At 43.0% G+C, this 57,671-nt stretch carries 51 protein-coding genes (1 of these 51 running past the window's edge); 25 read left to right on the top strand and 26 right to left on the bottom strand.

Translation table 11 applies throughout. The features are described from left to right. The first annotated feature begins 261 nt into the window (after window positions 1-261). The 9 genes from ACYRYY_RS00285 to ACYRYY_RS00325 all read left to right on the top strand — a co-directional run bounded on the left by ACYRYY_RS00285 (window position 262) and on the right by ACYRYY_RS00325 (window position 12,566). Window positions 262-1,698 (top strand): hypothetical protein, encoded by a 1,437-nt coding sequence (locus tag ACYRYY_RS00285; protein ID WP_460213485.1) that lies wholly within the window; start codon window positions 262-264, stop codon window positions 1,696-1,698. Between the two features lie 11 nt (window positions 1,699-1,709). After that, window positions 1,710-2,174, top strand: coding sequence for a hypothetical protein (locus ACYRYY_RS00290; RefSeq protein ID WP_460213486.1), 465 nt, complete (start codon window positions 1,710-1,712; stop codon window positions 2,172-2,174). A 13-nt stretch (window positions 2,175-2,187) separates the two neighbouring features. After that, window positions 2,188-5,070: a molybdopterin-dependent oxidoreductase gene (locus tag ACYRYY_RS00295; RefSeq protein WP_460213487.1), complete on the top strand. Its 2,883-nt coding sequence runs from the start codon at window positions 2,188-2,190 to the stop codon at window positions 5,068-5,070. 13 nt (window positions 5,071-5,083) lie between these two features. Then, window positions 5,084-5,701, top strand: a complete 618-nt coding sequence (locus tag ACYRYY_RS00300; RefSeq protein WP_460213488.1) for a 4Fe-4S dicluster domain-containing protein — start codon at window positions 5,084-5,086, stop codon at window positions 5,699-5,701. 183 nt (window positions 5,702-5,884) lie between these two features. Then, window positions 5,885-7,597, top strand: a complete 1,713-nt coding sequence (locus ACYRYY_RS00305) for a LuxR C-terminal-related transcriptional regulator (RefSeq protein ID WP_460213489.1) — start codon at window positions 5,885-5,887, stop codon at window positions 7,595-7,597. 192 nt (window positions 7,598-7,789) lie between these two features. After that, window positions 7,790-9,235 carry a PAS domain-containing sensor histidine kinase gene (locus ACYRYY_RS00310; RefSeq protein ID WP_460213490.1) on the top strand — a complete coding sequence of 482 codons (1,446 nt, stop codon included), beginning with the start codon at window positions 7,790-7,792 and terminating at the stop codon, window positions 9,233-9,235. A gap of 9 nt (window positions 9,236-9,244) precedes the next feature. Further along, window positions 9,245-9,904, top strand: coding sequence for a response regulator (locus tag ACYRYY_RS00315; RefSeq protein ID WP_460213491.1), 660 nt, complete (start codon window positions 9,245-9,247; stop codon window positions 9,902-9,904). Between the two features lie 217 nt (window positions 9,905-10,121). Next, a complete protein-coding gene (locus tag ACYRYY_RS00320; protein WP_460213492.1) occupies window positions 10,122-11,654 on the top strand; it encodes an FAD-dependent oxidoreductase in 1,533 nt (510 codons plus the stop codon). 15 nt (window positions 11,655-11,669) lie between these two features. Continuing rightward, window positions 11,670-12,566 carry a SphA family protein gene (locus tag ACYRYY_RS00325; RefSeq protein ID WP_460213493.1) on the top strand — a complete coding sequence of 299 codons (897 nt, stop codon included), beginning with the start codon at window positions 11,670-11,672 and terminating at the stop codon, window positions 12,564-12,566. Window positions 12,567-12,782: 216 nt separating this feature from the next. On the opposite strand, the gene ACYRYY_RS00330 is transcribed toward ACYRYY_RS00325, so the two are convergent. Both ACYRYY_RS00330 and ACYRYY_RS00335 read right to left on the bottom strand, forming a co-directional pair. Beyond that, the gene (locus ACYRYY_RS00330) at window positions 12,783-13,430 is read right to left on the bottom strand and encodes a cytochrome c3 family protein (RefSeq protein ID WP_460213494.1); all 648 of its coding nucleotides are present in this window, start codon (window positions 13,428-13,430) and stop codon (window positions 12,783-12,785) included. A gap of 20 nt (window positions 13,431-13,450) precedes the next feature. Beyond that, complete coding sequence (locus ACYRYY_RS00335; RefSeq protein ID WP_460213495.1) at window positions 13,451-14,638, bottom strand: MFS transporter; 1,188 nt, start codon at window positions 14,636-14,638, stop codon at window positions 13,451-13,453. Window positions 14,639-14,832: 194 nt separating this feature from the next. On the opposite strand from ACYRYY_RS00335, the gene tnpA reads away from it, so the two are divergent. From tnpA to ACYRYY_RS00365, 6 genes are all read left to right on the top strand, one after another. Beyond that, window positions 14,833-15,261, top strand: coding sequence for an IS200/IS605 family transposase (gene tnpA / locus ACYRYY_RS00340; protein WP_460213496.1), 429 nt, complete (start codon window positions 14,833-14,835; stop codon window positions 15,259-15,261). 185 nt (window positions 15,262-15,446) lie between these two features. Beyond that, window positions 15,447-17,501: a TonB-dependent receptor gene (locus ACYRYY_RS00345; protein WP_460213497.1), complete on the top strand. Its 2,055-nt coding sequence runs from the start codon at window positions 15,447-15,449 to the stop codon at window positions 17,499-17,501. A 1-nt stretch (window position 17,502) separates the two neighbouring features. Next, window positions 17,503-18,474, top strand: a complete 972-nt coding sequence (locus ACYRYY_RS00350) for a methyltransferase domain-containing protein (RefSeq protein ID WP_460213498.1) — start codon at window positions 17,503-17,505, stop codon at window positions 18,472-18,474. Next, window positions 18,471-19,379 carry an ABC transporter substrate-binding protein gene (locus ACYRYY_RS00355; protein ID WP_460213499.1) on the top strand — a complete coding sequence of 303 codons (909 nt, stop codon included), beginning with the start codon at window positions 18,471-18,473 and terminating at the stop codon, window positions 19,377-19,379. The genes ACYRYY_RS00350 and ACYRYY_RS00355 overlap by 4 nt, the downstream gene beginning before the upstream one ends. After that, window positions 19,360-20,133, top strand: coding sequence for an ABC transporter permease (locus ACYRYY_RS00360; protein ID WP_460213500.1), 774 nt, complete (start codon window positions 19,360-19,362; stop codon window positions 20,131-20,133). Before ACYRYY_RS00355 ends, ACYRYY_RS00360 begins: the two co-directional genes overlap by 20 nt. Continuing rightward, window positions 20,100-20,696: an ATP-binding cassette domain-containing protein gene (locus ACYRYY_RS00365; RefSeq protein WP_460213501.1), complete on the top strand. Its 597-nt coding sequence runs from the start codon at window positions 20,100-20,102 to the stop codon at window positions 20,694-20,696. Before ACYRYY_RS00360 ends, ACYRYY_RS00365 begins: the two co-directional genes overlap by 34 nt. Here the strand turns inward: ACYRYY_RS00365 and ACYRYY_RS00370 are convergent. From ACYRYY_RS00370 to ACYRYY_RS00390, 5 genes are all read right to left on the bottom strand, one after another. Beyond that, window positions 20,691-21,587 carry a helix-turn-helix domain-containing protein gene (locus ACYRYY_RS00370; RefSeq protein ID WP_460213502.1) on the bottom strand — a complete coding sequence of 299 codons (897 nt, stop codon included), beginning with the start codon at window positions 21,585-21,587 and terminating at the stop codon, window positions 20,691-20,693. The genes ACYRYY_RS00365 and ACYRYY_RS00370 overlap by 6 nt on opposite strands. A 138-nt stretch (window positions 21,588-21,725) precedes the next feature. Further along, complete coding sequence (locus ACYRYY_RS00375) at window positions 21,726-22,964, bottom strand: OprD family outer membrane porin (RefSeq protein WP_460213503.1); 1,239 nt, start codon at window positions 22,962-22,964, stop codon at window positions 21,726-21,728. 34 nt (window positions 22,965-22,998) lie between these two features. Beyond that, entirely contained in the window at window positions 22,999-23,670 is a 672-nt protein-coding gene (locus tag ACYRYY_RS00380; RefSeq protein WP_460213504.1) for a TorD/DmsD family molecular chaperone, read from the bottom strand. A 66-nt stretch (window positions 23,671-23,736) separates the two neighbouring features. Next, window positions 23,737-24,345, bottom strand: coding sequence for a 4Fe-4S dicluster domain-containing protein (locus ACYRYY_RS00385; RefSeq protein ID WP_460213505.1), 609 nt, complete (start codon window positions 24,343-24,345; stop codon window positions 23,737-23,739). 10 nt (window positions 24,346-24,355) lie between these two features. After that, window positions 24,356-27,073 (bottom strand): molybdopterin-dependent oxidoreductase, encoded by a 2,718-nt coding sequence (locus ACYRYY_RS00390; protein ID WP_460213506.1) that lies wholly within the window; start codon window positions 27,071-27,073, stop codon window positions 24,356-24,358. Window positions 27,074-27,509: 436 nt separating this feature from the next. Between ACYRYY_RS00390 and ACYRYY_RS00395 the strand changes: the two genes are divergently transcribed. After that, the gene (locus ACYRYY_RS00395; RefSeq protein WP_460213507.1) at window positions 27,510-28,925 is read left to right on the top strand and encodes an aminotransferase-like domain-containing protein; all 1,416 of its coding nucleotides are present in this window, start codon (window positions 27,510-27,512) and stop codon (window positions 28,923-28,925) included. Window positions 28,926-28,927: 2 nt separating this feature from the next. Here the strand turns inward: ACYRYY_RS00395 and ACYRYY_RS00400 are convergent, their stop codons facing one another. From ACYRYY_RS00400 to ACYRYY_RS00415, 4 genes are read right to left on the bottom strand one after another with little or no spacing between them, the layout of a single operon-like run. Beyond that, a complete protein-coding gene (locus ACYRYY_RS00400) occupies window positions 28,928-29,374 on the bottom strand; it encodes a rhodanese-like domain-containing protein (RefSeq protein ID WP_460213508.1) in 447 nt (148 codons plus the stop codon). Between the two features lie 2 nt (window positions 29,375-29,376). Further along, on the bottom strand, window positions 29,377-29,913 hold the full coding sequence (locus ACYRYY_RS00405; RefSeq protein WP_460213509.1) for a YeeE/YedE thiosulfate transporter family protein: 537 nt from the start codon (window positions 29,911-29,913) through the stop codon (window positions 29,377-29,379). After that, window positions 29,913-30,440 (bottom strand): YeeE/YedE thiosulfate transporter family protein, encoded by a 528-nt coding sequence (locus ACYRYY_RS00410; RefSeq protein WP_460213510.1) that lies wholly within the window; start codon window positions 30,438-30,440, stop codon window positions 29,913-29,915. The genes ACYRYY_RS00405 and ACYRYY_RS00410 overlap by 1 nt, the downstream gene beginning before the upstream one ends. Next, window positions 30,418-31,719 (bottom strand): aminotransferase class V-fold PLP-dependent enzyme, encoded by a 1,302-nt coding sequence (locus tag ACYRYY_RS00415; RefSeq protein ID WP_460213511.1) that lies wholly within the window; start codon window positions 31,717-31,719, stop codon window positions 30,418-30,420. The genes ACYRYY_RS00410 and ACYRYY_RS00415 overlap by 23 nt, the downstream gene beginning before the upstream one ends. Window positions 31,720-31,968: 249 nt before the next feature. On the opposite strand from ACYRYY_RS00415, the gene ACYRYY_RS00420 reads away from it, so the two are divergent. From ACYRYY_RS00420 to ACYRYY_RS00430, 3 genes are all read left to right on the top strand, one after another. Further along, window positions 31,969-33,114 carry an MFS transporter gene (locus ACYRYY_RS00420; RefSeq protein ID WP_460213512.1) on the top strand — a complete coding sequence of 382 codons (1,146 nt, stop codon included), beginning with the start codon at window positions 31,969-31,971 and terminating at the stop codon, window positions 33,112-33,114. Between the two features lie 68 nt (window positions 33,115-33,182). Next, window positions 33,183-34,043, top strand: coding sequence for a DMT family transporter (locus ACYRYY_RS00425; RefSeq protein ID WP_460213513.1), 861 nt, complete (start codon window positions 33,183-33,185; stop codon window positions 34,041-34,043). A 78-nt stretch (window positions 34,044-34,121) separates the two neighbouring features. Beyond that, window positions 34,122-35,954 (top strand): DUF3413 domain-containing protein, encoded by a 1,833-nt coding sequence (locus ACYRYY_RS00430; RefSeq protein WP_460213514.1) that lies wholly within the window; start codon window positions 34,122-34,124, stop codon window positions 35,952-35,954. Window positions 35,955-36,032: 78 nt separating this feature from the next. Here the strand turns inward: ACYRYY_RS00430 and hypD are convergent, their stop codons facing one another. The 10 genes from hypD to ACYRYY_RS00480 all read right to left on the bottom strand — a co-directional run bounded on the left by hypD (window position 36,033) and on the right by ACYRYY_RS00480 (window position 47,100). Next, entirely contained in the window at window positions 36,033-38,387 is a 2,355-nt protein-coding gene (gene hypD, locus ACYRYY_RS00435) for a trans-4-hydroxy-L-proline dehydratase (protein ID WP_460213515.1), read from the bottom strand. A 4-nt stretch (window positions 38,388-38,391) separates the two neighbouring features. Further along, window positions 38,392-39,186 (bottom strand): glycyl-radical enzyme activating protein, encoded by a 795-nt coding sequence (locus tag ACYRYY_RS00440; RefSeq protein ID WP_460213516.1) that lies wholly within the window; start codon window positions 39,184-39,186, stop codon window positions 38,392-38,394. A gap of 40 nt (window positions 39,187-39,226) precedes the next feature. Further along, entirely contained in the window at window positions 39,227-39,943 is a 717-nt protein-coding gene (locus ACYRYY_RS00445; RefSeq protein WP_460213517.1) for an ABC transporter ATP-binding protein, read from the bottom strand. A gap of 1 nt (window position 39,944) precedes the next feature. Continuing rightward, window positions 39,945-40,721: an ABC transporter ATP-binding protein gene (locus ACYRYY_RS00450; RefSeq protein ID WP_460213518.1), complete on the bottom strand. Its 777-nt coding sequence runs from the start codon at window positions 40,719-40,721 to the stop codon at window positions 39,945-39,947. 2 nt (window positions 40,722-40,723) lie between these two features. Then, the gene (locus ACYRYY_RS00455) at window positions 40,724-41,665 is read right to left on the bottom strand and encodes a branched-chain amino acid ABC transporter permease (RefSeq protein WP_460213519.1); all 942 of its coding nucleotides are present in this window, start codon (window positions 41,663-41,665) and stop codon (window positions 40,724-40,726) included. Continuing rightward, window positions 41,665-42,570: a branched-chain amino acid ABC transporter permease gene (locus tag ACYRYY_RS00460; RefSeq protein WP_460213520.1), complete on the bottom strand. Its 906-nt coding sequence runs from the start codon at window positions 42,568-42,570 to the stop codon at window positions 41,665-41,667. The genes ACYRYY_RS00455 and ACYRYY_RS00460 overlap by 1 nt, the downstream gene beginning before the upstream one ends. Before the next feature lie 143 nt (window positions 42,571-42,713). After that, entirely contained in the window at window positions 42,714-43,841 is a 1,128-nt protein-coding gene (locus ACYRYY_RS00465; protein WP_460213521.1) for a branched-chain amino acid ABC transporter substrate-binding protein, read from the bottom strand. 122 nt (window positions 43,842-43,963) lie between these two features. Beyond that, complete coding sequence (gene pruA / locus ACYRYY_RS00470; RefSeq protein ID WP_460213522.1) at window positions 43,964-45,598, bottom strand: L-glutamate gamma-semialdehyde dehydrogenase; 1,635 nt, start codon at window positions 45,596-45,598, stop codon at window positions 43,964-43,966. Between the two features lie 32 nt (window positions 45,599-45,630). After that, window positions 45,631-46,536, bottom strand: a complete 906-nt coding sequence (locus ACYRYY_RS00475) for a proline dehydrogenase family protein (RefSeq protein ID WP_460213523.1) — start codon at window positions 46,534-46,536, stop codon at window positions 45,631-45,633. A 15-nt stretch (window positions 46,537-46,551) separates the two neighbouring features. Then, window positions 46,552-47,100, bottom strand: coding sequence for a helix-turn-helix domain-containing protein (locus tag ACYRYY_RS00480; RefSeq protein ID WP_460213524.1), 549 nt, complete (start codon window positions 47,098-47,100; stop codon window positions 46,552-46,554). 807 nt (window positions 47,101-47,907) lie between these two features. Between ACYRYY_RS00480 and ACYRYY_RS00485 the strand changes: the two genes are divergently transcribed. From ACYRYY_RS00485 to nrfD, 3 genes are read left to right on the top strand one after another with little or no spacing between them, the layout of a single operon-like run. After that, a complete protein-coding gene (locus ACYRYY_RS00485; RefSeq protein WP_460213525.1) occupies window positions 47,908-48,795 on the top strand; it encodes a C-GCAxxG-C-C family (seleno)protein in 888 nt (295 codons plus the stop codon). A gap of 2 nt (window positions 48,796-48,797) precedes the next feature. Next, entirely contained in the window at window positions 48,798-49,484 is a 687-nt protein-coding gene (locus tag ACYRYY_RS00490) for a 4Fe-4S dicluster domain-containing protein (RefSeq protein ID WP_460213526.1), read from the top strand. 15 nt (window positions 49,485-49,499) lie between these two features. Next, window positions 49,500-50,645, top strand: a complete 1,146-nt coding sequence (gene nrfD / locus ACYRYY_RS00495) for an NrfD/PsrC family molybdoenzyme membrane anchor subunit (RefSeq protein WP_460213527.1) — start codon at window positions 49,500-49,502, stop codon at window positions 50,643-50,645. Between the two features lie 45 nt (window positions 50,646-50,690). On the opposite strand, the gene ACYRYY_RS00500 is transcribed toward nrfD, so the two are convergent. From ACYRYY_RS00500 to rbsD, 5 genes are all read right to left on the bottom strand, one after another. Then, window positions 50,691-51,065 (bottom strand): winged helix-turn-helix domain-containing protein, encoded by a 375-nt coding sequence (locus ACYRYY_RS00500; RefSeq protein WP_460213528.1) that lies wholly within the window; start codon window positions 51,063-51,065, stop codon window positions 50,691-50,693. Window positions 51,066-51,191: 126 nt separating this feature from the next. Continuing rightward, window positions 51,192-52,067 (bottom strand): ribose ABC transporter substrate-binding protein RbsB, encoded by an 876-nt coding sequence (gene rbsB / locus ACYRYY_RS00505; protein ID WP_460213529.1) that lies wholly within the window; start codon window positions 52,065-52,067, stop codon window positions 51,192-51,194. A gap of 22 nt (window positions 52,068-52,089) precedes the next feature. Beyond that, window positions 52,090-53,028, bottom strand: a complete 939-nt coding sequence (rbsC, locus tag ACYRYY_RS00510; protein ID WP_460213530.1) for a ribose ABC transporter permease — start codon at window positions 53,026-53,028, stop codon at window positions 52,090-52,092. A gap of 28 nt (window positions 53,029-53,056) precedes the next feature. Then, entirely contained in the window at window positions 53,057-54,562 is a 1,506-nt protein-coding gene (locus ACYRYY_RS00515; RefSeq protein WP_460213531.1) for a sugar ABC transporter ATP-binding protein, read from the bottom strand. Further along, window positions 54,562-54,981: a D-ribose pyranase gene (gene rbsD, locus ACYRYY_RS00520; protein WP_460213532.1), complete on the bottom strand. Its 420-nt coding sequence runs from the start codon at window positions 54,979-54,981 to the stop codon at window positions 54,562-54,564. Before rbsD ends, ACYRYY_RS00515 begins: the two co-directional genes overlap by 1 nt. A 145-nt stretch (window positions 54,982-55,126) precedes the next feature. Between rbsD and ACYRYY_RS00525 the strand changes: the two genes are divergently transcribed. From ACYRYY_RS00525 to ACYRYY_RS00535, 3 genes are all read left to right on the top strand, one after another. After that, the gene (locus ACYRYY_RS00525; RefSeq protein WP_460213533.1) at window positions 55,127-56,173 is read left to right on the top strand and encodes a LacI family DNA-binding transcriptional regulator; all 1,047 of its coding nucleotides are present in this window, start codon (window positions 55,127-55,129) and stop codon (window positions 56,171-56,173) included. Then, entirely contained in the window at window positions 56,170-57,081 is a 912-nt protein-coding gene (gene rbsK / locus ACYRYY_RS00530; RefSeq protein ID WP_460213534.1) for a ribokinase, read from the top strand. The genes ACYRYY_RS00525 and rbsK overlap by 4 nt, the downstream gene beginning before the upstream one ends. A 202-nt stretch (window positions 57,082-57,283) precedes the next feature. Further along, window positions 57,284-57,671, top strand: partial view of a methionine ABC transporter ATP-binding protein gene (locus ACYRYY_RS00535; RefSeq protein ID WP_460213535.1) — the beginning only. 647 nt of this gene lie beyond the right edge of the window; only the first 388 of its 1,035 coding nucleotides appear in the window; its start codon is at window positions 57,284-57,286; its stop codon lies beyond the right edge, outside the window.

The following is a 57,671-nucleotide window of genomic DNA, read 5'->3' on the forward strand; positions in this document are numbered from 1 at the left end:
CAACGCCTTTTTTTATGCGTTTGTTGATAGAACACTAAGCTTTTAAGCGTAGATGAATGAGCTATCTCCATAGAAAAGTTGTAAAAGAGCATGCGTTGATATAAAACTCTGAGTTTTTCCATGGTTCTATTTTTTATTAAGTATTCTATACCTGAATAATCACTTATTTTCGTATTTGATTCACTGTTCTAATTTATCTTTTTAAAAACAATAATATTTATAGAGCATTGTACAGATGTTTATTCCCATTAAGGAGGAAGTATGCGCTACCTGTCGGTTAGTTCTATGCTTGCGTGTCTGCTGCTTTTCATTGCAGTTGGAGCACAGGCATTTGAGAACGGCGCGTCAAACACGCCGGACAGCTGGACGCAGCAGGTCTCTCCCGGACAGTTTAAGGAGAGCTACGAAGGTATAGGTCTTACAGACGACACTAAGGTCTACCTCACGCTGACGTCACGCTACAGACTGCGTACAAACGACTACGCAGACGATCAGGACTTTTATCAGTATCTGAGAGTCCACACAGATTCAGTTAAGCTTGGAGACGGTACAGTAAGATTTGCCGCTTTCGCAAGATTCGCTGATGACATTGACGGAGACCACAAGAAGAGCTGGGGCGATGATTACTATTATTATCACCGTGACGCTCTTGATACCCAGCTTGGTTACGATGACTGGGCTCCGAGACTTTACCACGGCTACGCCCAATTCGACGGCGTAATCAAGAACACAGTCCTCAACGTAGGACGCTTCTATCTTTCCCACCAGAACACCTTCCAGCTTGACGGAGCAGACGCTTCAGTGAAACTCGGTGATATGGTTGAGGTCTATGCCTTCGGAGGCAAGCCCGTAAGCTACTATTACGATATTGATGACGACACTGTTTTCGGCGGCGGAATCAATGTAAAGGTGATGGAAGCAACTAAGATAGGCGCCGAGTATGTCCGTCTTGATGTAACAGACATAGAAGACGACTACACTAAGCTTAGAGTTGATCAGGCTATCCCTAACGGTAATGTTGTTCTTGAGTACACGCTTCTGAATGACGCAGCCACAGTGAACGCCGAAGGCGTGTATGAAGTAGCAGCCACAGGCACTATCGTCACCCTGAAGTATGAGGGTCTTCTTGACGAGGTTGACTACGATAACTCTTACGTAGTGAACCCTCTGACGAACACTCTTCTTGCTGCAAGCAAGTACAACAAGTATGAAGCGGCAGTTTATCAGTCATTTCTTCAGAACTTCGCAGCTGGTCTCGCCTATGAGGCTAAGGCAGTGGGCGGTAAAGAGAACTTCGACAACCGTGATTATTCGAGAATCAAAGGTAAATTCGACATTTTCGGACTCCCTTCAGAGAACACTTACATATCGTTCAGTGTAGACTACTGGGACATCAAGAACACAGCGGACTCCAACGACAACGAGCGTCTTCAGTACGGTGTTCAGATAAGCCAGAAAGTAGGACGCACTATGGATGTCTGGGCAGGAACCTCCTTTAACCGTTACGAGTATGACTACGTAAACGACAAGAGGAAGGACTCCGTAAGAAGCTACTATGTCGGCGGACAGTATCAGCCTGTGCAGTACTTAAGCCTTATGGCTGACTTGAGCATGGAAGACACAGAATTCTATGATGATGTTGATTCCAGTCTTGACAAGAACTACACGGCAGAGCTGTGGGCTAACATTATTTTCTAGGGAGGAGATTTATGAAAGCGAAGATAACTGTACTCTCTATGGTAATGGGTATGCTGCTTATAGCGATGTATGCCTTTGCCGTGGAATCCAATAAACCCTCCAGTCATGACATGTCCTGGATGAACAGACACGGTTCAGCGAGTAAGGTAAACAAGCAGGAATGCCTTGAATGCCATACAGATCAGGTTAGCTGTATCCAATGTCATCAGGAGGTATCTCCGAGAAACCATACGCCTTCGTGGACGAAGAAAGGTCACGGACTTGAGGCGAGATGGGACAGAAGTTCATGTACGACCTGCCATAAGGAAGACAGCTGTATAGAGTGTCACAGCGTAACTCCCCCTGCGGACCACAGACCCGGCTGGGGCGGTTCGGGAGCAAGCCTTCAGAGACACTGTAACAACTGCCACTACCCTGTGCAGGACAACACATGCTTTGTATGCCACAAAACGGCGCACGCGCCTAACGCATACTAGTAAGGAGGATAATATGAGTCTTAAAGATAAACTTAATCAGGTAACCCGCCGTGATTTCCTTAAGGGAGTGAGCGCAGTAGGTGCGACAGCAGCAGTTTACGGCTGCGGCGGCTCCGGTGACGGCGGAAAAACATACATGGAAGAGGACGAGGAAAACCGTCCCTCTGCACCCGCGATAACAGAAACAGTGGTAGTGGGTGCTGCACCCCACAACTGCGGCGGACGCTGCGTAACAAAGGCGTATGTTAAAGACGGCGTAATCAAAAGATTTGTCACCGATGAAACACCCGATTTGAATATAGTCAACGGTGAAAACGAAGATTTGCCTCAGATGAGAGCATGTATACGCTGCCGGTCGAATACTCAGAGATTTTATCGTAATGACCGTGTGCTTCACCCCCTGAAACAGACCGGGGAAAGGGGAGATGTTAATGGTTTTGTCAGGATTTCATGGGAAGAGGCCGCAACTGAAATAGCTGCTAAACTTACCAGCCTTAAAGATCAGTATGGCGCAAAATCTTTTTCAGCTCATTATGCTTCAGGCGATGGTTCGGAAGTTGCAGGTGCTGCTTCCTGTGCATCACGTCTGCTTAATCTCATGGGCGGACAGATGGTATACCGTAATGACTACAGCTGGCCTTCACTTGAACATACAAGTTGGTTCTTTTTCGGGCAAAATTTTTATTTTCCTCCGGGAAAATCCAGACAAGATGCTTTTAACTCGGATGTACTGTTTATTTGGAGCGGAAATTTTGCAGAAAGTATATGGGGGACAAATACAGCTTGGTATATGCAGCAAATTAAAGAAAAGGGCACAAAGGTCTTTGTTGTTGACGGGCGAGTTTCTCAAACTGTTGTATCCCATGCCAGTGAACACATAGCAGTCGTTCCCGGAACGGATGCTGCCTTGGTACAGGCTATTATGCACGAATTAATCGTAAACACATGGAATAGCGATGGTTCGTTGAAAACAGATCCATGGTTGGATGCGGAATTTATTCTGAAATACACCCATGGTTTTTTTGACGATACAGCTTTCACATTATATCCTGCAATAGCAACAACCTACCATGCAGATGTTGATAGAAATACTGAATACATTGTCCCTGACGGCTCTTCCTTAAGTGCTTATATAATGGGAACGGACAACAGACTTGTTTTGGCCGGACTTAACGGAGATATCTCTGTTTATCCCTCACAGATAGGCTATAACAACTACAACGCATATGACCCCAATGACAACCTTAAGGATGCACTTGTTTCAGCATATGGTAAAGTTGCCAAAACTCCTGAATGGGCAGAGTCCATTTGTGGAATACCGGCAGCTAAAATAAGAGAGTTTGCTGAAATTTTTGCAAAAAAGAAAGTAACAATATGGTTTGGCGGTGGTTTTCAGAGGCAGTCTGAAGGTGAACAATTACCCCTGAATGGTTATACTCTTGGAGTCATAACCAAAAACTTTGGCGAACCCGGAAGACATGTCGGAGTGTTTGGCGACAGACAGCCGCTATCTTTCGGTGTTACATTTCCTACCGGAACAAATAACGCATATGCGGATTTTACAGGTATATATGATTTAAACAAGCTCACAGCTCCTGAATATACTCCTGCTGTAACCAGATCGTCCTATCCTGTATTTCTCTGGCCGGATATAGCCAAATACGGTGGAACTGGGAAATCAATGTGGAATGATGGACAGGTTAAAAACTTTCCCACTCCAATGAAGGCTATACTTAATTTTGGCGGAAATGTGCTTGTTAATCAATGCGGTGACTACAATACGGTTTCTGGGATTATTAAAGACAGAAATAATGTAGAGTTAATTGTAACTGCTGACCAGTTTATGACAGCATCAGCAAAATTTTCTGATTATGTTCTTCCTGCTGCTACTGCTTTTGAGAAAGAAGGTGCCTGCTCAGGCTGGCTTACCGGCGATGCACTAATATGTATGAATAAAGCAGTGGAACCTCTCGGTGAAGCATTGCCTGATTATGATATAGTTGCGAAAATCGCTGATAAGCTAGGTGTTCTTAGTGAATATACTGAGGGGAAAACTGTTGACGACTGGAGAAAAGAAGCAATAGAACCGTTGCTTAATGCTTATAATGCAGGGATGACTTACGAACAGTGGAAAGAGAAAGGTCTTTTCCATATGGATTCGTCATACGGTACGACCGACCCTCTTGCTGCATTCAGAGCCAAACCTGAAGTTAATGCTCTTTATACCCCAACCGGAAAATTTGAGATTTATTCTCAGGCGATGGTTGAGGATTATGAAGCAAGGTTTTACGATAATGATGATGCAAGAGTTACTCTTGATGGCCCACTTCACGATGGGAAAACAACAGGGAAATTTGTTTATGCTATTCCTATGGTTATTCCTATGCTTGAAGGTTCTTTTGCAGATGGCTCTGCAGAAGATCCACAAGGTTACAAAACTGATTATCCATATTGCCTTAATGGATGGCACATCTATTACCGTTCTCACTCTACACACTGCAATAATGCATATATTAATGAAGTTTTCAAAAAAGATTCAGACGGTAATAGTGCGTATCTTGATCCTGACCGTGAGCTTGGAGAAGTTTGGGACAATAATGTTTATGAGCCTATATGGATTAACCCTGCAGATGCTGTTGCTGAAGGTATTCTTACCGGTGACAGGGTAATTGTTGAAAGTCCGAGAGGCAGTATATATGCAACTGCAGTTGTGACTCAGAGAGTAAGAGCAGGCTGGCCTGCAATGGGACAAGGCGGCTGGGCTAATGGTGATAATGCTGACGGCAAACCTGATATCGGAGGAGCTATCAATGTTCTCACAAAACTTCGTCCTGCGAGGATATGTCAGGGTATGACTTTAGGTGCCGACACTCGCATTAATATAAGAAAAGGATAGACGGAGGGATACCATGGCTAAACAGATGGCATTTTATTTTGATCAGAATAGATGTATGGGCTGCAATACGTGTGTTGTAGCCTGTAAAGACTGGAACGGAGTTAAACCCGGCAAAGCAAGCTGGAGAAAACTCAGTGTAACAGAAAGCGGGTCTTTCCCTGATGTAGAGATTTTCAACCTTGTGCTTTCCTGCAACCATTGCGCAAACCCTGCCTGCACGGCGGCTTGCCCCGTTGGTGCAATTTATAAGAGAAAAGAGGACGGTATAGTCATAGTAGACCGTGACAAATGCCAGAACATCCGCTCCTGCGCTGTAGCGTGCCCTTACGGCGCTCCTCAGTTCGGAGACGATGAGTCCGAACCTGTTAAGAAAGCAAGCTGGGCGGTAGCTCACCCTGTTCAGAAATGTACTTTCTGCTGGGACAGGCTTGACGATGGTCTCGTGCCTGCCTGTGTGGCATCCTGCCCTCAGAGAGCGCTTGACTTCGGCACAGTGGAAGAGATCAGTGCAAAATATCCCACTGCGATAAGAACCGCTGTAGGTATGCCCGATTCTTCAAGAGATATCAACGGTAATACCCTTACTTCAGGAGATACAGTACCCTCCATCTTCTTTAAACCAAAGAACTAGAAACCATAATAGCCAAAGAGCAGTCGCTTACATATATAAGCGGCTGCTCTTTAAAAAACTCGAAAAATACATAAAAAGAATTAAATTAGTTAATACAACGACTGCTGCATATTTGGTGTAAGCTGGATATGCCTCTGTACTAAGTCTTATATCATTTATTATATTTTATTCTGGAGGTTCGAGATGAGCAAAACAATACGGAAATTTATTATGTCAAATTTAAATAAGTTTTATTCTTCACTTATTGATGATTTAGACAAAGAAAGCTATTCATCTCTTTCAACTTCAAGGAAAAAGGATGCTGACAAGGCGGTATCCATAATACTTGATTTTCTTGAATCAGACTTGGATTTAAAAACTGATTACAATTACAGTGAGTGTATAAATAAAAATCAAGCATTGTTTGAATTTGTTGATATGGCCCGAAGACACCACATGCGAGGGGTCAATCTGAGTATGTATATGAGTGCTTTTAAAAAAATGTATAACTCATTAATAAAACTCATAATTGAAAGTAATGAGCAGGATGGTTTTAAGTTTGAAATATTAAGAACTGTGATTGATAAGTTTAATTTCGGAGAAACTGTAATTATTTCTGAGTGGGATGATAATATCAAGAATGATATATCATGTAAATTGCTGGAAAATGCCGCGGAACTTTCCGTCGCAAAATGTAAAATTCAGAATATTCTTGATTCTGTACACAATATTGTACTCACGTTTAATGCAGATGGCTATATTACACAGCATAATCTAAAGGGGAAAGCATTCTTTGGCGAAAAAATTACATCATTAAAAATTACTGAACTTCTAAATCTTGAAAACTGTTCTGTGAATCAATTTATTGATAATTATAACGATACTGAAATTGATTTAGGCAATAATAAATATTTTGAGTTAAAGATCAAGTTTTTAGGGGATGATTATTTTGGTCAGCGAGAATATCTCTTTTCTATGACAAATATCACTTCTACAGTTGAGTACAGAAATAATCTTGAATGTGAAGTTTATGAGAAAACTCAGGATCTTTTTGATGAAAAATTATTCTTTGAATCAGTTTTCTTTACAACAGGCGAAGCTCTGATTGTATTTGAAAACGGAGAAAAGCTTAACAAAATCAACCACAGTGCTTGTGAATTATTTAAAATAAATAAAGGGTGCGACAACGAAAGCTTGCAGAATATTATTCATGAGTTTTTATATCTAAACAAACATTTAGTGCAGACATTTAATAGGCTAAAAAATGGTGATAAGTGGGCTGGTGAGTGCAAGCTAATGCTTCCGCAGAGAGAGATTCATGCTTATATCTCATTAAATAAATTTTTGTTGAGAGATGTAAATTATTGCTGTTTATCAGTTAAGGATATAAGCGAATTAAAGAAAGTCGAACAGGCTCTTGTATGGGAGAAAAGGGTTGTTGAAGAAAAGAATATAGCGTTAAAAAATATTATTGAGACTATAAAACAGCAAAACGAAGACTTTCGGGTAACTTTTCTTTCAGACTTTGAAAAAGAATTTATTCCTTTGTTAAAAAGAATGTATACAACTGATTTTGAAAATGAAAAATATGAATGTTATCACAAAATATGCAAAAAACTGAGAGTGTTATCTGATATTTCAAGTGATAATGAATATTCAGATGCATATATAGAGATTCTCAGCAAGCTTTCACAGGCTGAAGAAAGGGTTCTTAAAATGGTTGTTAAAGGGCAGACTACTAAGGAGATAGCCGCTTTTTTGTGTATAAGCGAATACACTGTTCAGACACATCGTAGAAATATAAGAAAAAAACTTGATTTAAATAAAAAACAAATGGGGATTACTGCATATATACGACATATTCAGAATATGGAGAAAGTATTTTATGTAAAAAACAAATATTTTGAAAATTTATAAGTTTTTTTCTCTCACGGACAAAAGAACATAATGCTAAATCTATAAAGCTTGCTTTAAGGCAGCTTGATTTTTGTACTTAACAGGATTATTAATTAGATAACATATCTCTTACAATACATATCAATCAAACAGGCGGTACTCTCAACCGCTGCTGGTCACTGTTAATTTATTTTATATACTGCTGAGGTTTATATGCAGAAAGTTCATGATGAACTGCGACGGTCAAGGGAAACAATAGCCAGACTTGAGCAGGAGCTGGAAGCTCTTAAGGCAACCCACAAAGATCTTGTCAAATCAGAGATAAGCAAAAGGATGATTTTTAGTGATCTGCCTCTTTGCGAATTCTATCTTGATGAAAACAATATAATTGAAGATGTCAACAGCGGAATTGAAACCTGCCTTGGATACAGCCGTGAAGAGCTTCTGGGGCAAAGCTTTGCTGATATCCTTGTGGATGGTATGGCTCAGTACAAACGCATTTTCCCTGAATTCAAGAAAAAGGGATATGCGAAGGATGAAATAGTAGAAATATATAAAAAAGACGGTTCAATTATCTCTATGCTGATTAATGCAAGGGCCGTCTATGATGATAACGGAAAGTATCAACACGGTGTCGGTCTTGGTTTGGACATCACTGAAAAGCTTAAAATGATGGAGTCACTGCGGAAGACTGAGCGGGAGAAAGCAATTATTCTTGATGTTATGAACGAGTGCATAGTCTACTTTTCAGTTGATATGAATATTATATGGACAAGCAATAACATAAGCAAAATTGAAGGAATGTGTGATTTTTCATCCGGCAGTTCTGTATGTCATGAAAAAACAGATGAAGGACGATGCCGTTTATGCCCTGTTTTTGCCACTCTTAAAACTAATAAAAAAGAATCTGCAGAAATTAAGATAAGGGATAAATTTTTTCTTTTTATTTCGCATCCTGTATTTGGAAACCTTGGTGAGCTGAACGGGGCTGTTCTGGTAATAATTGATATCACAGAACGGAAGAATCTTGAAATCAAGCTCATGGATATGGGAAGTGAAGAGAGAAAAAAAATAGGAAATGATATGCACGACAGTCTCGGTCAGGTTCTTACCGGTGTAGCTTTCTTAGCTGCGGCATCGGCTCAGGAGATTAAAGACAGGTTTCAGTACGAATCTGTTTATGCTGCCCGTGTTCTTGAATATTCTAAAAAAGCACAGGAAATAATGAGACGTCTGATAAAAGGTCTGTGTCCGGTTAGCGATGAACCCACTGCCTTAATGGCAGCTTTGGCTTTTCATACCGATAATCTTGCTGACTTATATCAAATAAAGTCCGTATTCCGCTGTCCTTCTCCTGTTTGTATTAACGACTACAATGCTGCTATTCATCTCTTTTATATTGCACAGGAAGCAATGTGTAATGCAGTAAAGCACAGCAAATGTTCTGAATTGGAAGTCGAACTGAAAATCGTAAACAGTAATATCATATTGTCCGTTGCGGATAATGGTAAGGGAATTGACTGTATAACAAAAGGATGCAGCGGAATGGGGCTGAAGATAATGAGGCACAGAGCATTAATGATAAATGCCGAATTCAACGTTGTTTCCGATAAAACAAAAGGCACAGCTGTGAAGGTTACGCTGCCGTTAAAGCATTAGGGTGATGATATGAACAAAGTATACAAAGTTATTGTAATAGATGATCATGCGGTGGTCAGAGAAGGGCTTTCCGGAATGATTACTCAGGAAAAAGACATGCTTTTATGTGGTGTTGATGATGGAACATCCGCCGTACGTATGGTTAATGAATTTATGCCGGATATCGTGATATTGGATCTCTCTTTAAAAAGTATGAACGGCATGGATCTTATTGCCAGTATGAAGTCATGCAAACCGGATATCCTGATCCTTGTTTTTTCTATGCACGATGAACTTATATTTGCTGAAAGGTGTATAAAAACCGGGGCATCCGGTTATGTTATGAAGAGTGAAGAACCAGAGGTAATACTCCGGGCTATACGCAAAATTCTTGAAGGGAAAATATATCTGAGTGAGAAAATGATGGAGTTTTTTCTTCATAAAGCGATGAATTTCAAACCTCAGGAAGAACAGGATTCTGTTGAACTGCTTAGTGAGAGAGAGTTTCAGGTGTTTCATCTCACTGGAAGCGGTATGGGGACACGCCAGATAGCAGATACTTTGAATTTAAGCGTAAAAACTATTGAAACATTTAAAGATAACATAAAACATAAGCTGAATCTTAAATCAGCTTCTGAGCTGAACCAGTATGCTGTAAAGTGGATGCTTTCCCATAATATTATTTCATAAAACGTATCTTTTTTAAATTATCAGTAAATCCCCGATGTTCTATCGGGGATTTACACCATTGGCCCACAGTCATAAACATAACTCCTCTTCGTGGAAAATTTCCCTGATAAACAGCATCCCTCCCGATTCATATAACCGCTGCAGAGCTATAGGTTAGTTTCTGAAGCGGAATATTGCCGCTGTGAGAGATATGAATCAAAACAAAAAGGAGGACAAAATGCTGAGTTTATTCAAAAAGCTGACATCGGTTTCAATCATGACCGCGGCTTTGCTGTTTTCGGTATCTGTGTATGCCAAAGACCGCATGTATGAAACTGATGTAGTGGTTGTTGGAGTGGGTGGAGCGGGTGTTGCTGCCGCAGTTTCCGCAGCCCAGAGCGGAGCAAAGGTTATTGCTCTGGAAAAACAGGAAATGCCGGGGGGAAGTTCTAACTTTGCCGAAGGTCTGTTTGCTGTGGGGACTCCTGAGCAGAAAAGGCTTTATGTGGATGTTACTGCGGAAGAGGCATTCAAGCATGCCATGGATTTTAATCACCATTTCCGAATTAATGAGAAACTTCTCAGATTTTCTCTGAAAGAATCAACAAAAACAATTGAATGGCTTAAAGAGCAGGGAGTTGAGTTTGATGTTTTCAGAGTGTCGCCGGCAGAACCACAGGTTTGGCACCTTGTCAGAAGCAAGGGCAATCTGGAACATGGAGCAGCGCTTATTCATACTATGGTAACCAGAGCAAACGAACTCGGAGTAAAGATTATGTATGGTACTCCGGGGCACAAGCTTATTTATGATGGTAAAAAAGTGAAGGGCATTGAAGCTGTTGATCCCAAAGGTAACAAAGTTATCATCAAGGCAAAAGCAGTTATTATTGCCACAGGCGGATTCCCTAACAGTGAAGAGAAAATAGCTGAATGGACAAAATTTGACCCTGCAAAAGTTAAAGCTGCTCTTCCTCTCGGAAAAACCGGAGATGGTATATCAATGGCAATGGAAGTTGGTGCTGATGCCGGCGGATTCGGGCTGATGCTGACTCCCGGAATTCTCGGGCCCGGTATGGCTCCTTTTGGACCTATATTTGCGCTTTCATGGGAGCCCGGTTTATGGGTGAATAAATACGGCGAAAGATTTACAGATGAAACAGTTATTCATAACTTTTCACTGGCTGGGAATGTTGTTGAAGGGCAGAGAGACAGCTTTGTATGGTCAATTATTGATGAAGACGCTGTGACCCGTGCAGAAAAAGAAGGAGTAGTAACCGGAGCAGGTGTTCTTACTCCTGTGGGCACTAAACTGAGTAATATACGTGCGGAACTTCAGACAGCTTTGGATGCAGGTAATCAGGAGATAGCCATTGCTGATACCGTGGAGGAGCTTGCCGTTAAGATCAATGTTGAACCGAAAAGGCTGAAAAAGACCATAGATGATTTCAATTATTATAAAGAACACAATTTTGATGAAGAATTCGCAAGAGATCCAAACAGCATGCCTTATGTGAAAAAAGGGAAGTTTTATGCTTTCAGGATGAAGACTTATCACTTTGTCTCTTACGGGGGAATAAAGGTTAATAATGACATGCAGGCGACTGATAAACAGGACAAACCCATTGAGGGACTATATGTAACTGGTATGGATGTTGGCGGACTTCACGGTGATACCTACACCCTTTGGACATCAGGGGCGGCTTATTCATTTGCAGCAACATCCGGACGGATAGCAGGTGCAAAAGCTGCTGAATATTCAAAAATGAAATAATCAGGGAGAGATAAAATGTATGCGTTAAAAAAATTACATATATTATTCCTTTGTATGGCAGTGTTTGCTCTTGTGTCACCGCTCTTCAGTGCGTATGCGACAGAAGGGGGCGGTGGGGCTTATCCCAATGGAGCAGAAGGGTTTATGTCCGGTGCGGTTCCACCTCCTGGACTGCATTTTGTGGATTACCTTACAACTTACTCTGCTGATAAATTTATGGACAATAACGGTGATGAAATCCCCATGGATTTTAAAGTCAGGGCGTCTGTAAACGTTTTCAGACTGGTATACACCACCCAGAAACAGTTTTTTGGCGGTTATTGGGGAATTCAGGGACTTGTGCCTGTGATGCACATGGAAGTAACAAGTCCGGCGGGAAAAGATGAAAAAACCGGCATAGGTGATATAGATGTTGGTACCTTCCTGTCATGGCATTCTAAAAATTTTCATGCGGCGCTCGGGTTGGACTTTATGCTTCCGACAGGTGACTATGACAAAAACGATATAGCTAACCTCGGACGAAACTATATTACAATAGAGCCTGCCATAGGTCTCACTTACATCAGCGACAGCGGTTTTGAAGTATCCGGAAAATTTATGTACGACTACAACACCGAAAATAAGGATACTGATTACCTGTCAGGGCAGGAGTTCCATGTTGATTATACGCTGGCATTTCATAAGAACAACTTTGCTCTGGGACTCGGTGGATATTACTACAAGCAAATTACAGATGATGAAGTGAACGGAGCATCTGTGGAGAATAACAAAGGTCAGGTTCTGGCTGCGGGACCCCAGATAATGTATCAGAAGGATAATCTGATAATGTCTCTGAAATATCAGCAGGAAATGATGGTTAAAAACCGTCCGGAAGGTGACAAACTCTGGTTTAAGCTTATATATTCCTTCTAGGTTATCCTCTTATTATGGTGCGGACTGAAAATAGTCCGCACAGTATTCTGAATGCCTCATTGCAGGTATAAAAAAAGACCGCATAATTTTATTATGCGGTCTTTTAGTTATCTATCATTTGTTAAGTAAAAAAATCCGGTCAGCATTTCAGCCGACCGGCAAGCAGTTGGTAAAGTTTTGCAAAGGGGAGGAAAATCCCAAGCAAACTTTCTGCAGTTATTTATTTACTTTCTGTTTCCAGCTGTAGTTCCATTGATGGCATTTAGAGCAGAAATCCTGAAACTGACTATGCGCTGAGTGGCATTTTGTACATGCTAGTGTAGGGTAGTGCGACTTGTGTGGATTGGCATCGTATTCAGTGTCTTCTGTGATCTTTGCAAGTTCCTCGTAGCTTCCGTGGCAGTTTACACACTTGGATGACATAGAGTCTGCTTCATCATAATCATATGCTTTATGACAGGCATCGCAGAATAATCCTGCATTTTTGTGCGAATTTGCCAGTGTTCCTGTCTGGTAAAAGCTTTTAAATGCTGTCAGCGCTGATTCAGTATCAGCAGTGAAGTTATTCTTTGTATCTACTCTTATAGTTCCATTTTCTTCAATATGGCATGATACACAGGCTGTATTATCAATATCCATGTGAGTAAAATGGGCTGAATGCAAAGTATTGCTTAACTTAAATTCCTTGTCTTCAATATGGCATGAAAAGCAACTCTGAAAGTCTTGTACCTGAATATGCTTTGACTGCAGCACATCTGATGGTTTTTCATGGCATGATGCGCATTGAAAACCGCTGTCGGCAAATGCTGAAAAAACACTTATAGTAATGAATGCAGCAGTTGATAATGTCTTAGTAAATCTCATTTTTTCTCTCCTGTTCCTATTTATTCGCAAGCCTGAGCTTTAATTGCTTTTTGTATGAATTGTTTTTTCTCATGCTTTATTCCCGAATAAAAAACATAAACCGATGCGCATATGCTTAAAACGCATGCTGGCGCTACTGTTTTTGCTGCACTGTATTGAGAGGATAAAACAGAGCTGAAAAATGCTCCGCAGGCTGCCCCTGAGCCAAGTATGCAGTGGAAGCGTCCAAGCAGACTGCCCAGATATTCAGATCTCGTGCTTCTTATCAGCTCTGTTGAGCAGGCAGACTGAGACACTGCACCGGATATACCGTAAGCTGCCGCCAGAAATGCTATGACACTGAACTCGGCGGTCTGGACAAGGACAATAAGTAACAAAGCGGATAAAATTCCGCCGGAGCCTATTAGTCTTTTTCTATCTTTTTTATCAGCCAGAACTCCGGCTAAAGGCAGAGATACAGCAAAGAATAAAGATGATATGCTTATTATCAGACCTGCTGTTATATCGCTGAACCCCGTCTTTTTGAGATACACTGGCAGAAGAACCACAACAGAGGAAATGCACCATCCTCTCCAAAAAATATAAAATAAAAGAGGAGTACAGTGAGCCAAGGATACTCCGCAGCGGGCTGTGGAGTGTATCTTTCCTTTTATCGCTTTGCTGCCGGACAATGCCCCTATAACCAGCGCAGCGAAACTTACGGCAGACATGAGAAGGAACACAGAGCTGTGACCATAAGCATTTCTGAGAACTCCTCCGAAAAAAGGTGCTGCAGCAAGTGCTGTATAAAAAGACATATCAAATATGCTCAGTGTTTTGCCCTGCGTTTCCTTTCTGCTGTTAATACCTATAGAATAATGGATCACAGGTCTGAACAAGGCGCATGCCCCGCCTTGAATAATTCTTGTGATAAGGATTACTGTCTGATCAATAAAAAAGAAATATGAGCATGATACTGCAAGATATGCGAGAAGACCTGCATTCAAAATTTTGTAAAAACCGAATTTATCCAGCATTTTCCCTGAAAACGGGCTAAGGATGATTTTAGAGAGAGAATAAAATGCAAACGCTGCTCCCATGGCTGCAGCGTTCATGTTAATATCTCCCATATAGAGTGAAAATAGAGAATCATTGACGCTGAATGCGAACGTAATTAGAAAATTAATTATAAAAAGTTGAATAAACATTCCATATTTTTCTGTGCGCATAAAGCTTCCTCTTTATGCTTATGATAAACGGTGGGAGTCATAGTTAGAATCAGTGAAAGCACTTAAAAATATGGGGGAATTTACTTAGGCGACACAGTTGAAAATCTTCATATGTCCTTATTTTTATGCGGTCGAAGACAGAACACCACGCTTTTAAGCGTGGATGAATGAGCCTTTCGACGGTATACTTTTCTATGGAAATCATTAAGACCTCTCACAGTGCTTATTACTTGAAATATCATGTAGTTTGGGTTTGTAAATACCGTCGAAAGATCCTGAAGCCTGGTGTCTGTTCTTATATTCGTAAAACGTTGCCCAGTTTATTGAGAAGTATGCCTGGCGTTGAAATAGAAGCCATTGGCTTTGACTTAGATCATTTGCATATGGTTATAATTATTCCTCCCAAATATAGTATTTCAGATGTTATGGGTAGATTAAAAAGCCAATTGGCTTCCCGTATGCGAAAATTTTTTGATTGGTTAGAAAAAGTATACTGGAATGAAAATATAGTGTGGTCGCCAGGCTACTTCGTTAGCAGTATTGGTTTGAATGAAGACGTAATTAAAAATTACGTCGAAATGCAAGGGCAACAGGATTCAGGACAGCTCAAGATTGAGCTGTAAAAAACATGCGATAGCATGGCGAAAGCATAGAACCCCGGGTTTACCCGGGGGTATCTATTAAATACTGCAACCGGAAACTGAAACTTATGAAATTTATGGAAATGATATAAAAATTTACGCATTTGATATTTTTTATATCTCTAAATTAGTTTAATGCGTCTTCATCAATTTTGTGAGGATGTATAATGAAAAAAATACTTTTTCTTTGTTCTTTTTTTCTTTTGTCGGCGCAGTTGTACGCAGCTGAACAAATAGTTCTTGAGACTGTGACTGTTACCGCTCAGAAATTTGAGCAGGATGAAAATGAGGTTCCTGTAACAATGGATGTTTTCACCCGTTTGGATTTTGAGGAAAAGAATATAAGTGATCTCAAAGACATTTCCCGCTTTTCCCCTAATTTTTTTCTGAAATCCGACAATATAGGCAATCTTCCGGTTATAAGGGGTGTTGCTCCTGTTGTGACAACACTTACAGGCTCCGCTGGAATATTTGTTGATGGTGTGGCTATGCCGACTCTTTTTATGCAGCAGCCGGAACTAATAGACGCTGAAAGAGTTGAGGTTTTGAAAGGCCCACAGGGGACGCTCTACGGCCGTAATACAGAATCGGGGGCAATAAGTATTATCACCAGAAAACCTGATAATGATATGCGTTTCAGTGCCGGGGGAGAATACTATATATACGATAAAAGCAGCAGCCCATATGGAATTAAGTACAGAGCTTCCGCATCTGCTCCTGTTATTGAAAACCGATTATTTCTGAGTGTTTCAGCTAAGGGTGAAAAAACTGACGGATACTTCAAAAATCTTTATAATAATGACGAAAAAGCAGGTGAGCTGGACAGAAAGGATTTTGCTCTGAAGCTTCGTTTCACTCCTTCTGCTGCATCTGAAATTTATTTTTCGTCATACTATTTTGATGCGGATGACGCAAAAGGGAAATTCAGAATAAAAGAAGGGCTGAACTCAACCTCTGCTTATACAATTAACTATAATGATAAATACACTCAGGATTACAGCGGCTCAGTCAACAGCCTTCAGATGAAGTATGATTTCGGCGGAGTTGAGCTTGTATCAATCACCGGGTACACTGATTATTCCAGACGTTTTGAAAAAGATTTTGAGGGTTCTCCTCTTGCACAGGGTCTGAGTGTTCTTGACATTGATGATAATGCTTTTAGCGAAGAGATCAGGCTTTCATCCGACCAAAGCGGCTTGAGATGGATAGGCGGTGTTTATGCCTATACCCAGAAAACAGATGCTCTTTTTGATAAGACAGGCATACAGGACAGAAGAAAAACAGATATTAAAAACAAAAATCTGGCAGTTTTCGGTCAGGTTTCACCTGAAATTACGGAAAAGTTTTTCATGGATCTTGGCTTAAGGCTTGAGCAGACATGGCTTGATGCGGATATGAAGAGGAAATTTAAAACAGTTTCCTCTAAATATTCCGATGAGCATGACTCCTTTCAAGTTCTTCCGAAAGCCTCATTAAACTATCTCACAGAGAAAGGTATTCTTTATGCCTCATTTAGTAAAGGTTATCAGTCAGGCGGCGCAAGCTACAACTTTGCGTTTTCTGATGAGAGCCTTCTCTATGACGATGAGGAGACATACAACTACGAACTGGGTTTCAAACGTTCATTTCAAAGTGGAAAATACAAGCTTTCCGGTGCGCTGTTTTATGTGGACATGAAAGACAAACAGGTGAGTCAGGTTGTTCCGGGTGAAATGGGAAACATGAAGATAGATAATGCGGCAAAGGCCCACTCATACGGGGCGGAGCTTTCATTTGATGCTGTAGTAACATCCGAACTTCGTCTTTTTGCATCAGCCGGGGTTACAAAAGCTGAAACCGACGACTGGATGTACACAGAATACAGCATGATAACAGGTCAGGAAACTACATATGACTATAGCGGAAAAGAGCTTCCCTATGTTCCTGAATACAGCATTTCCGCAGGTTTTGCCTACCACAGCAGATACGGCATTTTTTGGAACAGCGATGTCGTATTTAACGGAGCTTACTACCACGACGGAGCAAATATGCTGAAAGAAGATGCTTACAGCATTGTTAATTCAAAAATAGGCTACGAGTCAGACCGATATACGGTTTCACTGTGGTGTGATAACCTGTTTAACGAAAGATACTACGAGGGCAGCTCAATGATGCGTGCTGTTGCCGTTGTTGAAGACTCCGCACCGAGAACTTACGGTATCAGTCTGGATTACAGGTTTTGACATGGCAGATGCTTACAGCAATCTGATAAACGAAATGAACGGGTGCATAAGGTGGCTTCTTCTGGAAGCCGCCGTGCGTATGAAACTGTTTGATATTACAGAAAAATGGGTAACAGATGAAGATATCTCACACTGTCTTGGCACAAATATTTCAAAGACTGCTTTGTATCTTGATGCCCTTGTTTCATGCGGTTATCTCAGGAAATTTTGCGGTCAATACAGGAACAGTGACTTATCGGAAAAATACTTAAAAAGCGGTCAGGAGCTTTATCAGGGCAGTCTTTTGCTTTCTCTTGGGGAGCGAAGGCTTAAAAACCTTGATAACATACCGCTTTTCTTGAAAGAAAACGGCGGACAAAAACTTAATCTGGCTGATGAAAACATATGGAAAAACTCTATAGATACACTCATTCCTTTTCAAAGAGCTGTTTCAGAAAATGTTGCCGACATTCTGGACTCTCTCAATGAAGCAGAAAGTTTTCGTGATGTTCTGGATCTTGGAGGAGGACCATGCCTTATCCTTGAAGAATTTCTGAAAAGACACGAGGGGATAAACCTGACGCTTCTCGATCTGCCTCCTGTTGCGGATTTGGCAGAAGGGTTTTCTCCTGCGTGTAAATATATTAAAGGGAGCTATTCGCACATAGATTTCGGAGGAGAATACGACCTTATATGGGCGAGCAGATCACTCTATTATGCGGATGATATTAATAATATTGCTTCAAAGGCGTTTTCTGCCCTGAAAAAAGGCGGATATTTTATCTCCCTGCATGAAGGGCTCTATAACGAGAGAACAGAGCCATATGAGGTCATTTTGGGCAGAGTTGGGGTGGCTATGAACGGCTCGGATGTTTCTTTTAGCAGAGGTGAAATAGAAAATGCACTTACCGGCGCCAGCTTTAAACTGCTTTCGGTACAGACTGTGACCTCAATAGGTGGTGTGGCGGATATGATAACTGCGGTGAAAATATGAGGTTTCTTGTAGCATTTATAATACTTATTTCAGCAGCATCAGGCGAATGCAAAGATAAAATAATACTTACAGGTACTGCTGTTTTCGGCACATGTCCAATGATTATGATGGCAGAAGATAAGCTGTTTGAAACGAACGGCTTTGATGCGGAGTTTATACCATGGAATACACCGGATCAGTACAGAGCGCTTATTTCATCCGGAAAACAGGTTTACGCACTTATCAGCACTCTGGAATATGTCCGTCTGAATAAGTCTGTCAGAGATATGTCCTCCATGTTCACAGTGGAGGGAAGCCAGCTTTGGTTTATGGGCAGAAAAGAGAAAATGAGTCTGGACGATTTGAGAGAGGAAACTGTTGCTCTGCCTTTTCGTGGTGATATGCCTGAAATAATGCTTGGGATGCTGCTTGCCAAAAGAGGTTTAAGCACTGAAGATGTAAAAATAGTCTCTGCCGGGGGTGCTGTAAACTCTGCGCAGCTTGTTATGACCGGAAAGGCAGGCTCCGTTATGCTTCCTGAGCCTGTGGCCGGCACAGTCAAAGACATCTCTTCATCCAGAAAAGGGCTTGTGCCTCTTTATTACTCATTATCCGTTGAGGATGAATGGAACAGGCAGTATAACGGCAATCCTCCTCTTGTGCTGAATGTAATTTCCGGTTTCTCCACCGGAAAAGAAACTGATGAAATTTTCATGAAATATTACGGAAGCTATTTTGAACAGTGCAAGAAGAGCGATGAGGCGGCAGTCAGCGCTTTCATCCGTTATTTTCCTTCGCTGGATAAGAAAAGTACCGGCAGGCTCCTCAGCAGCAACACAGACAGGCTTAAAACACTTGAAGACGGTTCCAGCAATCTTAATAATTTTATCAGTCTGATGGGGAAACATGCTGTCAAGGCTTACTGACAAACCATACAGGCTCATAGGCGGAGCTGCCCTCATCGGGCTGTGGCAGACAGCATCAGTATTTATGAGCGACATCACTATGGCATCTCCTGTTGAAGCGTTTGGGGCTGCGTGGCGTATGATATGCGATCCGGTTTTTCTTAAGGAGCATCTGAGTATAAGCATAATGCGGACTGTTCTTGCCCTTATGCTCGGGTCCTTATGCGGCTTTTTTCTGGGAGTCCTAGCCGGAAGATTTGAACCTGTTATGGATTTTCTGGAGCCTTCACGCAGGCTGATGACAAGTATTCCTGCTGTGGTTGCCACTGTTCTTGCAATGCTTTGGTTTGGAATGGGCAGTGTTATGGTCATTGTTTTAAGCACGGTCTTTATCGTGCCTACGGTTTATGTGAATATTGCTGAAAGCATGGTGAAGTGCGACAAAACATATACGGAGATGGCATTTGTTTACAGGTTTTCTTCTCTTATGCGCCTGAAGTATATATACCTGCCTGCCGTTTATGCTGCGCTGACAGCTTCGCTTGTTGTTACGACCGGTAACAGCATGCGCCTTGTGATACTCGCAGAGGTTATGGGAGCCGGTGAAGGGCTCGGCTATGTGCTTGGGATTTCCAGAGCAAGGCTCGACATGCCGACATTATACGGATGTGTGCTTATCTCATTCGGTTTCGTGTGGCTTGGTGAAAATATAATAAGGAAAATTCTTAGGAGACGTACGGGATGGAAAAAAACATCTGCAAACTCTGCGGCATAACAGTACGCATGGGAGAAAAGAATATACTGGAAAATTTCAGTATTGAGATCAAAAGAGGATGTGTAACCGGTATCGCTGGCAAAAGCGGTAAAGGGAAGACCACTTTGCTGCGTACTATTGCGGGACTGGAAAAGCATACTGAGGGGACAGCCGAATTCTCATACAATAAATTAGGGTATGTTTTTCAGGAGCATAGGCTTTTACCGTGGGTTACTCTTCTTGAGAATACTGCGCTGCCTCTTATTCGTTATATGAGAAAGAAAGATGCGGAAAAGAAAGCTTACGGGGCGCTTGAGTCCGTTCTGCTTGATAAATGCGCCGATATGTATCCTGAAAACCTTTCCGGTGGTATGGCACGCAGAGCTGCAATTGCCAGAGCCCTGGCATACGAGCCGGATTTACTGCTGCTTGATGAACCCTTCAGCGGTCAGGACTCCGCAACTAAAAAACACCTGATTGATGTCTTGAAGGCGTATATGCAGAACACGGAGTCTTCTGTGGTTCTTGTGAGTCACCATGATGAAGATTTTGATATGCTTTCTGCGGAAGTCGTTTCTTTATAGCTTTTTCCGGTATTCTCTGGGCGGTACTCCTTTTTCCTTGCAGAAGCAGGCACAAAAGTGGCTTGACGAGCTGAACCCTGTCGAGTAGGCAATTTCTGTTATGTTCATATCTGTATCTGTTAGATATTTTTCCGCCAGATTAAGCTTTTCCTTCCGTATGAAGGTAAAAACACTTATTCCGAAAACTTCCTTAAAAATCCTGCACAGCTTTGTATGACTCATGCCAGCACTTTTTGCAAGCTCATGCAGGCTGTAGCCTGTTTCCGGGGTCGCTTTTATAAATGCGGCTATCTCTTCTGCTGTTCTTTTGTCTTTTGAATTAACTGTTATGCCATCAGCCATAAACGTTTCCATCAGGAGTTCAAGAATCCAGGCATGAATCATTGTTTTACCTGTCAGACCTCGGTATCCGGATGAAATGATTTTGCTGCACATATATTTTGTATAAGGTGAAAAACATTTAAACTGCTCTATATTGTTTGGGTCAGATTTTTTAACGGACTTTCCGGTATCATTAAGTAGTCCGCCCAAGGCTGTCTCAGAAAGTTTAATTATGACAGCTTCTGCCTTGCAGCCGGAATAGAGCTTCCTGTGTATTTCTGAATCCTTTGTGTAAAAAAGGTAGGATGACCCTCCTGAAAGCTCCTTCCAGCGGCTTGTTCTGCCTGCTTTGAGACCAAAGGCACCTTCAAGGATAAACACAAAGTTAGCTATGCTTCCTTCCTCCTCAAAGACAGACTCAGCAGAAGAGGACGCAAAAGCTGTGCTGTGTGTATAGCTTACACCTTCGGCAACAGTGCTGCGGAGAATTTTACCACTGGTATCAGCACCGTTTAAAAGAAGCCACTTCCTACTGTTATCCAGTGAATATTCATTTGCCAGATTCAGCATGTTTTTTCTTCACCCTTATGTAGCTTTTGTGTAATTATCGGCTTGGAGATTGTTTTGTCAATCTAATAAAGTAAGATAATGAAAAAAAAGCGGGCATAATGCCCGCTTTCAGGTGGAAGTGTGTGTTGACTTGTTAGTTTACTTTTTGCCGAGGGCAAATTTGTAAACAGCATAGAAGCGGGTATCTTCGTAGTCTTCGCCGCCTTCTTTAACATTTATGTTTGCATATCTTGCTCTGAGGCTGAGACCGTCAAGAGCGCCTGAAAAAGCATACTGAATGCTGTAGTCTGTTTCAGCCTGATCTTTTCCTGTGGAGGTGGGAACATCATATTCTGCATGGTATACATATGCGCTGAGTCCCTTAAGCCCGATCTGTGAGAAGTCATAAGCAATTTTTGCAGCATAAGCTTTTTCATCTGCTCTGCCTGAAGCAAGTATCTGCTGAATTATAACCTTTTCGTCACCCCATGGTAAAACAAGACCGTCGTCTCCGGTTTTAGCATAGAATCCTGTAACATTGAGTCCCCTGAATATAAACCCAGTGTTGAAGCCGTACTGATCTGTGTCGGCCTCTCCGTTAAGCTCGTCTCCCTGAGATTTCTGGGTGAAATATGAAGGGCTTAAGTAAACTGTTGTTTCTCCAAGTTTTTTGCTCAGTCTGGCTTTCAGGAATATTTCATTGTAAATATCATCCATTGAATAGTACCAGGCCTGAACATTGGCTTTTACTGCTTCAACGGGGATATTATATGATGCTCCGAAGATCATCATGTCTTTATCTTCATCAATTACATTGGCTCCGCCGGGTTCATCAGCTACCGACTTTGAAAGGGGAATGAATTCATCATCGGTCCATCCCATTGCATCTGTGAGGTAATAAGCAGACAGTGTGAGGTTTTCAAAAGAGTTATTAACGATTGAAAACCCTTTATATGTTCTCGGCAGCATACGCAGATCATGGGTTTCAAGCATAGGAGTTCTTACTTCCTGCGCACCGTATTTGATTACAGTATCAAACCACTCACCCTGAATAAAGTATTCCTGAAGACGTGTAACGTTTTTGTGGTTGCCGTCTTCATCTTTGGCGAGGATGCTGTAAACTGCATCATTGTCATCATTAAAAACACCGTTTACAGTTGCGAAAGCCGCACCGAAAGATATTCCTTTAAAAGGTGCTGTGCGGTAGTAGAGAAGCCCGCCGGCAGCAGTATCTTTCCTGTCGGGTGTTGTTTTATCGAAATCTCTTTCAAAGCTGAGGATTCTGATTTCTCCTCTGAGTGAGCCGTCGGCGAACATATCTTTTATATTGTCCGCAGCGAATACCGTTGCAGACGCACATATCATAACTGATAAAATTATCAGGGCTTTAAGTTTCATATCTATCTCCTGTAATAAAAAATTAAGTATGCTCTTATGCCACTGTTTCGTAATATGAAGAGGGCAGTTTACTGCTGTCAAAGAGTGCAAGGTAGGTCAGACCAAGCACACCCCTGTAAAAATCTGTGCGGACGTGTTTAAAAGCCTCGGTACAGAACTTGGGAAACCACGAGGCAATATGATTTACAGTGAAATCTTCAAACAGATCCGTAAGTTTATTGTAGTTTTCAAGGTCATTGTTATTCAGTGCGTTTGCCCGCTGAAAAGAGAGGAAAGCGGCGAAATCAAGCTGAACGCCTATGTAGTCGTGGCGGTTATTCAGCTCGGCATATCTTGTGTAGTCCGCATCAAGATAAAGCGCCGCAAGCTCTTTTATAAGTCCGGGGTTTTTCACCGCAAGGTAAACTTCCTCATAAGGCGCTTTTGGTCCGTAGTCAGGCGAAACCGCTCTGAAAAGCTTTGTCCAGTCCCTTTTGAGGTTCAGTAGTTTTTCTTCGTCGCTGTGAGGAAAAGTGGAAGCTGCATAGTTTTTAATTTTCAGCACAGCCTGTTTAACATCCTCATCAGCTATTTCATCTGTATTAAGACTGCGTGTGCCGTCGATAATATCCTGCTCCGGGTTGCAGTTGTAGAAAGCCGCAAGCAGAGAAAAGATTTCGGCATCGTTAGCAGCACTTTCAAACAGTACACTTGTTGATTTGTCCATTACAGACCTCCTTAGAAAATGACCTTCCGGCGGAGGAAGAAAAGCACGGAAGGTCATTAGAAGTGTTTAGTCTATGTAAAATACTCTCGGTGATGTTCCCTTTTCAGGGTAAAGCGGTTTTGGTTTGTACTGCTTAAACATTTTCGAGATTTCGCTGTTGGGGTCGTCAAGATCTCCAAAAGTTCTTGCGACACCCGCACATGTGGCAACACATGCAGGCGGAAGTCCTTTTGATCTTCTGGGAGCGCAGAAGGTGCATTTATCAACTGTTCCCGCAGGGTGATCTTTGTAGCGAGCCTGCTCAAAAATATCCTGTTTGCCTACTTCAGACCAATAGGTTGGTGTATCTTTTTCATTGAAGTAGCGTGCGCCGTAAGGGCATGCTTCCATACAAAGCTGGCAGCCTACACATTCAGATGTTGTGATCTGAACTGTTCCGTCTTCCATTTTTTTAGATGCTCCTGTGGGACACACTTCCACACAGGGGGCTTTATCGCAGTGGTTGCATATAAGCGGGCGGTATTCCATATGGGCTTTGGGAAAACTGCCCACTTCTTCAGTTATGGTTTTTGTCCAGAATGTACCCGGAGGAGTAGCATTGGCAACTTTGCACGCAACTGCACAGCCGTGGCACGCATAACATCTTCTTCTATCAATTATCATTGCCAGTTTCATTTCTTTCTCCTTAGGCTTTGTAAATACGAACGGGCACAGAGTTAGACACGCCTATCGCAACAGCACAGCAGGTGGATATTTTCGCATTCGTCAGTTTGTTATACATGGGGTATGAGGAAGCTTTCTTGCCGAGCGAATCCACAAGACGTCCGAGCGCACCCGCAAAACCTACAACATCAGGGAAAATAAGCTCTGTAACGTGAACCTGACCGGAGACTTTTCCGTTGGCTGATTCAACCCAGATTGTGTCGCCTTCTTTGATGCCTTTTTCTGCCGCTGTTTTGGTATTGAGGCATATTTTTCCGTAAGTGGGGTCAAATGTCTCACTCACTTCATTCAGGTACGGAAGCTGGTCGTTACCCGCTATTCTCATGGGAGAAGTGGGTGCTTTCCAGTTGATTGAAATCATGTCGTACTTGTTGCCTTTTTTAACTTCTGTAAGGTCTTTCGGTCTCCATTTTATTACAGGTTCGTAATACTGGAGCTGATCTTCCATATCAAAGTCGGGCAGGTATATTTTGTCTTTGTATTCGGTAAAGAACTTACGAAGCTCATCACCGCTGCGTTTCAGACGTTCAAAGTAAATAGGGTGTCTGGTTTCGCCTTTTTTGAAGAAGGATGAGTTGTAAGCATCGGCAGGAGCCATCTGCTGAACAATGATTCCTTCTTTCTTCATATCATCAAGAGGTCTGTTGAAGTAAGCTTTTACCCCTTTGTCCCAGATTTCGGCTATGGTGTAGCGTTTGCCGGGCTGAAGGTAATCTTTGGGGTCAAGCTTGGCGAATGTAACCTCACCGAGAATTACACCTGTTTTATTGATGTTTGCGTTGAAGTCATCAATCATACCGATGCGTTCGCAAAGTTCGATGATAATGTCCTGAGGCTGTTTTGTGTTATACAGAGGAGGCATGGGGTCTCTGTACATCATGACCCTGGTGGAGATTGTCTCTTTTGTATAAACGTCAAAAGCGCCTTCGTATGAGTTTACGGACTCTTTTTCAAGCAGAGCGTGCGAGGGCAGGAGTATGTCTGCCATGTGCGCCATTTCGTCATAGTGGTATGCCACAGTGGCGGAGAAAGGTATCTTAGCCACAGAGTCAGCAACCATATAAGGTTCTGTGGTGCTTGCTATGGGGTTTGAGCCGACTGAAAGGAGGGCATCAATCTCATAGTTAAGACCGTATTTATGAGGATCAGCCGCAACTCTGAACGCAAGGGTGGGCAGAGTGTGTTTGTGCGGAAAATACTCAGAAAGGTTAACATGCTGAGGAGGATAAACAGGTTTTTTGAACCTTGCTTCGCCTTTGGGAGCCACAACACCGTCTTCATCAGGTTTGAGGAACGGTCCTCTCTGTGTTCCAAGCATACCACCGGGTACGTCAAGCGAACCGACAAGCATGTTGAGAAGCTTTGTCATAAGGTCGGCAGGAACGCCGTCACGCATGTTTTTGATACCGCGTTTACCTTCACATACGGATGTACGTTTGGGCATGAGGAGTTTTTCACCTTTGCCGTTAACCATCTCGATGCTTTCGCCGATGCTTGCGTTTTCAATGAAGTCTCTTGCGACTTCTCTGATTTTGGCAGCAGGGATACCTGATATTTTTGCAGCCCATTCAGGAGTATTCTTTTTGAGTCCTTCTTTAACAAGAACAAAGCCTGCCTTTGTCTTTTCGCCGTTTACTTTGATATTTTCAGCATAAATATCAGGGTCAGACAGTGTTTTGTCGTCAAATGATTTAACTTTTTTATCTTTAAGGTCATAGATCTGCGGTTTGCCGTCTTTGCCTCTGGCGTAGTATCCGTCTGAAGCTATAAGGTAAGGTGCGTTGGTTTTCCATTTAAGGAAATCAACGTCCATTTTCTTAACTTCAAAAATGATGCTGTTCGCAACTCCCATAAGGAAAGCAAGCTCTCCGCCGGGTTTAACGGGAACCCACTCCATTTTAGAAGCATCCGGTCCGCAGTGAGGATCGACACAGACAATTTTAATATCTTTTTCATTGTAAATTCTGTTCAGAAGCCCTCTGACACCGCCGTCAGAAGATGCGATACCCATACCGAGGTTCATACCCATAGCGAGTATGTATTTTGCGTATGTTGCATCAGGCTTAACACCGGGGAAAACACCCTGAACAAGGTCAGATGCGTAGTGCAGAACACAGAGTGTACCGTTGCTTTTTACATAGTTTGGTGTTCCGTAAGCGCCTGCGAAGTAGAAAAGGAATGTACAGAAGAAATCCATATCGCCGAAGCCGACAGAATACATGAATCTTCTGGGATCTTTTTCTCTTATTTCTTTCAATACGCCTGCTGTTGTGTTCAGTGCTTCGTCCCATGATATTTCAACCCACTGAGGATCTTCCTGAAGACCTTTCTTGGGGTTGGTTCTTTTCATAGGTGCTTTAACTCTGTAGGGGTTATAAAGGTTCTGGATTATTGATTGTCCCTTAGCGCAGAGAGCGCCTTTGCTGGTGGGAGTCTTAGGGTTACCCATAACTTCCACTGCCACGCCGTTTTCCACACGGTACATATTAGGACATGTCCCCCTCATGCACATGCGGCAGTGCCCGTAATGCCAGTTGTCTTTGGACATTATGCCTTTCTTGGCGTCGGCTGCAGCAAGAGCGGAGTTTGTGCTGTCAAGGTTAATACCCATGACTGCGGCAGCTCCCGCTATACCGGCCGCTTTTAAAACCGATCTCCTGCTTACTTGAACTGTTTTCATGTTCTACCTCAATGAAAGCGTACTGAATTAGCTAATTCGTGAGTTTATATTAGGGTTTAATGCATGATAAAAAAGGTCTAGTTACGCTGATAATAGAGAGACAAGTTTGACAGAAATATGAATTTGGCTGCAGATGTTCTTGATGTTAATTATTTTTATTTATTAATGATATAGCTACAAAAAAGCATTTATCTTCCAGATTCTGTTTTTTATATGAAACAGCACAGGATATAAAATATAAATTTCTTTATTTGACTGATATATTCTGCATCTTGTCTCTATGTTTGTGCATGATCTGGGTCTTTTTCTCTGACGGTTTTATGTTTATGTTAAGAAAAAAACAGTTTACTGTTTAGTTTTGCCGCTTATTTTAAACAAATTATATGCGGCGGTCAGTGAAAAACGGTATTATTGATTACACAGACAGGAGTTTCAAATGTTATACGAATGGAAGGCAGACAGCTCTTCCGGGCGCTCAATGTATATGCAGCTTGCTGACTTTTTCAGAGAAAAAATCAGAAACGGTGAGCTGAAGAACGGGACAAAAATGCCCGGGAGAGAGTACCTTATGACACATTTGGGAGTGAGTAAAACCACTCTGATCTCCGCTTTCAGCCAGCTCCAGCACGAAGGACTTCTGGTTTCCTACCCAAAATCCGGTTACGTGGTAACTAATAACCCAGACGGCAGGCAGGTAAACTGGCACGAATACATAAGAAAAGCCAGACACAAAACCAGCTTTGATGAATACCGATTTTGGGGAAACTCAGGCGGAGTGACAAATTTCAGCCTGAGCAGCAGTTTCAACACCGCTGAATATCTTCAGGATGCAATGAAAACTTCCGCTGCCAGAATAAATGATAATAATAATCTTGAACTTACTAAATATGGTCTGACATCATTGCGTGAGTCCGTCGTCCGTCATGTTGCAAGGCTGGGGATAAAAACAAACGTGGAAAATGTACTCATTTCCTCCGAGACGATTCAGAGGCTGTATTATGTTTATGAATCTCTTCTGAATGTGAATTCCAGCTTTTTGTATGAGCAGACAAATATAATTAATACCATCTCAAACATACACTCCCTCGGCATGAACATGACTCCGGTTAAGATGGATAAGCATGGTATCTCCGCTGCAGATCTAGAGAAGAAGATCGTAAAGCACCGATGTTGCCCGATTCTGCATATTGATCCCACTGATCAGGGACCTACAGGTATTGTTATGAGCAGAAAAAGGAGACAGGAAATCATCGAATTGATAAATAAATACAGCATTCCTGCCGTGGAGATCGACCATTCTGCTAATATATGGCACTCAAGGACTTCTCTTAACCCTCTGAAATCTCTGGATACTCAGGGAAATGTAATATACATGGGCAGTCTTTTGAAATGTTATCCGTTCGATTTTCAGTTGTCATGGATTATTGCAGACAGATATCTGATTGAACATTTCAGCAATGTTTTCATACAAAACGGTGTAAAGGCAAACTTCTTTATGCAGGTTGTAGCAGATGAAATGTTCAGAAGCGGAATGATGTATGTGATGATGAAAGACATAAAGTCATTTGTTCAAAAAAGGCGTGAAGATGCACTCAGGCTCTGCGAAAAGTATCTCAGTCCCAAAGCGGAGTGGGATGAACGTAACTGCCATTTCCATTTCTGGCTTAATTTTCCCGGGATTAATATTAAAAATATTTTCACCCAGCCTGGGGGGCTGACTGACATATACCCCGGTTATTTCTTTGACATGAACGATACAAACCATATTCTCCTTTGTCCTGCTTCGATAGAGGAAGAGAAGCTTGAGGATACAATAAGCAGAATAGCTTATGCGGTAGAAAAGGGCTGCTGATGTCAGCAGCCGGCAGGTATGTGATCCTCGATGGGATAGCCCTTTTTTGACCATTCCTCAATATTTTCATCAAATACCTTTATATCGTTTTGGTTATATCCGTTGGTGATAAATATATTCCATCCTTGTTCAGCATCTGTGCCATTCTCAAATATAAGAACTATTTCCTTGTCTTTAGGTACTTCACTCAGACGTTTTTCCAACATATTAAGAGGCAGACTTCTGGCTGTGGGAAGGTGTGAATATATGTATTCGATATATTTACGGGTATCATATACATACCAGATGTCCTTTCTTATGCCTTCGTATAGAGCATCTGACGATAGTCTGGCAGAATAGGGGATTGATGAGCCGCTGCTCCGGCTTGTTTTTGTGACCTGTAAATTATAAAATGCCCATGAGGCGGCAACAATAGCTGTGATAACAATTAAGAAAATACACTTTTTCATACTTAATCCTCTTTGGTTTTCCATGAAGTAAGAATATAGAAAGTTATTACAAAGCCGCATATCAGGTCAGTGAAGAGCCACGGGTTGATGCCTGTGATTGTGCTTAGGGTCATCTCACCGAGAAAACCAGTCATTATTATTCCCAGAAAAAATTTAAATAAAAATCCGAAAAACAGACCTCCGGTTATAAATCCTGCCAGTCCGGCTGTCAGGTAATCCAGATTTCCCTGACCTATGCCTGCTATGAGTGTTCCGGGACATGTTCCGGCAATTGCCATTCCTGCTCCGAATATCGTTCCTCCCAGAAGGTTACCCGCTATGGAAACGGGCGGTACAGTCTCTGTCATTCCTACAGTTTCCGGCTGAAAAAGGAGATAAATAACACTTCCTGTTGCTATGGCGGTACACATGAACTTCATCATTGTCCAGTCTTTTAACCTGAATTGATTTATAACTATGCTGTAATTAGTTAACCCGACCTTCTGCAAAGCAAAGCCGAAGAGAATGCCCAATGCGGCTGTAACGAAAGTTTCATCCATTATTTTCTCCCGTATATTAACAATATTGTGATTATTCCTGATGCAAACACTCCGGCGATGAAGAGAAATCCCGCAGGTGATAGGAGCATAGTGGCTGAAATCCCCAGCCCGCTTGTGCATCCTCCTGCTATTCCGGCGCCTGTTGCCATTAAAAAACACCCTGTAAAAAGAATGGCGGCTCTCTTGAATTTGCTGACCCCAAATCGTTTTTTCCACTCATTGTCAGGCAGAGTGCGAACCTTAAAGTCGCCTGAAAAGAGGCTAGCCAGCAGAGCGCCGGCGAATATGCCTATGAGCAGGATTAGCTGTGAGTCAAACACCGGAGGCTTAACACGGTTGAAAAAAGCATTTGAAGGAGGAACAAACCCCGCTGAATTAGCGATCATGCTTGCTATAGTTTCAAATCCGCCGGATACGCCAAGGGTTTTTCCTGTAAGAACAATGCTTATAGAAGCTGCAACTCCCGCTGCGATTCCCGCTGTCCATGGCGACCATCGCTTCATTTTAAAAAATTTTGTAATGTTCATGATTTTTCCTTATTTCCTTTATATTGCTGTGAGTAAGGGTGCTTAGAAAATCTGACATATGGTCTATTTCCTGTATTGTGTTGTATAGCCCGAAACTTATACGCACCATGCCGGGACGGGCAGCATCAGGATAATTCTGATAATATTTTATCGTTTGGTCATCCATACCCAGAAGTTTCTGGACATACGACTGGGCGCAAAAACAACCGCTGCGCACTGCTACTCCTGCCTCTTGCGAAAGTGCCGCTGCAAGATCCTGATGAGGGATTTTTCTTATATTAAAAGGTATTACCCCGATTCGGCTTGTTTCTTTCCCATCGCAGTACAGGCGTAATCCGGATATATTGCTCATTTTTTTCAAGGCATATTTCATAAGCTCTGCCTCATGTGCCGCAATATTATTCATTCCCACGTCACAAAGAGTTTTTAAAGCCGATGCCATTGCCACAGCTCCCATTAAGTTCGGTGTCCCGGCTTCATCTCTGTGTGGTGTTTCTTCCCAGATTACATTATTACGGGTCACCAGATTAACTGTCCCGCCGCCGGAATGTTCCGGTGAGGTTCTCTGGAAAACAGTCTTCGGGGCAAGCAGAACCCCTGTACCGAAGGGGGCATACATTTTGTGAGAAGAGAATGCGAGATAGTCTATGTGCCCTGGTGTATCGGGCTTTTTGATATCTATTTCACTATGCGGAGCAAGCTGGGCGGCATCGACTAAAATTTCTGCACCGTATTTGTGAGCCATCTCCGCAATAGTGTGTATATCGTTTATATATCCGGTTACGTTGGATGCTCCGGTTACTGTAACCAGTCTGACTTTGCTTTTGTGCTGTTTCAGCTTATCTTCAAGATCATTCAGGCAGAGGCGTCCTGCTTTGTCTGTTTCTGCGTAACAGATTTTAAAATGTTTTCTCCACGGCAGGTCGTTGGAGTGATGCTCCATTTCTGTGGCAATAACAATATTCCTGCTTTCACCCGCCAGTGCTGCGGCAAGCTTGTTTATTGATTCTGTGGTATTTTTGGTGAATATCAGTACATCATGAACGGGATCTCCGTTCACAAAGCTCAGTATCTCTTTACGGCACTGTTCAAAGAGCTTTGATGCTGCTTCGGATTTTTTGCCGCTTCCTCTGTGTACGGATGAGTAGAGCGGTGCAAAACCGCAAACAGCCGCCATTACCGACTTGAAAGGAGGTGTTGTGGCTGCATTATCGAAGCATATTTCTGTATCTGTCTGTTCCGCACCGATTATAAGGTTCTCATAGTTGCGATTATTCATTTTTTTACCTGTTTTGATTAAATAAACATATTAAAATACTGGGAATTGAGTTTAAGATAGCTTTGAGTCTGTGGACAGGAAAGGTCCAGAAAGTCCTTTTTTTCAGGGACTAATCCAAAACGGCTCACAGACAGGAACGGAGCTGATGCAGTATCTTCCGGTTCTATTGTATGAAGATTAGTTATGTGGTATAAGATTAACTTTTAACAAAAGTATATCCATGCTTTTAGTTTTATTTCTGAGGAAAATATGCGGAACAGCCGTTATTTAATTTTATTTATAGTATTTTCTGCGGGTGTCGCTGCCCCGCTTAACCAGTTTAAAGTTCCGCCCATGATGAACCAGCTTATGTCTGCGCTTGGAGTAAACCTTGCTGTTTCAGGCTGGTTTATGTCCGTGTTTGCTCTTGTGGGAGTGCTATTTGCCCTGCCTTCAGGATATCTGATACGCAAAATAGGTATGAAATTTTCCGGAATTATTGCACTTTCCGTTTTGCTCGCAGGATCTGTTACAGGCGGTTTGTCCCATTCTGCCGGAATACTTATTTTCAGCCGTGTTATCGAAGGAGTAGGGCTGTGTCTTATTTCTGTTACCGGTCCTGCCTCTATTTCTGCTTGGTTTCCTGACGATAAAAGGGGAATGGCTATGGGGATCTGGGCAACATGGGTTCCTACAGGGACGATAATTATGTATCTTCTGGCACCATTACTTGGTGAATGGCGCTCTGCGTGGCTTTTCACCTCTGTTTACACTGCGGCGGTTCTTGTTCTGTTTGCTTTGTTTTTTCATATGCCTGCGGAATACACTCAAACCAGAGCGCAGGATGAAGAGAGACGATGTCCTTATAAAGAAAAAAACATTTGGTTTCTTGCCGCTGTTTTTATGACCAGCACCATTGTTATTGTTGCTGTTAAAACTTATGCGCCTGTCTTTCTGGAACAGAAACATGGACTCTCCACAGCTAAGGCATCCGGGCTGACTGTTCTTATAATGCTTTTTTCTCTTATTACTGCCCCTTTGTCCGGCTGGCTGTCTGATGTTTTCAAATCAAGGAAGGTTCTTCTCATAAGCGGCATTCTGCTTGCCTGTTTCTCCATGGCTTTTCTTTTTAGCTCAAGTACGGCATATTTTGCTGTCCTGCTTATAATACTTGGTATAACAGGCGGAATAGTGCCGACTGCAACCTTTTCATCTGTTCCTGAGATAATGAAGCTTCCCCGCCTCACAGGGCAGGGGATGTCCGTTATAGCTCTGGGGCAGAATGTGGGAATGTTTGCGGGTCCGGTTATGTTCAGCTTTCTGGCGGATTATTATTCATGGCAAACGGCAGGTGTTTTTATGGTTCCTTTGCTTATCTGTGCCTGTATAACGGCCTTTTTTATAAAAGTCAGGTAGTTGTTGATTTTACTTCTTAAAGAGCTTATTCTCAAATTTCATTAATTATTTAAACTTACAGGTATTTTATGGGGAAAGGCGTTTTTTTTATCATAGCTGCTGCTGTTCTTTGGGGTACAACAGGAACTGCACAGTTTTTTGCTCCTGAGGGAGCATCTCCGATGACTGTCGGGGCTTTCAGACTTCTTGTGGGCGGAACGGGACTTCTTCTGCTTGCTGTTGTATCCGGCTGCTTCAGGAATGGAAAGCCGTGGAATAAGCTTCATGTGCTTATGGGCGCTCTGGCAGTGGCTGCTTATCAGGTTACTTTTTTTACAGGTGTTAAGCTTACCGGTGTCGCTGTGGGGACAATAGTTGCCATCGGTTCTGCTCCGGTCAGCGCCGGTGTTCTGGGATACTTCATTCTTCATGAAAAAATAAGGATGAGGTGGTATATATCCTCCGCTTTGGCTATTCTGGGCTGCACACTTCTTGCTCTTTCCGGCGGCGGTGACATTACAATAAGTTTACCGGGAATTATATGTGCCTTTGGTGCAGGCTTTTCATACGCTTTGTATGCTCTGCTCACAAAAGTGCTTATCAAAGACCATAACGGAACAGCATCTGTGGGACTTATATTCTTTTTCGGCGCTGTTCTTCTGTCTCCTGTACTGTTTTTTACTGATACCTCATGGATAATGAGCTTACAAGGTGTGGGTGTTGCTGTACATCTGGGGCTGATTACCACAACCCTGTCGTATATACTTTTTGCAAAAGGACTTCAGACTGTCTCTGTTTCCAGCACAGCAACGCTTTCCCTCGTTGAACCGCTGACAGCGACTATTCTGGGAATATTTCTTGTCGGTGAGAAAATCAACTTTATGGTTGGAATGGGAATCACCTGTCTGTTTCTCGGTATAGCCATTCTTGTAATAAGAAGCAGGTCGTAACAAGCCTTTGGAGTTTCCTGAGGCTTTCTTAAAAATTTGTTATAATTCATAAGTGAATACAGGTACAGATTGTTGTTTATGAAAAAAACAGGACTCCGCTCTTTCGGCTGGTTTATACTGATTAACTCTTTACTTGCAACGTTAATATCCGCACGTTATTTCTTCTTTTTCCCTGTTTCAGCTTTCACGTCTATGTCCTCTGTTTTTGCTTTCACTTCAGCTCTGGGGCATATGCCTGTGCTTGTTGCCCTGTTCGGTGTGATATTTATACCTGCTGCATTTATTCCTGATATCCGTCTGAGGCGTTTCATTCTGGCTTTGGGCGGTTCACTCGGCTTAAGCCTGCTTTTTATTGATACAATTGTTTTTGCCCAGTACCGTTTTCATATCAACGCAGTAGTTGTTGGGTTGATTATGGCTGGGGATATTGTATCTTTCCCTCTTATTACATGGGCTATGAGCATCGGCGGATTTCTGGCGGTTTTAGCACTGGAATTCGCTCTGATAACTGTACTGGAAACAAGGATAAACCGCATAAGGGCTGGTTTGGGGCGAAGGGTCTCACTTGCTTTTTTTCTTATGCTTCTTACGGCAAATCTGCTGCATATATGGGGTGTTGCCCATGCAAATCAGCCTGTGTCCATGGTTACACGCTATCTTCCGCTTTATTACCCTGCGACAGCAACCACTATGCTGAAAAGGTGGGGACTTGCGGATTTAGACGCTGTCAAACGCCGTAAAGAACTCAGAATGGATGACAGCGATGACCTGAATTATCCTTTGAACCCGTTAAGGGGAAAATCTCCTGAACGTCTGCATGATATTATGCTTATTGTTATTGATTCATGGCGTTATGACACCTTTTCACCGGAGTTTTCACCGAATATTTACAGTTTAGCAGAAAAAGGGATTGTTTATAATAACCATATATCTACCGGAAACTCCACACGGACAGGCATTTTCGGCTTATTTTACGGTATACCGGGAACATACTGGCATGCTTTTCTGGCGGGGCAGCGTTCGGCAGTTTTGATCGACCGCATGCAGGAGCTGAATTATCAGCTTGGCATTTTTACATCAGCACAGCTTATTAAACCGGAGTTCAATCGTACTGTCTTCCGGAATTTACCTGTTTTGCGTCTTCGCTCTGAAGGTGATTCCGCTTCAGAGAAGGATATAAACCTCACTGACGACTGGCTGAAATGGTATGCAGGAACAGATAGCTCCAAACCTGTATTTTCGTTTCTGTTTTATGATTCCCCACATGCCTATGACTTCCCCGAAGATTATGAACCGAAATTCAAGCCTATGGTGGAGGAACTTAATTATCTGTTATTGAATAAAAATACTGATCCTACCCCATTGTTCAACCGCTACCGGACAAGTGTACACTTTGCTGACAGCCTTGTTGCAAAGGTTATCGCTGAACTGAAATCAAAAGGGAAGCTTGATAATACCCTGATTATTATCACAGGGGATCATGGTCAGGAAATGAATGATAATAAGCTTAACTACTGGGGACATAACAGTAACTTTACTGACGCTCAGGTTAAGGTTCCTTTTATAGTAGTAGGTCCGGGTGTGGAGGAGGGCGCAACACCGGAATATGTGGACAGCTTTACGTCACATGAGGATCTGTCACCGACACTAATGAAAAACTACCTCGGAGTGGAAAATGATACGTCTGACTACTCCACTGGTGCAGATTTGTTCGGCATTTTTACTGATCGGGACTGGGTTATTTCATCCCAATACAGCGGATACGGAATCATTACCCATGACTCTATTCTTGATGTGAACGCTGCGGGGAATTATGAAATCCTGGATAAAAGCAACCGCCCTATAAAAAGAAGCCTGAACGTGCAGAATACAAAAGAAGCGCTGGAAAGAATCAGCCGTTATCTTAAATAACTATTATAAAAATAGAAAACCTCCCTTTGAGGGGAGGTTTTGCCGTGTGATTTTATTACTGTTTCCAAGAAATACTTTCTAATGCTGGTGTTCAGTTCTGCGGATTATCTCTTCCTGTAATTCATCTGTGATATCAACAAAGTAGTCAGAGTAGCCTGCAACTCTTACAATGAGATCTCTATAGTTTTCAGGGTGAACCTGAGCCTCACGGAGAATCTTTTCATCCACAACATTAAACTGGATATGGTGTCCGTCCATACGGAAGTAAGCCCTAACCAGTCTGCAAACATTGTCTATGCCTTCATCAGTGTACATAAATTCTTTGGCGAATCTCTGGTTGAGCAGCGTTCCGCCTGTACGCAGATGGTCGATCTTGGAGGCAGATTTAATAACAGCAGTAGGACCGTGTCTGTCTGCGCCCTGAACTGGTGAGATGCCTTCAGAAAGGGGAATTCCCTTCTTGCGTCCATCGGGCAGAGCGCCTATAACGCTTCCGAAATACACATGAGACGTAGTAGGCAGAAGGTTGATTCTGTGCATACCGCCCCTTGTGTTAGGCCTGCCGTTTACGGATTTGAAGAAGATTTCAAATACTTCTCTCATGAGATCATCTGCATAATCATCGTCATTGCCGTATTTCGGCGTATTTTCCAGAAGAAGGGCACGGAGTTCGTCATATCCTTCAAAGTCAGCATCCAGAGCCTTTTTTAGCCCTTCAAGGCTGATTATCTGCTGGTCATAAACATTATATTTGAGTGACGCCAGTGAATCTGTCACTGAACCAAGACCAACACCCTGAACATAGGTGGTGTTGTACCTTGCGCCGCCGTCATTGTAGTCTTTGCCGTTTTTGATGCAGTCCTCTGTGAGTATTGAGAGGAATGGTACGGGAATGTACTCTGCAAAAAGGCGCTCAATTACAATATTTCCTTTGATTTTGATGTCTATAAAGTAGTTAAGCTGTTTTGTATAGGCTTCCATCAGCTCGTCAAAGCTTTTGAAATCAGCAGGTATATCAAGCCCTATCTGTTTCTGGGTATATTTGTCAAAACCGCCGTAGATTGTGATCTCAAGGACTTTTGACAGGTTGAAATAACCGGAAAGTATGTATGCTTCTGTTCCGAATGCGCCTGTTTCAACGCAGCCTGAAGCACCGCCGTTTCTGGCATCTACAATATCTTTACCCTGACGCAGAAGTTCCTGAATGATGGCATCTGTATTAAAGATAGAGGGCTGTCCGAATCCAGTTTTAACTATGTGCAGGGCTCTTTTAAGAAACCTGTCGGGTGTCTTTTTTGAGATCTGAACCATTGAGCTGGGCTGAAGAAGCCTCATTTCTTCAATGACATCAAGAAGAACGTATGAAAGCTCATTAACTGCATCCGAACCGTCTTCCTTAACTCCTCCAACGTTTATGAGAGCAAAGTCTGTATAAGTGTTTGACTCTTTGGCTGTTACACCAACTTTTGGGGGCGAAGGGTGGTTGTTAAACTTGATCCAGAACGAATAGAGAAGCTCTTTTGCCCCTTCTTCTGTAAGTTTGCCGGATTCGAGATCTGCCTTGTAAAACGGATAGAGGTGCTGGTCAAGCCTTCCGGGGTTAAAAGCATCCCATGGGTTTGTTTCGGTAATAACGCCTATGTGGAGAAACCAGTAGAGCTGGAGAGCTTCCCAGAAGCTTTCGGGTGCGTTTGCGGGAACCTTGGAGCAAACTACGCTCATTTCCTGAAGCTCAAGTTTGCGTTTCGGATCTTTTTCCTTATCTGCAAGTTCTTTCAGAGCTTTTGCGTTTCTTTCTGCATAATTGATAACAGCATCGGCAGCTATGAGCATGCCTTTAAGTTCTTCATTTTTGCTGAAAGCCTCAGGATCATTGTAAAAGTCGAGGTCTTTTATTGCCTGCTGAACTTCCGCCTTCAATCCGTTAAGCCCGGTTCTGAATACTTTTTTGCCAAGAACAGTATGTCCGGGCGCTCTTTGCTCCTGAAACTCAGTGAATACACCGGCTTCATAAGCTTTAACCCATTCATCTGTCATGTGGCTTATAACTTTCTCCCTGTGAGACTTGCCCTGCCAGAAAGGAAGGACAATTTCTTCGTGGAGTTTTCTGTTTTTTTCATCCACCTTAAATGAAACCTTGGGTCTGTTATGGAGAATATCAAAATCCTCTTTTGAATGTATGCAGACTTCGGGGTAGGTGGGGGTGGCTTTGGGAGAAGGTCCTCTTTCGCCGACGATGAGTTCGCCGTCATTAAACCAAAGCTCTTTATTTGCCATTATATAATAGAAGGCTTTCGCTCGCTGTACAGGAACGGACATTCCGTCCGCCTCACCGCTCTTAAAGAACTCGGTTAACAAAACGCCCCTTTCGGATGAAATTGTGGGCACAGCGTCAAGGCTCTCTTTGCGGAGTCTTTTTATCCTGTCTGTCATATGCTTAACCTCCTATTTTGGTTCTGATGCCGTATCCTGTGAAGAAAGCGGCTATCTTGTGCATGTATTCGTCAGAAGGCTTCTCAATGCCTTCCATATGGTATTTCATTCCAAGCCTGCGGTATTTGTCCTTACCTATTTTGTGGTAGGGAAGGAGATCTACCGGAACATCGGAAAACTGCGCCGCAAGTTCCGCAACTTTTTTCAGGTTATCATCCGTATCTGTAATTGTCGGGATAACGGGAAACCTGAATCTGACTTTTGCGCCGCTTCGGTGTATAGTTCTGAAGTTTTCCAGTATCTGTCCGTTTGGCACACCGCAGTATCTTTTATGCAGTTCCTCGTCCATAAGCTTAATATCGAAGAGGAATATGTCAGTTAAAGGAATAGCCTTTTCCAGTATGGTTTTATTTACATAACCGGATGTATCAACACAGGTGCTTATTCCCTTTGCCTTACAGCTTTTGAGCATAGCTAAGAGGAATTCATGCTGAACAAAAGCTTCTCCGCCGGAAAATGTAACTCCGCCGCCTGATTCCTCGTAAAAGAGAAGGTCTTTCTCGACCTCTCTCATCACTTCACTCACACTCATTTCCCTGCCGACGTTTTCCGTGCTTTCGATAACTTTTCCATCGAGTTTGAGTTCTTTTTTTATCTTCCCGATGGAAAAGTCTATACTTTCCGGATTATGACACCACACGCAGGAGAGCGGACAGCCTTTCATAAAAACAGTTGTTCTTATTCCGGGACCGTCATGAATCGCATACTTCTTTATGTCAAATACTATACCTTTTATCATACACCTAAAATAAGACCAAAACAATCTAAATTACAATATTTTATTTCTTTTTTCCCAGATATGCTTCCTGAACTTTGGGGTCATTAAGAAGATCAGTGGCAGAGCCGGCAATCGTAACTTTGCCTACATCCAGAACATAACCTCTGTCTGCAAGTTTCAGAGCAGCTTTTGCATTCTGCTCAACAAGAAGAACCGTAACGCCTGTTTTTGAGATCTCCTTAATAGCAGTAAAGATCATCTTAACAAGTATAGGTGCTATGCCGAGGGAAGGTTCGTCCAGCAGAAGGAGCTGAGGTTTTGCCATAAGCGCCCTTGATATGGCGAGCATCTGCTGCTCACCGCCGGAAAGTGTTCCCGCAAGCTGTTTGCGTCTTTCCAGAAGTCTGGGGAAAAGGTTGTATATCCAGTCAAGGGTATCCTTATCCACGCTGGGCTTAACAAAAGCACCTATTCTTATGTTTTCCTCAACAGTAAGAGTGCCGAAAACCTGACGCCCTTCGGGTGAGTGCGATACTCCTTCACGGACTATTTTGTGAGCAGGTATTTTAGCAAGATCCACATCTTTATAAAGAACCTGACCCGCTTTGGGTTTTATCAGACCACTGATAGTACGCAGAGTGGTGGATTTGCCTGCGCCGTTTGCGCCCAGAATTGAGACTATTTCGCCTTTGTTGACCTCAAAGCCTATGCCTTTAATGGCCTGAATGCTTCCGTAGTTGACGAACAGGTCTTTTACTTCCAAAAGTTTTTCTGCCATTCTATTCGTCCTCCTCATCATCCGCACTGCCGAGATAAGCCTCAATAACTACGGGGTCGTTTTGTATGAAATCAGGATCACCTTCGCTTATTTTTTTCCCGAAGTTGATCACGGTAATCTTGTTTACAAGCTGCATCACCATGTCCATATCATGTTCTATGAGAAGAATAGTGATGCCGGAATCTTTGATCCTTTTAATGAGTTCCATGAGTTCAAAGGTTTCTTTCTCATTAAGACCTGCTGCGGGTTCATCAAGGATAAGAAGCTCCGGTTCTGTGGCGAGGGCCCTGCCTATCTCCACACGTCTCTGTATGCCGTATGCAAGAGACTGTGTAGGGATTGTAGCGTATTCCGTAAGCCCCATTAATTTCATAATATCTTTGACCTTCAGCCAGTTTTCCTTTTCATCCTTTTTGTAGAAAGGTGTGCTGAAAAGTCCCTGAAACCATGTCTGTTTTGATTTCTGGTGGCGTCCGGAGATAATATTTTCCGCCACGCTCATTTTACCAAAAAGGCGGATGTTCTGGAATGTGCGGACAATGCCTTTTCCGGCGATATCACAGGGGTGCATCCCAGCAATATTTTCACCTTTCCAGATTATTTCTCCTTCCTCAGGTTTATAGATACCGGTTATACAGTTGAAGGCTGTGGTTTTTCCTGCGCCGTTCGGTCCTATAATGCCGTATATGTCACCTTCATCAACCTTGAAGGAAAGCTTATCCATTGCCACAACGCCGCCGAAAACCTTTGTAACGCCTTTAAGTTCAAGCAGACCCATGCCTAATCCTCCGTCACATATTTCGGCAGTTTGCCGTATTTAGCGGGCAGCATGCCTTCGGGACGAAGAACCATGGAGACAACCATCGCCAGACCGAAAACAAAATATCTTGCTGTTGCGAATTCTCTGAATATTTCAGGAAGAACGAACATTATGAATGTTCCAGCAAGAATTCCGGGGATAGATGCTTTACCGCCCACAAGCACGATGGCGAAGAATATTACCGATGTCATGAAGTTGAAGGCTTCGGGGCTCACTGCAGCGTATTGAATTGAGAATACAAAGCCAGCAAGACCGGCAAGAGCAGCACCGAGGGCGAATGAGAATACTCTGTAAAATCTGGTGCTGATTCCGAGGCTTTCCGCTGCTATGGGGTCTTCCTGAACATAATGGAGCGCTCTGCCCACCTTGCTTTTCTCAAGGTTTCTGATAAGCAGAAGAGTGAGAAGAAGAAGGAAAAACGCTATGTAGTAGATTGTTATGCCGTCATCCAGATAAAATCCGAATACAGTTGCATCCAATCCGAATATTCCGTTAGGACCTCCGGTGAGACCGAGAAGATCGTTTTTAAGCGCCTGTTCAAACACTATATTCATACCTATTGTTGCAACAAGCAGATAATCTCCTCTCAAATGGACAATAGGGGTTGAGAGTACGATAGCGAACAAAGCGGGTATTATGATTACAAGCGGAAGCGCTGTTAGTATGTTCAGACCGAAGTGAACATTCATAATAGCAGTTATATATGCACCCATTCCGAAGAAGAGGGCATGACCCATATCAAACATTCCCGCACGTCCGAGAACTATATCAAGACTGAGGGCAACCACAGAATAGATACAGAAAGTTGTTACAACTGTGAGCCATCTGGGATCGTTTGTTATAGGGAACAGAGCCAGAAAGGCGAAAAGAACCGCATAGCCGATAAATGATTTATTTTTCATTACACTTTCTCCGCAACACGCTCACCGAGAATACCGGTGGGGCGTACAATAAGGATGAGGATAAGCAGGATAAATGTAAACGCTTCCGCCCATGAAGAGGAAACGTAGCCTGCTATCAGCGCAGTGAAAAGACCAAGCATATACCCGCCGACCATCGAACCGGGAATATTTCCTATACCGCCCAGTATTGCGGCTATGAATGCGTTAAGACCGTATACCCATCCGAGATTAAAAGAGATGCCTCTGTAATACATTCCTATGAAAAGACCACCTACAGAACCGAGAACAGCGCCTACTATGAAGATGATCATAATTATCATATTAACATTGATTCCCATCAGTTTAGCCACATCCTGATTGATTGCGCTTGCCCTGATGGCCGTTCCCATTTTGGTATAATTGATAAAGAGAGTAAGGGATATCATGAGAACCAGAGTTATGATTATCATTGCTGCCTGAACAAAAGTTATTGTTATGCCGTATATTGTCCAGCTCACAGCCGGAAGAATGTCAGAGGGAAAAATTGTTATGTTAGGACCCCAGATAAGCATTATGCCGTTCTGGATCATCATCGAAGCACCAAGTGCAGATACCACAGCCGAAAGCCTCGGAGCGTTGCGCAGAGGTCGGTAGGCAACACGCTCCACTAAGAGTGCAACAGTCGCCGCCACAATGGCAGTGAGTACAAACACGGACACCACAACCAAAGGCTGAGGAAGAACGCCCAGACCTATAAGCTGGGTATAAAACATAAGCCCTATGTATGCGGATAAGGCAACAAGATCCCCATGAGCGAAGTTAATAAGCTTCATTACTCCGTAAACCATTGTGTAACCTAGGGCTACCAGAGCATAGATGCTGCCGATGATCAAACCGTTGACTACCTGTTGAAGAAATATATCCATACGCTTTTCCTTAAAATATTTCGTCCTTCTAAGCATAGGGAATGAAGTATCTTTCCTTGTGCTTAGAAAGATGAACCCCCTATGGGAATAATAAGCAGGAAGGGCGGCGGCATACGCCGCCCTTTATCTGCTGAAAATGAGTGTTATTGTTTGGGGTAAGCAACTTCGTAGGTTCCGTCAGCTTTGATGTTGTAAAGCATAAATGTAGAGCCTACACGCTCGCCGTTTTTGTCCCATTTAAGTTTGCCGGAAAATCCGTCAAGCTCATTGTTGTGCAGCCAATCAGACATTTTTTTAGTGTCTGTTGACTTAGTTTTTTCAATCGCAGTGAGGAATGCGTACATGCCGTCAGCGTTGAGAAGAGACCATATTGAAGGAATCTCTTTGCCGTATTTTGCTTTATATGCAGCGAGGAAGTCTTTCGCACTGTCATAGGGAAGCATGTCGGGCGTGGGAACGTTTACTATTTTAGCGTCTTTAGCTGCTGCACCTGCAAGCTTAACGAAGTCTACGTTATCGTTAGCGTCACCGCCGATGAATTCAGCGTTGATACCAAGCTGTTTCTGCTGAGCGCGGATAAGTCCGCCGTCAGAGTAGTAGCCTGCGAAGTAGATTACATCAGGATTCAGAGCTTTGATGCTTGTGAGAACGGGAGTGTAGTTCTGGCTGTTGGCTTTGATTTTACCTGCATAAACTATGTTGCCGTTCAGTTTTTTTACTTCTGCCGTAACAGCGTCAGCAAGTCCCTGTGCATAGCTTGAGTGGTCAGAGATTATTGCTATACGTTTGAATTTTGCAACTTTTACCATGTAGTCGGCAGTGAATGCTGCATTGGCGGAGTTGGGGTTGGAGTTTCTGAAGAAAGTCCAGTAGCCGTTTTTGGTAAGAGAGTCGCTTGTTCCGTCTGTTGTCTGAAGGACACCGGCACGATAGTAGGTTCTCTGAGCAGCTTCAGCAGCGCTTGATGTATATGAACCGATAATCATGATGACGCCTTTTTCAACAAGTTCTTTGGCGCAGATTGCTGCTTTCATTGCCTGAGCTTCATCATCGCAAGTGAAAACTTCAAGTTTTTTGCCAAGAAGTCCGCCTTTTGCGTTGTACTGCTCTGCAAGAAGTCTCGCAGCATTGTCAATACCTTGTCCTTCGTTTGCGTATTCTCCGGTGATGGGTGCCTGTACTCCGATCTTGATAGTGTCGGCAGCGAATGCCGTAACGGCGAAAAGTGCGCCCACCATCAGCATAAGTGACAGACTAAACAGTTTTTTCATAGCTTCCTCCTGCTAGTGTTGTATTCTATCAATTGATAGCCTTGATCATTGACTAGAATATCATTTCACAAAAACTCCATTTCTCAAAGCCTGACCTGAATAAGTTGCAGAATTTAATTCCGTTACTCCGCCTCCATATGGGGATAGCCTATGGAAAGAGGGGGAACGAATGTTTCTTTTATTGTGCGTGTATTTACCCAGCGGATAAGGTTAAGGTAGCTTCCTGCCTTATCATTTGTGCCTGATCCTCTGCCGCCGCCGAAAGGCTGCTGACCGACAACCGCACCTGTGGGTTTGTCGTTGATATAGAAGTTGCCTGCTGCGTCTTCAAGCAGCTCGAAAGCTGTTTCGACTGCTTCTCTGCATCTTGAGAATATTGAGCCTGTAAGAGCGTATTCGTTACCGGAGTTGCAGAGTTTCAGGTATTCTTCATATTTTTCATCTTCATAGAAAGTCACAGTCAGAACAGGTCCGAATATTTCTTCTCTGAAGGTTTTGAAGTCAAGGTTCTGTGTTGTTATCACAGTGGGTTCAATGAACCAGCCTTTTGAACTGTCATATCCGCCGCCGATAACGATTTCCGCATCTGAAGCCTGTTTTGCGAAGTCTATGTATTTTACGATAGATTCATAGGCACGTTTGGAAACAACTGCGGTCATGAAGTTTCTGAAATCAAGGGGTGAGCCCATTTTGATTTCGGCAGTGAGTTCTTTCATTCTCTTGAGGTAAGCATCTTTCAGGCTGAAAGGCACGTATGCTCTTGAAGCGGCAGAGCATTTCTGACCCTGATACTCAAAAGCACCTCTTACTGAAGCAACAGCAAGCTCATCAACATCAGCAGATCTGTGAGCAAAGATAAAGTCCTTGCCGCCTGTTTCGCCCACTATTCTGGGGTATGATTTGTAAGAAGAGATGTTTTTGCCGATTGTTTCCCAGATATTTTTGAAAACGCCTGTGCTGCCTGTAAAGTGGATACCGCCGAAATCGGGGCTGGAGAATGTTACTGCGGATATGTCTTTTGCATCGGAGGGAACATAGTTTATTACTCCGTCGGGAAGTCCCGCTTCTTTGAATATCTTCATAAGAAGGTTGGGAACATATGCCGCATCTCCTGAGGGTTTCCACAGAACAGTGTTGCCCATCAATGCGGGAGAGGTGGGAAGGTTGCCTGAAATAGCTGTGAAGTTAAAAGGAGTAACAGCAAGAATGAATCCTTCAAGGGGACGGTACTGAATAGCATTCCATACGCCTTTGGAGTTATGGAGAGGCTGTTCGCCATATATCTGCTGCATGAAGTAAACGTTGAAGCGGAGGAAGTCGATCAGCTCGCAAGCAGAGTCGATCTCAGCCTGAACAGCAGTTTTGCCTATGGAAAGCATGGTTGCCGCATTCATCTGTGCGCGGTATTTAGTGGAGATAAGTTCCGCTGCTTTGAGGAATATCGCTGCTCTGTGATACCAGGGAGTTTTGCCCCATGTTTTTCTGGCTTCCATTGCAGCATCAATAGCCTGCTGAATTTCTTTCTGACCGGCTTTGTGGTATTTACCGAGTTTTATGGAATGATCAAAGGGTGCTGTTATTTCAACAGTGTTTCCAGTTTTTACTTCTTTTCCGCCGATAACAACAGGAACTTCTATGTATTTTTCAGAGAGCTCTTTAAGAGCGGCTTTAAGTTCTTTTTTCTCCTTACTGCCTTCACGGTATTCAAGAACCGGTTCGTTCAGAGGGAATGGTACGTTAAACATGCTGTTATTCATTTGTTACTCCTTTATTATTTGATTAAGGGGGTTTATCTGCCGCCGGTGAGGAAGCCCTTTATAGCCGAGCCGACTATTGCGGGGTTTTCTTGCAGCCTGCGGATACTGTACGGAAGCCAGTCTTCTCCGAAAGGAGTGTAAATGCGGAGCTTATGACCCTCTGCGAGGAGTCTCTTGCGAAGCTCAGAGCGCACTCCGAGAAGCATCTGGAATTCGTACTCATTTTTTTCGAGTTTGTGTTTTTTGATGAGCTCCATGGCGCCGTTTATAAGAACGTCATCATGGGTGGCTATACCGACATAGGCTTTTTTCTCAAAAAGCAGGTCAAGGCATTCAAGGTAGTTTTCCTGAACCTTCTTTCTGTTATTATAAGCTATATCATCCGGTTCCCTGTAAATTCCTTTGCAGAGGCGGATGTTTGCCTTATCAAGTGAAGCGGCGACATGTTTTATATCGTCCTGTGTGCGTTTAAGGCATGCCTGAAAAACTGTTCCGCAGCTTCCGGGCATTTCCTTATTGAGCATGATGTAGAGATCAATAGTATAGTCCGTGTACGGATGGTTTTCCATATCAATACGGACAAAGATGTTCCTTTCATATGCGTATTTGATCACTTCACGCATATTTTCCGTGCATGTTTCCTCATTCAATAAAATACCGAACGCCGTAGGTTTTATGGATATGTTGGTGTTCAGATTTTTCGACTTGATATTGTCGAGAACAAGTTTGTACATTTCAACGGTTTGTCTGGCTTTTTCGATTTTGTCATTAAACTCGCCAAGCAAATCAATGGTTCCAACCGCCCCTTCACCGTTGAGAGCAAGTGTGGTTTGAAAAGCGTCTTCGGGTGTGGCCCCTGCAACGTACCTTTTCGCAAAGAAACCGACCAGCGCTTTGGGCATGTAAGGCATGGAATTCGCGATTAATGTGTTAAACATTTCTTTCTCCGATTATTAAAAAGTCGGCGGCGTATTGACCCATAAAAGTATGGTCTCACCGTCATATGTGTTTTTCCATCTATGAGGTATGTTGGAGTTGTACACTGCACTGTCGCCCGCACTAAGAGTCATTGACTTTTTATCGAGCGTGATCTCCACCTGACCGTGAAGCACGTATACAAACTCCTCCCCAACATGCATATTGTAGTCGTTTCCGCTGAATGCTCCTTTTTCAAGGATGTGATAAAGAGGCTCAAGAACAGAGTTAGCTCCTTTTGGCTTCAGAGATTCATAAACCACTCTGGAAGCCTTGGAAGTTAACTTAACCCGTTCATTTTTTCGAACAACAACAGAGTCTCTGTCTTCCTGAGGACTATCAAAAAAAGAGGTTATTGTCACCCCAAGAGCATCGGAAATTTTACGAAGACTGGCTACAGTCGGCGAAACAAGGTTACGTTCAACCTGTGAAAGGAAGGATATGCTGCATCCGCTGATTTTAGCTAAGTCACGCAGTGACATTTTATGCTCGTGACGCAGTTCCTTGACTTTCTTTCCGAAGTCCAAAATATACCTCTTTTTTATTTCATTTTAATGTTCATTATACTGAACATTAAATAGATGTCAATGGGTTTGGAAGGGGCTAAAGTTCACCTAGATAGTGTGAATAACGGTCATTTTTAATTGTTGTTTTTATTACAAAATGTACCTTTTTCTGTTCGGAAGATAACAAATACCTGCGGTAGATATATTTTATATTAGAAAAAAAGGTTTGAGTTTTTTGAGCAAATGTGGCTTGTGTCAAAGTTTTTCAAGTTAACTTTAATAAAAAGTTTTGAACATTTTATCATTAGTGAAAAAATAAACACATGCTTTTCCAGAACGCTGTTTATTGTTACCTTGGTTACAATGGTCAGAAAACCCAATTAAAAATTCCAATAAAAATAATTTAAAAAAATTGTACATACATTGTTTATGCTTCTTTTGCTTTGTTCAGTATCCTGAAATTTTCTTTCTTAAGACCCTTTTTCCGAAGCTTAGTTCAGGAGGGTGTATTATCAATAGTTTATGACTTTATCAGAAATTTAGGTATTAAACTCCAAAATGATTACTTCTTTTTTAATGTTAATGTTTTGTGATAGAATATCTACAGTTCACTGCCGTACAGGCAGCTTAGGTTATTAATCTATCACTATATCTCTGGAGACAAACCATTAATCTAATCTATATCATTTCTATATGAATAATAAATCAACATTTTTTGCAATCAGCATAAGTGAGTATTTCTTCCCTTGAAATGCATTTTAGGATTGACTAAGAATCAAAATCGTTATATTTGCTAAAATATAACGGTAGAGATGGAGGTTTATTAGAATGGATGCAAAATTTTCCAGAAGAGACATTTTAACAAAAGCCGCTGTATTTGGTGCTGGTGCGGCTATAGGCGGAATAGGCGGTTTCGGCGGAGGCGCAGCTTATGCAGAGGAAAAAACAGCAGCGGAAGCTGACTATCCTGTTCAGTATGGTCACGGCGGAACACAGGATGACCAGCTTACATCTAACCTTGAGTGGACATCGGGAGAAGCAAATAAATGGCCTTGGCCTTATACAAAACTTGACCCCGAAATAGTTGCTGAAAAAGCCTATGAAGGCTGGTATGAGCTTGGTTGCGGCGGAACTGTGATAGCTTCTATTCTCAGTGAGCTTGCAGAAAAAATAGGAGAGCCTTACAAATCTTTCCCGACTGAATCATTTGTAATATTCGAAGGGGGAGTAGCAGGCTGGGGAACTCTCTGCGGTTCACTCAATGGTGCAGCGGTGGCTATTAGCCTCATTGTTGGCCCTCCTACCATAGATGAAACAACTGTACTCATAACAACAAACATAATGGATTGGTACTGTCATTCAAACATGCCGATTTATACCCCTAAAAATCCAAGGGCAAACAAAACAAGTATAGTGCATACAGTGAGCGAATCGCCGCTTTGTCATGCTTCCGTAGGAAAGTGGGTGAAAGCATCCGGTTTTCCCTCTTCCAGTGCGGAAAGAAAAGACAGATGTGCGAGGCTCTCAGCAACAGTGGCATACAAAGTGGTCGAGACTTTGAACCAGTGGATAGACGGTGAGTACAATGAGGGTGTTTCATGGTTTGCCCCTCAGATGGTTTTTATGCCTGCCCAGCAGAACTGTGCGAAGTGCCACGGTGAAAAAGTTCCCAGACCTCCTCTTCCAGAAGGAAAAGAATGGCCTAAAGGGTATTAGTTATGGAAAGAAGACTTTTTATAAAAGGTTTGGGAGCAATAACACTGATTACTGCGCTCCCTTTTACCGATGCGTTAGCATTGGACGGATATCACCATGTTGACCCGGTGAGGGACGGCAGACCAAAGAAAAAGCATAACTATGCTATGGTCATTGTCCAGAACAGATGCATAGGGTGCAAAGCTTGTGAGCTTTCCTGTAAGAAAACATGGAATCTCTCAGAAAAACCTGAAAATTACCGCACAAAGGTTATGTATATCGGTAAAGCTCAGAGTTTTAATTACAGACGATCTTGGATGCCTGTTCTTTGTAATCAGTGCGACAATCCGCCATGTGTATCCGTATGTCCCACCAGCGCAAGCTATAAAAGGGAAGAAGACGGAATCATTCTTGTTGACCCGAAAAAGTGTATAGGCTGTAAAACCTGCATGGCTGGCTGTCCTTATGATGCCAGATACTATGACGAGAGAATACATTCAGTGGATAAGTGCACCTTCTGCCAGCCTAGGTTGGAAAAGGGGCTTGAACCCGCCTGTGTTGAAAATTGCCTTATGGGAGCAAGGGTGTTTGGTGATCTTAATGATCCTGAATCCGATGTATCCAAACTTTTGAGAAAGGCTATGTCATACCATGTGTTGAAACCGGAAGAAGGCACTAAGTGCAATGTTTTCTACACAACAAGGACTTAAACGGGAGATAAGGATATGTCAGAATTTATTATGAATAATAAAAATATACCCGCTATACCGTTTATACTGCTTGGATTTATTCTCTGTGCTGTGGGCGGGGCGGCGGTTGTGATGACGCTTGTGAATGGTCATGAAGCTATGTACGGTGTCACAAGAGATGTTCCGTGGGGGCTTTTGATCTCTACATATGCTTACTTTGTAATAATCTCAACTGGTATAGCATTCATAGGCGGTTTAGCCCATGCTTTCGGGTTTGAAAAGTATGCTTTGATCAGCAAAAGGATAGTTGTTCTTGCCGTTGTTATACTTCTTGCCGGTTTCACACAGATTCTTATGGAAGTTGGCAGTCCGCTAAAAATGATCTATATGATGATTTCACCCAATTTTAAAGCGCCAATATTTTGGATGGGGCTTTTTTACGGCATTGAGTTGGTTATTCTTGCTTTTGAGCTTTTTCTTGTATTCAGAAAAAAGAGTTCACATTGGATTGCCGCTCTTACTGGTTTTCTTGCTCTTTTTGTGGGTGTTCTGGCGACCAGCAACCTTGGCTATGTATTCGGTTCTCTCAGTGCAAAAGCTTGGTATCACGGCATATATTTCTCAGTATTTCTCGTTGTTTCCGGTGTGACCGCAGGAGCAGGTGTATTGGTGCTTGTTCACTATATCGTCTATAAGGGCAGGGTGCCTGCCGGAATAAGTGATTCACTTATTTCTCTTGGAAAGCTTATGGGCGGCGGAATAGGTGTTATGTCGTTTCTTTATCTCTGGAAGATGATTTCATCAATTTCAACAAGCCCCGGAGATGCACAGGTCGCTGCTCAGGCTCTTATCAACGGTGCTATGAGTATTAATTTTTGGGCAGGTGAAATACTTCTTGCGGTTGTTATTCCGCTTCTTTTAATAGTGACGGCTAAGGGAAGGGTAGGAAACATTGCCCTTGCAGGGTTTGTCTTCCTTATCGGGCTGTTTTTTACAAGATATGATTTTGTAATAGCAGGTCAGCTTCCTCTTATTAAAGAAGGCTTTATCGGTTCCGTTCAGCTGGCGGTCTATAGACCGTCAATGGCGGAGTGGCTCATATACCTCTTCGGCTTTGGTGTTTTCTTTCTTTTGTACTTTTCGGCAGAAAAGTTTTTAAACATGGAGACGGAACACCACTGATAAGCTCAAATGTTTCTGCGGCACGACCCGCCGCAGAAGCTTTTTCTAAAGCTGCTCAATAACCTCTCTCTGCTCAAGGAGAAACAGCTCAAAATTGCGGCAGAACTCCCAGTACAGCTCAAGAACTCTTTCGCCTTCTTCTGTGATCTCCGCACCGCCTCCGCCCGCACCGCCTGTTTTTTTAACTACAAGGGGCTTGCGTGCAAGGGAGTTCATTGAGTCCACCAACCCCCATGCTTTGCTGTAAGACATGTTCAGTGAAGCCGCTGCCTTAGACATTGAACCGTGTTGTTTTATAAGCTCAAGAAAGTGTATTTTACCGAGTCCGAGAAAATTCTTCCCGTCCTTGTCAATCCATATTCTTCCGCCGTAGGTGAAGTCTCCCACGGCTTTGGAGAACATATCGTTTGATTTATTCATAAGGGAACCTTTTGCCTTTACTCATTTTTTACTCTATTTATAGATCATTTTCGCAGAAAAGTCCGCATGAATAAACGAAAAAAGGCGGAGTTTCCTCCGCCTTAAGGTGTTGGTGTATTCGGAAAATTATTTTGTTATGAGTTTAAGTCCGACAGGTATGTTTGCGGGAACTTTTTTGCCTTCGAGAACAGCTTTAGCAGTTTCAACACCCTGTGCGCCGATAAAAGATGGCTGCTGGGCTACTGTGGCGGAAAGCTCTCCGTCCTTAACTGCTTTGACTGCATCGTCTGTGGCATCGAATCCTACCACCATAATCTGTCTGCCGGAAGCCTGAATAGCTCTTAAAGCGCCAAGAGCCATTTCATCATTATGAGCGAAAACAGCGTCTATAACAGGTTGAGCCTGAAGGATGTTTTCCATAACATTAAGCCCTTTTGTTCTGTCAAAGTCTGCGGTCTGACGTGCTATCACCTCAATTTGCGTTCCTTTAAGAGCTTCGTTAAAGCCTTTGCCTCTGTCTCTTGCTGCTGATGTTCCGGGGATTCCTTCAAGTTCAACAACATTAGATTTTTTACCGAGCCTCTGAACAATGTAATTGCCTGCCATTTTGCCGCCGGCAACGTTATCTGAAGCGATGTGGGATACAACCTGACCTGCGTTTGCGCCTCTGTCAAGAGTGATAACCGGAACTTTTGCTCTGTTTGCAATGCGGATTGCATTACCTACGGCGTCAGAATCCGTCGGATTGATAAGAATAACCGCCACACCTCTTGAAAGAAGGTCTTCGACATTTGCTATTTCCTTTGCGGGGTCATTTTGTGAGTCGAGAACCACGAGTTGAACTCCCAATTCTTTTGCTTTTGCTTCCGCTCCGTCTTTAAGTGTTACAAAGAACGGGTTGTTGAGAGTGGAAACCACAAGACCTACCGGTTTCTGTGCAGAGAAGGCCGACATTGCTGTGATAGCAATGAAAGCCGTAACGATAGCTAAGATCCTTTTCATGCCGATTCTCCTTTTTATATAGTTACTTTTTTCTATCCATAAGGACTGCGATGAGAATCACCGCTCCTTTAGCGATCATCTGGTAGTATGAGGAAACGTTCATTAGGTTGAGCGCATTGTTCAGTATGCCTATTATCAGTGCGCCGATGAGTGTTCCGAAGATTGTTCCCACGCCGCCGGCGAGGCTTGTTCCGCCCAAAACAACTGCTGCTATGGCATCAAGTTCGTATCCTGCTCCTGCTGTGGGCTGGGCGGAAGAGAGACGGGCAGTGATTATTATTCCTGCCAATGCGGAAAGCAGACCGCTAATGGCATAGACTGCGGTTTTAACTCTGTTTACTCTTACTCCTGAAAGCCTTGATGCCTCTTCGTTGCCGCCTACTGCATAGACATATCTGCCGAAGCGGGTGTATTTGAGGATATAATATGAAACTGCGAACACAAGAAGCATTATGAAAACAGGAACAGGAACGCCCAGTATATATCCTGTACCGAACCATGAAAAAATATCCGATGCTTCATCAAAACCTGTTGAAATTGGTCTGCCGTCTGTGAAGACAAGTGTTGCCCCACGCAGAAGGGTCATTGCGACAAGGGTTGCGATGAAGGGCTGCACCTTGCCTTTTGTGATGATTACTCCTGCGAATGCTCCCAGAACTGTTCCCAGAAGCAGTGTTGTGGCTATGGAGATGTAGGGGTCGAACCCGTTTGCGATCATGAAGGCGGCAACAGCACCGCATATGGCGAGTATCGAGCCGACGGAAAGGTCTATCCCGCCTGTGAGGATGACAAATGTCATTCCTGCTGCCATCACGGCGTTGATAGAGGTCTGACGGAGAACATTCAGTATATTGCTCAGAGTGAGGAATCTCGGACTGAGAAGCGAGACTATCACAGCAAGAATGAGCAGACCAAGAAGGGGTCTGAATCTGATTAGGAACTCCTTAACCGTCATTTTCATATGAATAACTCCGTCTTTTTTGTTTTTATCAGGCAGTTTGTGTCAGCCCGCTTATGGCGAGAGCCATTATTTTTTCCTGAGTGGCATCAGCTTTTACAATCTCTCCAGCTATGCGCCCGCCGCTCATGACAAGTATGCGGTCGCTCATGCCGAGAATTTCCGGCAGTTCAGAGGATATCAGTATGATACCCATTCCGTCAGCTTTTAGGAGATTTATAAGCTCGTAAATTTCTTTTTTTGCGCCCACATCAACCCCTCTGGTTGGTTCATCCAGAATAAGCACCTTGGGTTCTGTCACCACACCTTTGGCTATGGCAACTTTTTGCTGGTTTCCACCGCTGAGGTTCACAACCTTCTGGGAAGGTCCTGTTGTTTTTATGGACATTTTTTTTATGTATTCCTGTGACGTTTCTGTTTCCTTATCGTATGAAACATGCCTGAATGCGTTCTGATATTTTTTTAATGCGGGGAGGGTGATGTTCTCTTTTATGGTCATGCCGAGGATAAGTCCAAGCTGTTTGCGGTCTTCGGAAACATAGGATATTCCTTCCGTAATGGCGTCAGCGGGGTGGTTTATTTTAAGAGGTTTGCCGTTCAGGCGCATTTCACCTGATATAAGGGGCAGAACACCGAAGATTGTTTTTGCCACTTCGCTTCTGCCTGAACCCATCAGCCCCGCTATGCCCACAACTTCACCTCTGCGGACCTGAAAGCTTATATCCCGCACGAGCTGGTTTGTCATGCCTTCCGCTTCAAAGATAATTTCGCCCAGCCTGCATTCGCTTCTTGGGTATCTCTCAAGAAGCGGTCTGCCGACCATTAACTGTATTATGCTTTCCTCATCAAGCTCCGAAACAGGTTTCTCATCCACAAAAGTGCCGTCACGGAGAATCGTTGCTCTGTCGCAGACCTCAAATACTTCTGATAATTTGTGTGATATATAGACGAGAGCCTTGCCGTCATTTTTAAGCTCGTTTATTACCTTAAAAAGGTTTTCAGTTTCCACATCTGTCAGTGAGTCTGTCGGTTCGTCCATGATTATAACTTCGGCGTTCATGGAGAGCGCCTTGGCTATCTCGACCATTTGCGCCTGACCAACGCTAAGGGAGGCTACTTTGGCAGAAGGCGATGTTTTTTCGCCCAGTCTTGAAAGGTATTCTGCTGCGAGGGAGTTCATTTCGGAATATTTTATTTTTCCGAAGGAGTTAACAGGCTCACGCCCAAGAAAAATATTCTCACTTACAGTGAGTTCGGGGATAAGGTTAAGCTCCTGATGGATTATGGCTATTCCCTTATTCTGGGCATCTTTGGGATCTTTCACGGTTAATGGCTTGCCGTTATAAAGTATTTCACCGGAGTCTTTTGTATATACACCGCTTAGAATTTTCATGAGAGTTGATTTTCCCGCTCCGTTTTCGCCAAGGAGAGCCATAACGCCGCCAGCAAATATACGCAGGAAAACATTGTCCAGAGCTTTGACTCCGGGGAAGGTTTTTGTTATGTTTTTCATCTCAAGAAGCGGCATCTTAGTCATCAGAATACGACTCCTGAATGAAGAATAATATTAGAATATGGTGTGCATTCGCCTGTTCTTATTACCGCCTTGGCAGATTTTGTAAGCTCTTTAAACCTCTCGTGGGAAACCATTGCTGTTTCAATCTTTTTACCTTGGGCTTTTTCTGTTTTCTTAATTACTGCCGTTATCATGTCCCAGACAGTATGGTTTGCCTTTATGATCTCTTCTGCAATGGTGATTTTCTCCACCTGAAGCTCTGAAAGTACATTAAGCAGAGTGGTGATGAAGTCCGGCACTCCGTTTGTCAGAGCGAGGTCTATACGCTCTGTCGATGCAGGAATCGGCAGACCGGCATCTGCTATCACAAGAGTATCCGTGTGTCCCATTTCTGAAATAACTGCCGATATACGGCTGTTGAGAAGCTGTCCTTTTTTCATAACTGCACCCTCTATAATTTAATGATACCAGACGGTAAGAAGAGATCAAGTAAATAATTTAGTAAAATTTTACTAAAAATTTAGTTGAATACAACTAAAATATGATATAATAAAGATGAATATCCAATCTGAAGGGCAGTTATAAATGAAAAAAAACATTACAGTGGCAGAAATAGCGAAACTTGCTGAGGTATCTCCCGCTGCCGTTTCCCTTGTGCTGAACGGCAAGCCCGGTGTCGGTCCTGAAACAAGGGAACGCATACTTAAAATAGCCCGTGAACATAGCTACAAGGGGCTTGAAAAAAGTGTTCCCAGAAAGAGGCACAAGGCGCTGCTGTTTGTGAATATTGTGAAACACGGGCAGATACTCAACGAAAACCATAAAGCATTTATCGCTGATTATATTGACGGGGCACAGATGAAGGCGGGTACTAAGGGTTATTCTCTGGAAGTTACCGCTTTTCCGCAGTTTGAGCCGTCAGAGGTTGTGTCATATATCAATTCATCCGATGCTGACGGAGCGGTGATTCTGGGAACCGAGCTTGATGAAAGCGATATAGCGTATTTTCTCAAGGTGAATGTGCCTATTGTATTTATAGATTTGCTTTATCCCCACATGCCTTTTGACTTTGTGGATATGAATAATGATTCATCAGTTTACAATGCGGTCTCACATCTTGTGCGTATGGGGCACAAAAATATTGGCATTGTCACCGGAAACAGAGAGACAAGCAACTTTATGTACAGAAAGCTTGGTTTTATAAAATCCCTCGAACTGGCTGGAATTAAACCTGATGAAAAGTTTTTTTACTCTGTTGACTCCAGATATGAGGGCGCATACAGAGATATGAAGGTTATACTCAGTCAGGGCACAGAGGTACCTTCCGCTATCTTCTGCGTGAATGATATAATAGCAATGGGATGTATAAGAGCATTAAAGGAGGAGGGCTATGCTGTTCCGGACGATGTTTCTGTGGTGGGTTTTGATAACCTGCCCGCAGCATCCATGACAGAACCTCCCCTTACCACTGTAAGTGTTTCAAAGAAAAAAATAAGTGCAAAGGCTGTTGGTCTTATTATGCAGAGAATAAAGGAAGGAAGCCGCATGCCCTATGAAAAGATAATGATAGGCGGCGAAGTTATAGAAAGAAAAAGCGTAAAATACCTTGCCGGTGCAGAGGAGGATTTATGAGCAGGTTTTGTGTGGCGGGAAGCCTTAATATAGATCTGGTGACGAGAACAAAACGTTTTCCCAAAAAGGGAGAAACTGTTCAGGGAGAATCCTTCAGCACCTTCACCGGCGGCAAGGGTGCTAATCAGGCTGTGGCTCTTTCCAAACTTGGTGCGGACACAGTTATGATCGGTAAATTAGGCAATGATATATACGCCGCACAATACATGGAATATTTCAGAAAGCTCGGCGTGAAAACTTCTGGAATAATGCGTGAGGAAACCTCTACGGGTATTGCAGTGATAACTGTTGATGGAGAAGGGGAAAACTTTATTATAATTATTCCCGGCGCAAACGGCAGAATGGACTCTGAATATATAAAAGATAAAAAAGAGCTGATAGAACAGGCAGATTTCCTTCTTCTTCAGCTTGAAGTGCCTATGGAAGCTGTTCTTGAGGCGGCTAGAACAGCCAAAAACGCAGGTACAAAGATAATTTTCGATCCCGCTCCTGCTATGGATGTTCCTGCGGAACTTCTCAGGCTGGTTGATATAATTACCCCTAATGAGACGGAAGCCGAAGCACTGACCGGAATACGGCCTGACGATGAATCAGGCTTTGAGGCGGCGGGGAAAGCTCTTGCTGAAAAAGGAGTTAAAGCAGCGGTGATGAAGGCAGGTGCAAAGGGTGCATATATATTTGAAAATGGTGTTTTTACCCATGTGGCTGGCTTCAAGGTGAAAACAGCAGATACCACCGCAGCAGGCGATACATTCAACGCAGGGCTTGCCTATGCTCTTGGTGAGGGGCTGGAATTAAAAAGTGCAGTGCGGTTTGCCAATGCTGCTGCTGCTATATCCACAACCAAACACGGAGCGCAGGACGGCATGCCTTCCATTGAGGAGGTTCGCAATCTGGCTGATGCCTGATATTTTCTCTTCACTTATTCAGTCTCTGTACATATAGTGCATTGAGGTTTACAAATATATTGACTTTTTAAAGCTGATATTTTAACCTATAAAAAATATAGAATTTATAGATAAATTTGAACATACAGGGCTGGACAATTCCTTAAGGAAGGTTTTCAGCCTTTTTGCTTTAGATTATTTTTGACTGCGGCAGAGGGTATTGATGATTGAAATTAATAATTTAGGCAAGGTCTATTCCGGAGGCAGAAGCTATACCAGAGCGCTCGGCGGCGTGGATCTTAGCATCCCTAAGGGTTCTGTTTACGGCATAATAGGTTTGAGCGGGGCGGGCAAAAGCACACTGGTACGCTGCCTTAATCTTCTTGAAAGACCATCCGAGGGGCAGATACTTATAAACGGACAGGATTTGACTGTGCTTTCCGGTGAAGAACTGCGCAAGGCAAGGCGCAGAATCGGCATGATTTTTCAGCATTTTAATCTACTTTCCTCCAGAACCGTTGCGGAGAATATCGCATTCCCCCTTGAAATAGACGGGATGAAGAAAGCAGAAATTAATAAAAGAGTGGACGAACTTCTCCCTCTGGTGGGGC

Source organism: Geovibrio sp. ADMFC3 (genome assembly GCF_054687035.1).

Excerpts from the sequence above, each read along its gene's own strand:
- ACYRYY_RS00350 (WP_460213498.1), top strand. The coding sequence starts at position 17,503 with ATGGCAGATGCTTACAGCAATCTGATAAACGAAATGAACGGGTGCATA.
- ACYRYY_RS00430 (WP_460213514.1), top strand. The coding sequence starts at position 34,122 with ATGAAAAAAACAGGACTCCGCTCTTTCGGCTGGTTTATACTGATTAAC.
- ACYRYY_RS00290 (WP_460213486.1), top strand. The coding sequence starts at position 1,710 with ATGAAAGCGAAGATAACTGTACTCTCTATGGTAATGGGTATGCTGCTT.
- ACYRYY_RS00385 (WP_460213505.1), bottom strand. The coding sequence starts at position 24,345 with ATGAAACTGGCAATGATAATTGATAGAAGAAGATGTTATGCGTGCCAC.
- ACYRYY_RS00425 (WP_460213513.1), top strand. The coding sequence starts at position 33,183 with ATGGGGAAAGGCGTTTTTTTTATCATAGCTGCTGCTGTTCTTTGGGGT.
- ACYRYY_RS00445 (WP_460213517.1), bottom strand. The coding sequence starts at position 39,943 with ATGGCAGAAAAACTTTTGGAAGTAAAAGACCTGTTCGTCAACTACGGA.
- ACYRYY_RS00415 (WP_460213511.1), bottom strand. The coding sequence starts at position 31,719 with ATGAATAATCGCAACTATGAGAACCTTATAATCGGTGCGGAACAGACA.
- ACYRYY_RS00400 (WP_460213508.1), bottom strand. The coding sequence starts at position 29,374 with ATGAAAAAGTGTATTTTCTTAATTGTTATCACAGCTATTGTTGCCGCC.
- ACYRYY_RS00485 (WP_460213525.1), top strand. The coding sequence starts at position 47,908 with ATGGATGCAAAATTTTCCAGAAGAGACATTTTAACAAAAGCCGCTGTA.
- rbsD (WP_460213532.1), bottom strand. The coding sequence starts at position 54,981 with ATGAAAAAAGGACAGCTTCTCAACAGCCGTATATCGGCAGTTATTTCA.
- ACYRYY_RS00295 (WP_460213487.1), top strand. The coding sequence starts at position 2,188 with ATGAGTCTTAAAGATAAACTTAATCAGGTAACCCGCCGTGATTTCCTT.
- ACYRYY_RS00455 (WP_460213519.1), bottom strand. The coding sequence starts at position 41,665 with ATGAAAAATAAATCATTTATCGGCTATGCGGTTCTTTTCGCCTTTCTG.
- rbsK (WP_460213534.1), top strand. The coding sequence starts at position 56,170 with ATGAGCAGGTTTTGTGTGGCGGGAAGCCTTAATATAGATCTGGTGACG.
- ACYRYY_RS00310 (WP_460213490.1), top strand. The coding sequence starts at position 7,790 with ATGCAGAAAGTTCATGATGAACTGCGACGGTCAAGGGAAACAATAGCC.
- ACYRYY_RS00475 (WP_460213523.1), bottom strand. The coding sequence starts at position 46,536 with ATGTTTAACACATTAATCGCGAATTCCATGCCTTACATGCCCAAAGCG.
- ACYRYY_RS00410 (WP_460213510.1), bottom strand. The coding sequence starts at position 30,440 with ATGAACATTACAAAATTTTTTAAAATGAAGCGATGGTCGCCATGGACA.
- ACYRYY_RS00370 (WP_460213502.1), bottom strand. The coding sequence starts at position 21,587 with ATGCTGAATCTGGCAAATGAATATTCACTGGATAACAGTAGGAAGTGG.
- ACYRYY_RS00490 (WP_460213526.1), top strand. The coding sequence starts at position 48,798 with ATGGAAAGAAGACTTTTTATAAAAGGTTTGGGAGCAATAACACTGATT.
- ACYRYY_RS00300 (WP_460213488.1), top strand. The coding sequence starts at position 5,084 with ATGGCTAAACAGATGGCATTTTATTTTGATCAGAATAGATGTATGGGC.
- ACYRYY_RS00320 (WP_460213492.1), top strand. The coding sequence starts at position 10,122 with ATGCTGAGTTTATTCAAAAAGCTGACATCGGTTTCAATCATGACCGCG.
- hypD (WP_460213515.1), bottom strand. The coding sequence starts at position 38,387 with ATGACAGACAGGATAAAAAGACTCCGCAAAGAGAGCCTTGACGCTGTG.
- rbsC (WP_460213530.1), bottom strand. The coding sequence starts at position 53,028 with ATGAAAATGACGGTTAAGGAGTTCCTAATCAGATTCAGACCCCTTCTT.
- ACYRYY_RS00405 (WP_460213509.1), bottom strand. The coding sequence starts at position 29,913 with ATGGATGAAACTTTCGTTACAGCCGCATTGGGCATTCTCTTCGGCTTT.
- ACYRYY_RS00285 (WP_460213485.1), top strand. The coding sequence starts at position 262 with ATGCGCTACCTGTCGGTTAGTTCTATGCTTGCGTGTCTGCTGCTTTTC.
- nrfD (WP_460213527.1), top strand. The coding sequence starts at position 49,500 with ATGTCAGAATTTATTATGAATAATAAAAATATACCCGCTATACCGTTT.
- ACYRYY_RS00375 (WP_460213503.1), bottom strand. The coding sequence starts at position 22,964 with ATGAAACTTAAAGCCCTGATAATTTTATCAGTTATGATATGTGCGTCT.
- ACYRYY_RS00390 (WP_460213506.1), bottom strand. The coding sequence starts at position 27,073 with ATGAAAACAGTTCAAGTAAGCAGGAGATCGGTTTTAAAAGCGGCCGGT.
- ACYRYY_RS00325 (WP_460213493.1), top strand. The coding sequence starts at position 11,670 with ATGTATGCGTTAAAAAAATTACATATATTATTCCTTTGTATGGCAGTG.
- ACYRYY_RS00305 (WP_460213489.1), top strand. The coding sequence starts at position 5,885 with ATGAGCAAAACAATACGGAAATTTATTATGTCAAATTTAAATAAGTTT.
- ACYRYY_RS00500 (WP_460213528.1), bottom strand. The coding sequence starts at position 51,065 with ATGAATAAATCAAACGATATGTTCTCCAAAGCCGTGGGAGACTTCACC.
- ACYRYY_RS00515 (WP_460213531.1), bottom strand. The coding sequence starts at position 54,562 with ATGACTAAGATGCCGCTTCTTGAGATGAAAAACATAACAAAAACCTTC.
- pruA (WP_460213522.1), bottom strand. The coding sequence starts at position 45,598 with ATGAATAACAGCATGTTTAACGTACCATTCCCTCTGAACGAACCGGTT.
- ACYRYY_RS00330 (WP_460213494.1), bottom strand. The coding sequence starts at position 13,430 with ATGAGATTTACTAAGACATTATCAACTGCTGCATTCATTACTATAAGT.
- ACYRYY_RS00420 (WP_460213512.1), top strand. The coding sequence starts at position 31,969 with ATGCGGAACAGCCGTTATTTAATTTTATTTATAGTATTTTCTGCGGGT.
- ACYRYY_RS00355 (WP_460213499.1), top strand. The coding sequence starts at position 18,471 with ATGAGGTTTCTTGTAGCATTTATAATACTTATTTCAGCAGCATCAGGC.
- rbsB (WP_460213529.1), bottom strand. The coding sequence starts at position 52,067 with ATGAAAAGGATCTTAGCTATCGTTACGGCTTTCATTGCTATCACAGCA.
- ACYRYY_RS00315 (WP_460213491.1), top strand. The coding sequence starts at position 9,245 with ATGAACAAAGTATACAAAGTTATTGTAATAGATGATCATGCGGTGGTC.
- ACYRYY_RS00525 (WP_460213533.1), top strand. The coding sequence starts at position 55,127 with ATGAAAAAAAACATTACAGTGGCAGAAATAGCGAAACTTGCTGAGGTA.
- ACYRYY_RS00335 (WP_460213495.1), bottom strand. The coding sequence starts at position 14,638 with ATGCGCACAGAAAAATATGGAATGTTTATTCAACTTTTTATAATTAAT.
- ACYRYY_RS00395 (WP_460213507.1), top strand. The coding sequence starts at position 27,510 with ATGTTATACGAATGGAAGGCAGACAGCTCTTCCGGGCGCTCAATGTAT.
- ACYRYY_RS00360 (WP_460213500.1), top strand. The coding sequence starts at position 19,360 with ATGCTGTCAAGGCTTACTGACAAACCATACAGGCTCATAGGCGGAGCT.
- ACYRYY_RS00450 (WP_460213518.1), bottom strand. The coding sequence starts at position 40,721 with ATGGGTCTGCTTGAACTTAAAGGCGTTACAAAGGTTTTCGGCGGCGTT.
- ACYRYY_RS00380 (WP_460213504.1), bottom strand. The coding sequence starts at position 23,670 with ATGGACAAATCAACAAGTGTACTGTTTGAAAGTGCTGCTAACGATGCC.
- tnpA (WP_460213496.1), top strand. The coding sequence starts at position 14,833 with ATGGAAATCATTAAGACCTCTCACAGTGCTTATTACTTGAAATATCAT.
- ACYRYY_RS00365 (WP_460213501.1), top strand. The coding sequence starts at position 20,100 with ATGGAAAAAAACATCTGCAAACTCTGCGGCATAACAGTACGCATGGGA.
- ACYRYY_RS00460 (WP_460213520.1), bottom strand. The coding sequence starts at position 42,570 with ATGGATATATTTCTTCAACAGGTAGTCAACGGTTTGATCATCGGCAGC.
- ACYRYY_RS00465 (WP_460213521.1), bottom strand. The coding sequence starts at position 43,841 with ATGAAAAAACTGTTTAGTCTGTCACTTATGCTGATGGTGGGCGCACTT.
- ACYRYY_RS00440 (WP_460213516.1), bottom strand. The coding sequence starts at position 39,186 with ATGATAAAAGGTATAGTATTTGACATAAAGAAGTATGCGATTCATGAC.
- ACYRYY_RS00345 (WP_460213497.1), top strand. The coding sequence starts at position 15,447 with ATGAAAAAAATACTTTTTCTTTGTTCTTTTTTTCTTTTGTCGGCGCAG.